Origin of the sequence: Isoptericola sp. NPDC056605 (assembly GCF_042792795.1) — a bacterium.
In the GTDB taxonomy this organism is placed as follows: Bacteria; Actinomycetota; Actinomycetes; order Actinomycetales; family Cellulomonadaceae; genus Isoptericola.
The window spans coordinates 1-55,489 of the sequence record NZ_JBHTVT010000024.1 but is presented as its reverse complement, the minus strand read 5'-3'; the positions used below and the strand labels follow the sequence as shown (position 1 = coordinate 55,489).

At 74.6% G+C, this 55,489-nt stretch carries 53 protein-coding genes and 1 riboswitch (1 of these 54 cut by a window edge); of the genes, 20 read left to right on the top strand and 33 right to left on the bottom strand.

Annotated elements, in window-relative coordinates:
- On the bottom strand, positions 1-397 hold the beginning of the coding sequence (locus ACFQ8Y_RS19520) for a substrate-binding domain-containing protein (protein WP_430564245.1). 659 nt of this gene lie to the left of the window's left edge; only the first 397 of its 1,056 coding nucleotides appear in the window; the start codon lies at positions 395-397; its stop codon lies beyond the left edge, outside the window.
- Positions 398-483: 86 nt separating this feature from the next.
- Here ACFQ8Y_RS19520 and ACFQ8Y_RS19515 point away from each other — a divergent pair, with 86 nt between their 5' ends.
- Positions 484-903, top strand: coding sequence for a MarR family transcriptional regulator (locus ACFQ8Y_RS19515; protein ID WP_430564244.1), 420 nt, complete (start codon positions 484-486; stop codon positions 901-903).
- Here ACFQ8Y_RS19515 and ACFQ8Y_RS19510 read toward each other — a convergent pair.
- The 12 genes from ACFQ8Y_RS19510 to urtA are packed head-to-tail and all read right to left on the bottom strand — an operon-like array spanning position 844 to position 11,575.
- Entirely contained in the window at positions 844-1,812 is a 969-nt protein-coding gene (locus tag ACFQ8Y_RS19510) for a HoxN/HupN/NixA family nickel/cobalt transporter (protein WP_430564243.1), read from the bottom strand. The genes ACFQ8Y_RS19515 and ACFQ8Y_RS19510 overlap by 60 nt on opposite strands.
- The gene (locus tag ACFQ8Y_RS19505; protein WP_430586483.1) at positions 1,809-2,639 is read right to left on the bottom strand and encodes an urease accessory protein UreD; all 831 of its coding nucleotides are present in this window, start codon (positions 2,637-2,639) and stop codon (positions 1,809-1,811) included. Before ACFQ8Y_RS19505 ends, ACFQ8Y_RS19510 begins: the two co-directional genes overlap by 4 nt.
- Positions 2,617-3,399 carry an urease accessory protein UreG gene (gene ureG, locus ACFQ8Y_RS19500; protein ID WP_430550461.1) on the bottom strand — a complete coding sequence of 261 codons (783 nt, stop codon included), beginning with the start codon at positions 3,397-3,399 and terminating at the stop codon, positions 2,617-2,619. The genes ACFQ8Y_RS19505 and ureG overlap by 23 nt, the downstream gene beginning before the upstream one ends.
- Entirely contained in the window at positions 3,392-4,186 is a 795-nt protein-coding gene (locus ACFQ8Y_RS19495; RefSeq protein ID WP_430586482.1) for an urease accessory protein UreF, read from the bottom strand. Before ACFQ8Y_RS19495 ends, ureG begins: the two co-directional genes overlap by 8 nt.
- Positions 4,187-4,194: 8 nt before the next feature.
- On the bottom strand, positions 4,195-5,898 hold the full coding sequence (locus ACFQ8Y_RS19490) for an urease subunit alpha (RefSeq protein ID WP_430564240.1): 1,704 nt from the start codon (positions 5,896-5,898) through the stop codon (positions 4,195-4,197).
- Positions 5,898-6,284 carry an urease subunit beta gene (gene ureB, locus ACFQ8Y_RS19485; RefSeq protein ID WP_430550458.1) on the bottom strand — a complete coding sequence of 129 codons (387 nt, stop codon included), beginning with the start codon at positions 6,282-6,284 and terminating at the stop codon, positions 5,898-5,900. The genes ACFQ8Y_RS19490 and ureB overlap by 1 nt, the downstream gene beginning before the upstream one ends.
- 22 nt (positions 6,285-6,306) lie before the next feature.
- Positions 6,307-6,609 (bottom strand): urease subunit gamma, encoded by a 303-nt coding sequence (locus ACFQ8Y_RS19480; RefSeq protein ID WP_430550457.1) that lies wholly within the window; start codon positions 6,607-6,609, stop codon positions 6,307-6,309.
- A 55-nt stretch (positions 6,610-6,664) separates the two neighbouring features.
- Positions 6,665-7,366 (bottom strand): ATP-binding cassette domain-containing protein, encoded by a 702-nt coding sequence (locus ACFQ8Y_RS19475; protein ID WP_430586481.1) that lies wholly within the window; start codon positions 7,364-7,366, stop codon positions 6,665-6,667.
- A complete protein-coding gene (gene urtD / locus ACFQ8Y_RS19470) occupies positions 7,363-8,223 on the bottom strand; it encodes an urea ABC transporter ATP-binding protein UrtD (protein WP_430586480.1) in 861 nt (286 codons plus the stop codon). The genes ACFQ8Y_RS19475 and urtD overlap by 4 nt, the downstream gene beginning before the upstream one ends.
- Complete coding sequence (urtC, locus tag ACFQ8Y_RS19465) at positions 8,220-9,377, bottom strand: urea ABC transporter permease subunit UrtC (RefSeq protein WP_430550454.1); 1,158 nt, start codon at positions 9,375-9,377, stop codon at positions 8,220-8,222. The genes urtD and urtC overlap by 4 nt, the downstream gene beginning before the upstream one ends.
- Entirely contained in the window at positions 9,374-10,258 is an 885-nt protein-coding gene (gene urtB / locus ACFQ8Y_RS19460) for an urea ABC transporter permease subunit UrtB (RefSeq protein ID WP_430550453.1), read from the bottom strand. The genes urtC and urtB overlap by 4 nt, the downstream gene beginning before the upstream one ends.
- A gap of 21 nt (positions 10,259-10,279) precedes the next feature.
- Complete coding sequence (urtA, locus tag ACFQ8Y_RS19455; protein WP_430564235.1) at positions 10,280-11,575, bottom strand: urea ABC transporter substrate-binding protein; 1,296 nt, start codon at positions 11,573-11,575, stop codon at positions 10,280-10,282.
- A 204-nt stretch (positions 11,576-11,779) separates the two neighbouring features.
- On the opposite strand from urtA, the gene tsaD reads away from it, so the two are divergent.
- On the top strand, positions 11,780-12,841 hold the full coding sequence (gene tsaD, locus ACFQ8Y_RS19450; protein WP_430564234.1) for a tRNA (adenosine(37)-N6)-threonylcarbamoyltransferase complex transferase subunit TsaD: 1,062 nt from the start codon (positions 11,780-11,782) through the stop codon (positions 12,839-12,841).
- Positions 12,842-12,908: 67 nt separating this feature from the next.
- The gene (locus ACFQ8Y_RS19445; RefSeq protein WP_430550450.1) at positions 12,909-13,865 is read left to right on the top strand and encodes a class I SAM-dependent methyltransferase; all 957 of its coding nucleotides are present in this window, start codon (positions 12,909-12,911) and stop codon (positions 13,863-13,865) included.
- On the opposite strand, the gene ACFQ8Y_RS19440 is transcribed toward ACFQ8Y_RS19445, so the two are convergent.
- Positions 13,866-15,017 carry a glutamate--cysteine ligase gene (locus ACFQ8Y_RS19440; RefSeq protein ID WP_430550449.1) on the bottom strand — a complete coding sequence of 384 codons (1,152 nt, stop codon included), beginning with the start codon at positions 15,015-15,017 and terminating at the stop codon, positions 13,866-13,868.
- A gap of 87 nt (positions 15,018-15,104) precedes the next feature.
- Positions 15,105-16,340: an SAM-dependent methyltransferase gene (locus tag ACFQ8Y_RS19435; protein ID WP_430564231.1), complete on the bottom strand. Its 1,236-nt coding sequence runs from the start codon at positions 16,338-16,340 to the stop codon at positions 15,105-15,107.
- A gap of 208 nt (positions 16,341-16,548) precedes the next feature.
- Between ACFQ8Y_RS19435 and groES the strand changes: the two genes are divergently transcribed.
- Positions 16,549-16,845, top strand: a complete 297-nt coding sequence (gene groES / locus ACFQ8Y_RS19430; protein WP_079572552.1) for a co-chaperone GroES — start codon at positions 16,549-16,551, stop codon at positions 16,843-16,845.
- Positions 16,846-16,901: 56 nt separating this feature from the next.
- On the opposite strand, the gene ACFQ8Y_RS19425 is transcribed toward groES, so the two are convergent.
- The gene (locus tag ACFQ8Y_RS19425; RefSeq protein WP_166845770.1) at positions 16,902-17,192 is read right to left on the bottom strand and encodes a WhiB family transcriptional regulator; all 291 of its coding nucleotides are present in this window, start codon (positions 17,190-17,192) and stop codon (positions 16,902-16,904) included.
- A gap of 203 nt (positions 17,193-17,395) precedes the next feature.
- Here ACFQ8Y_RS19425 and ACFQ8Y_RS19420 point away from each other — a divergent pair, with 203 nt between their 5' ends.
- Together ACFQ8Y_RS19420 and guaB are read left to right on the top strand one after the other, a co-directional pair.
- Positions 17,396-18,517 (top strand): MerR family transcriptional regulator, encoded by a 1,122-nt coding sequence (locus ACFQ8Y_RS19420; protein ID WP_430586479.1) that lies wholly within the window; start codon positions 17,396-17,398, stop codon positions 18,515-18,517.
- 97 nt (positions 18,518-18,614) lie between these two features.
- Positions 18,615-20,132, top strand: a complete 1,518-nt coding sequence (gene guaB, locus ACFQ8Y_RS19415) for an IMP dehydrogenase (protein ID WP_430550446.1) — start codon at positions 18,615-18,617, stop codon at positions 20,130-20,132.
- 69 nt (positions 20,133-20,201) lie between these two features.
- Here the strand turns inward: guaB and ACFQ8Y_RS19410 are convergent, their stop codons facing one another.
- Positions 20,202-21,839, bottom strand: a complete 1,638-nt coding sequence (locus ACFQ8Y_RS19410; protein ID WP_430586478.1) for a flavin monoamine oxidase family protein — start codon at positions 21,837-21,839, stop codon at positions 20,202-20,204.
- A 242-nt stretch (positions 21,840-22,081) separates the two neighbouring features.
- Here ACFQ8Y_RS19410 and ACFQ8Y_RS19405 point away from each other — a divergent pair, with 242 nt between their 5' ends.
- Positions 22,082-22,720 (top strand): Rid family hydrolase, encoded by a 639-nt coding sequence (locus ACFQ8Y_RS19405; RefSeq protein ID WP_430550444.1) that lies wholly within the window; start codon positions 22,082-22,084, stop codon positions 22,718-22,720.
- Positions 22,721-22,775: 55 nt separating this feature from the next.
- Positions 22,776-23,642, top strand: coding sequence for an AAC(3) family N-acetyltransferase (locus ACFQ8Y_RS19400; protein ID WP_430550443.1), 867 nt, complete (start codon positions 22,776-22,778; stop codon positions 23,640-23,642).
- Here the strand turns inward: ACFQ8Y_RS19400 and ACFQ8Y_RS19395 are convergent.
- On the bottom strand, positions 23,615-24,397 hold the full coding sequence (locus tag ACFQ8Y_RS19395; protein ID WP_430550442.1) for an exonuclease domain-containing protein: 783 nt from the start codon (positions 24,395-24,397) through the stop codon (positions 23,615-23,617). The genes ACFQ8Y_RS19400 and ACFQ8Y_RS19395 overlap by 28 nt on opposite strands.
- Before the next feature lie 53 nt (positions 24,398-24,450).
- Between ACFQ8Y_RS19395 and ACFQ8Y_RS19390 the strand changes: the two genes are divergently transcribed.
- The 3 genes from ACFQ8Y_RS19390 to ACFQ8Y_RS19380 all read left to right on the top strand — a co-directional run bounded on the left by ACFQ8Y_RS19390 (position 24,451) and on the right by ACFQ8Y_RS19380 (position 27,731).
- Entirely contained in the window at positions 24,451-25,575 is a 1,125-nt protein-coding gene (locus ACFQ8Y_RS19390) for a GuaB3 family IMP dehydrogenase-related protein (RefSeq protein ID WP_430550441.1), read from the top strand.
- 7 nt (positions 25,576-25,582) lie between these two features.
- Positions 25,583-26,038 (top strand): GNAT family acetyltransferase, encoded by a 456-nt coding sequence (locus ACFQ8Y_RS19385; protein WP_430550440.1) that lies wholly within the window; start codon positions 25,583-25,585, stop codon positions 26,036-26,038.
- Between the two features lie 70 nt (positions 26,039-26,108).
- Positions 26,109-27,731 (top strand): succinic semialdehyde dehydrogenase, encoded by a 1,623-nt coding sequence (locus ACFQ8Y_RS19380; protein WP_430550439.1) that lies wholly within the window; start codon positions 26,109-26,111, stop codon positions 27,729-27,731.
- Positions 27,732-27,736: 5 nt separating this feature from the next.
- Here ACFQ8Y_RS19380 and ACFQ8Y_RS19375 read toward each other — a convergent pair whose 3' ends face one another.
- The 5 genes from ACFQ8Y_RS19375 to ACFQ8Y_RS19355 are packed head-to-tail and all read right to left on the bottom strand — an operon-like array spanning position 27,737 to position 32,255.
- Positions 27,737-28,483, bottom strand: coding sequence for an enoyl-CoA hydratase (locus ACFQ8Y_RS19375; protein WP_430550438.1), 747 nt, complete (start codon positions 28,481-28,483; stop codon positions 27,737-27,739).
- Between the two features lie 43 nt (positions 28,484-28,526).
- On the bottom strand, positions 28,527-29,186 hold the full coding sequence (locus ACFQ8Y_RS19370) for a vancomycin high temperature exclusion protein (RefSeq protein ID WP_430564566.1): 660 nt from the start codon (positions 29,184-29,186) through the stop codon (positions 28,527-28,529).
- Positions 29,187-29,200: 14 nt separating this feature from the next.
- Complete coding sequence (locus tag ACFQ8Y_RS19365; RefSeq protein ID WP_430586477.1) at positions 29,201-30,151, bottom strand: DUF4031 domain-containing protein; 951 nt, start codon at positions 30,149-30,151, stop codon at positions 29,201-29,203.
- Positions 30,148-31,485: a carboxylesterase family protein gene (locus ACFQ8Y_RS19360; RefSeq protein WP_430550435.1), complete on the bottom strand. Its 1,338-nt coding sequence runs from the start codon at positions 31,483-31,485 to the stop codon at positions 30,148-30,150. Before ACFQ8Y_RS19360 ends, ACFQ8Y_RS19365 begins: the two co-directional genes overlap by 4 nt.
- A gap of 11 nt (positions 31,486-31,496) precedes the next feature.
- Entirely contained in the window at positions 31,497-32,255 is a 759-nt protein-coding gene (locus ACFQ8Y_RS19355) for a FadR/GntR family transcriptional regulator (RefSeq protein ID WP_430550434.1), read from the bottom strand.
- Between the two features lie 168 nt (positions 32,256-32,423).
- Here ACFQ8Y_RS19355 and ACFQ8Y_RS19350 point away from each other — a divergent pair, with 168 nt between their 5' ends.
- Both ACFQ8Y_RS19350 and ACFQ8Y_RS19345 read left to right on the top strand, forming a co-directional pair.
- On the top strand, positions 32,424-32,978 hold the full coding sequence (locus ACFQ8Y_RS19350; RefSeq protein WP_430586476.1) for a gluconokinase: 555 nt from the start codon (positions 32,424-32,426) through the stop codon (positions 32,976-32,978).
- 121 nt (positions 32,979-33,099) lie between these two features.
- A complete protein-coding gene (locus tag ACFQ8Y_RS19345; protein WP_430550432.1) occupies positions 33,100-34,482 on the top strand; it encodes a GntP family permease in 1,383 nt (460 codons plus the stop codon).
- Positions 34,483-34,504: 22 nt separating this feature from the next.
- Here ACFQ8Y_RS19345 and ACFQ8Y_RS19340 read toward each other — a convergent pair whose 3' ends face one another.
- From ACFQ8Y_RS19340 to ACFQ8Y_RS19330, 3 genes are read right to left on the bottom strand one after another with little or no spacing between them, the layout of a single operon-like run.
- Positions 34,505-35,779: an acetate/propionate family kinase gene (locus ACFQ8Y_RS19340; protein ID WP_430586475.1), complete on the bottom strand. Its 1,275-nt coding sequence runs from the start codon at positions 35,777-35,779 to the stop codon at positions 34,505-34,507.
- Positions 35,776-37,905 carry a phosphate acetyltransferase gene (gene pta / locus ACFQ8Y_RS19335; protein ID WP_430550430.1) on the bottom strand — a complete coding sequence of 710 codons (2,130 nt, stop codon included), beginning with the start codon at positions 37,903-37,905 and terminating at the stop codon, positions 35,776-35,778. Before pta ends, ACFQ8Y_RS19340 begins: the two co-directional genes overlap by 4 nt.
- Before the next feature lie 31 nt (positions 37,906-37,936).
- Entirely contained in the window at positions 37,937-40,441 is a 2,505-nt protein-coding gene (locus ACFQ8Y_RS19330) for a phosphoketolase (RefSeq protein WP_430550429.1), read from the bottom strand.
- A 170-nt stretch (positions 40,442-40,611) separates the two neighbouring features.
- On the opposite strand from ACFQ8Y_RS19330, the gene ACFQ8Y_RS19325 reads away from it, so the two are divergent.
- Both ACFQ8Y_RS19325 and ACFQ8Y_RS19320 read left to right on the top strand, forming a co-directional pair.
- Positions 40,612-41,511, top strand: a complete 900-nt coding sequence (locus ACFQ8Y_RS19325; protein WP_430550428.1) for an SURF1 family protein — start codon at positions 40,612-40,614, stop codon at positions 41,509-41,511.
- 55 nt (positions 41,512-41,566) lie between these two features.
- On the top strand, positions 41,567-42,178 hold the full coding sequence (locus ACFQ8Y_RS19320) for a GyrI-like domain-containing protein (RefSeq protein ID WP_430550427.1): 612 nt from the start codon (positions 41,567-41,569) through the stop codon (positions 42,176-42,178).
- A 115-nt stretch (positions 42,179-42,293) separates the two neighbouring features.
- Here ACFQ8Y_RS19320 and ACFQ8Y_RS19315 read toward each other — a convergent pair whose 3' ends face one another.
- Both ACFQ8Y_RS19315 and ACFQ8Y_RS19310 read right to left on the bottom strand, forming a co-directional pair.
- Positions 42,294-44,075 (bottom strand): ABC transporter ATP-binding protein, encoded by a 1,782-nt coding sequence (locus ACFQ8Y_RS19315; RefSeq protein WP_430586474.1) that lies wholly within the window; start codon positions 44,073-44,075, stop codon positions 42,294-42,296.
- Positions 44,072-45,871: an ABC transporter ATP-binding protein gene (locus ACFQ8Y_RS19310; protein ID WP_430586473.1), complete on the bottom strand. Its 1,800-nt coding sequence runs from the start codon at positions 45,869-45,871 to the stop codon at positions 44,072-44,074. Before ACFQ8Y_RS19310 ends, ACFQ8Y_RS19315 begins: the two co-directional genes overlap by 4 nt.
- A 97-nt stretch (positions 45,872-45,968) precedes the next feature.
- Here ACFQ8Y_RS19310 and ACFQ8Y_RS19305 point away from each other — a divergent pair, with 97 nt between their 5' ends.
- Positions 45,969-46,394: a DUF3817 domain-containing protein gene (locus ACFQ8Y_RS19305; RefSeq protein WP_430550424.1), complete on the top strand. Its 426-nt coding sequence runs from the start codon at positions 45,969-45,971 to the stop codon at positions 46,392-46,394.
- Positions 46,391-47,632, top strand: coding sequence for a ThiF family adenylyltransferase (locus ACFQ8Y_RS19300; protein WP_430586472.1), 1,242 nt, complete (start codon positions 46,391-46,393; stop codon positions 47,630-47,632). The genes ACFQ8Y_RS19305 and ACFQ8Y_RS19300 overlap by 4 nt, the downstream gene beginning before the upstream one ends.
- Before the next feature lie 148 nt (positions 47,633-47,780).
- Here the strand turns inward: ACFQ8Y_RS19300 and ACFQ8Y_RS19295 are convergent, their stop codons facing one another.
- From ACFQ8Y_RS19295 to thiO, 3 genes are all read right to left on the bottom strand, one after another.
- Complete coding sequence (locus tag ACFQ8Y_RS19295; protein ID WP_430586471.1) at positions 47,781-48,623, bottom strand: thiazole synthase; 843 nt, start codon at positions 48,621-48,623, stop codon at positions 47,781-47,783.
- A gap of 20 nt (positions 48,624-48,643) precedes the next feature.
- The gene (gene thiS / locus ACFQ8Y_RS19290) at positions 48,644-48,889 is read right to left on the bottom strand and encodes a sulfur carrier protein ThiS (RefSeq protein WP_430550421.1); all 246 of its coding nucleotides are present in this window, start codon (positions 48,887-48,889) and stop codon (positions 48,644-48,646) included.
- Positions 48,886-50,118: a glycine oxidase ThiO gene (gene thiO / locus ACFQ8Y_RS19285; RefSeq protein ID WP_430586470.1), complete on the bottom strand. Its 1,233-nt coding sequence runs from the start codon at positions 50,116-50,118 to the stop codon at positions 48,886-48,888. The genes thiS and thiO overlap by 4 nt, the downstream gene beginning before the upstream one ends.
- A riboswitch (TPP riboswitch) is annotated at positions 50,108-50,210 on the bottom strand. Its footprint overlaps the gene before it by 11 nt.
- 31 nt (positions 50,211-50,241) lie before the next feature.
- On the opposite strand from thiO, the gene thiE reads away from it, so the two are divergent.
- The gene (gene thiE / locus ACFQ8Y_RS19280; protein WP_430586469.1) at positions 50,242-50,880 is read left to right on the top strand and encodes a thiamine phosphate synthase; all 639 of its coding nucleotides are present in this window, start codon (positions 50,242-50,244) and stop codon (positions 50,878-50,880) included.
- Positions 50,881-50,985: 105 nt separating this feature from the next.
- Complete coding sequence (guaA, locus tag ACFQ8Y_RS19275) at positions 50,986-52,593, top strand: glutamine-hydrolyzing GMP synthase (RefSeq protein WP_430586468.1); 1,608 nt, start codon at positions 50,986-50,988, stop codon at positions 52,591-52,593.
- A gap of 120 nt (positions 52,594-52,713) precedes the next feature.
- Here guaA and ACFQ8Y_RS19270 read toward each other — a convergent pair whose 3' ends face one another.
- Complete coding sequence (locus ACFQ8Y_RS19270; protein WP_430586467.1) at positions 52,714-53,274, bottom strand: hypothetical protein; 561 nt, start codon at positions 53,272-53,274, stop codon at positions 52,714-52,716.
- Positions 53,275-53,399: 125 nt separating this feature from the next.
- Entirely contained in the window at positions 53,400-54,572 is a 1,173-nt protein-coding gene (locus ACFQ8Y_RS19265) for a glycosyltransferase family 4 protein (protein ID WP_430586466.1), read from the bottom strand.
- A gap of 133 nt (positions 54,573-54,705) precedes the next feature.
- On the opposite strand from ACFQ8Y_RS19265, the gene ACFQ8Y_RS19260 reads away from it, so the two are divergent.
- Positions 54,706-55,431 (top strand): hypothetical protein, encoded by a 726-nt coding sequence (locus tag ACFQ8Y_RS19260; protein ID WP_430586465.1) that lies wholly within the window; start codon positions 54,706-54,708, stop codon positions 55,429-55,431.
- Positions 55,432-55,489: the final 58 nt, after the last annotated feature.

Sequence of the window (55,489 nt, the reverse complement as noted above, 5' to 3'; positions counted from 1 at the left end):
CGGCCCGCAGGCGCTCGATCGCGGGGAAGAGCTGCGCCGACGGCACCTCCCCGGTGACGTAGAGCCCGGGGCGCGTCTCCGCGCCCTCGTACGCCGCCGGGTAGACGTAGGGGACGCGGCGCTGCACGAGGGGGACGACGGCGCGCCGCACCGCCGACGTGTGCCACCCGGTGAGCGCGTGCAGGCGCCCGCCGTCGAGCGCCGCCCCGAGGCGCCGGCGGAGCCGGTCGACCGGCTGGCCGGCGTCGAGCAGCTCGGCGCGCACCGGGCGACCGAGGATGCCGCCCGCGGCGTTGAGCTCGGCGACCGCGAGCTCCGTGACGGCCTGGCACGAGGGGCCGTAGATCCCGCCCGGCCCCTGGAAGTGCAGCAGGACGCCGACGACGAAGTCCGACATGACGTCCCGTCCGCGCGAGGGACCCTGGTCCGGGCCCCGGCCTGTGATGGCCGGTAGTGTACGAGGGCGAGGGAAGGCGGGTCAGCATGCGGACGTCGACGCGGTCGGAGAGCCCCACGGCGAGCCTCGGTGCGCACGCGTCCGGGGCGGGTCCCGCGGCCGAGCTGCGGGGCTCCGTGGTGGCCGGGCGACGCGCCGCGCGTCGCGCGTCCGACGCCCTCGCACCGGCGGGCTGCACCCTCGACGAGTGGCTCGTGCTGGACGCGCTGCGGCGCCGTCCGGGCGCGACGATGTCCGAGCTGCGCGCCGCCACGGTCATGGACAAGGCGACCCTCGGGCGCCGCGTGGACGCGCTCGTCACCCGCGCGCTGGTGTACCGCGAGGTGGACGCCTTCGACCGTCGCGTCGTCCGCGTCCACCTGTCGTCCCGGGGGCGGGACGTGCTGTCAGGCCTCGACGCGCGGCTGGCGGAGGCGGAGCAGGGCGACCAGCCACGCGACCAGTAGCACCCCGGCGAGCACCAGGCCGTACGGCTCGAGGCCGACCGACGCGCCCGGCACCCCGGCGAGCGCGGGCACGTGCTCCGCGGCCACCTGCAGCAGGGTCACGCCTCCGATGCCCACCGCGGCCGCCGCGGAGACGCCGGTGACCAGCACGTCGTAGCGCAGGCGGCCCCGCCCCGCGCCGACGCCTGCCTGGGCGTACGCGCGCCGGGCGGCGGAGCCCTGCACGGAGTCGAGCAGCGACATCCCCGCGGCGAACAGCACCGCCAGCGGCAGCGGCGCGTACCAGGGCACCTGACCGAGGGCCGTCGACGTCGTCATGGCGAGCAGGCCGATCTCCGTGGCGGTGTCGAAGCCGAGCCCGAACACGAGCCCCACGCCGTACATGCGCCCGGGCCGGTCGGTGGCCCAGGCGAACCGGCGCAGCGCCCACGAGACCGGGCCGCCCACGGCGTCGAGGTCGTGGTGGTGGTGGCCGGCGCCGCGGAGCGCGCGACGCAGCAGCAGCACGTTCACCACGGCGATCGTCAGCAGGAAGGTGCCCGACACCACGGGCCCCCACACGCCGGTGAACCGGCGCCAGGGCGACGACTCGTCCTCGAGGGCCGGGGCCAGCGCCTGCACGCCGACGGCGAGCAGCAGCGCGGCGCCCACGACCACCGTCGAGTGGCCGAGCGAGAACCACAGGCCTACCCCGCGGGCGTCGCGCCCCTCGCGCACGAGCCGCCGCGTCGTGTTGTCGATCGTGGCGATGTGGTCGGCGTCGAACGCGTGCCGCAGGCCGAGCCCGTACGCCGTGAGGGCCATGACGAGGGTGATCGCGCCGGACCCGCCGTCCAGCGCGAGGGTGGCGGCGAGGCCGCCGATCCCCACGACGTGCAGGGCGGCGACGACGAGGGCGGTCCGGGTCATACGTGCTCCAGACGTGCGACGGGCGGTACGGGCGGCTCCGGGACGTCACGGGCCGGTACGGGATGAGACCGGTGCAACGGTCTGAGATGAGCGGCGGGCCCGAGCCAGCGGGTCAGGGTGCCGCCGCGCTCCAGGCGCAGCGTCACGGCGCCGTCGGCCCCGGGCCCGCCGGCATCCGTGCCGGCGTCGGCACCGACATCGGCGTCACCGACGGGGTCGTCGTCGCCCGTGCCGCGCAGGTCGGTGACCGTGTCGACCACGCGCGTCCCGCCCAGCACCCCCGGCACGGGACGGTCGCCCTCGGCCACGACCTCCTCGACGAGCAGGGGCCCCTCGTCGTCGCGCACGCAGGAGCGCAGCACCACGCGGCCGCCGCGCTCGCCGCCGCGTCCCAGCACGATGGTCTCGCGCAGCCGCAGCCGTGCGCCGGCGCCGAGGACGGCGTCCGTCGACCGGGTCACGTCCGCGCCGGTGGACACGACGAACGGCAGGCCCTCCCAGTCGAGCCGCGCGCCGGGCCCGAGGTGGACCTCGACGTCCCAGCGGCACGGCACGCCCTCGCCGTCGTACGCGACCGTGCCGCCGACGTCGGTGAGGGTCAGCGCGCACCCGTCGGCCACGCGCACCTGCACCGTCACGTGGTCGCCGCCGAGCAGCACCGCCCCGGTCGCGACCAGCGCCACCTCCGCGCGGGCCGCGGCGCGCGCGACGGTCCGCGCGGCGAGCAGGCCGTCCCGGGTGCGCACGCGCACGGGGGCGCCCGGCACGGCGCCCGGGAGGACCTCGACGAGCGTGCGGCGCGCCTCAGTGCGCGTGGGTGTGCGCATGCTCGTGCCCGTGCGACCGGTCGCCGTCGTCATGGCTGTGCAGGACGCCCCCGCCGTCGGGGTCGGCGTGGAAGTGCGGCGCCATCGGGCCGGGGTCCTGCGCCACGTGCTCGCCGCCGCGGAACCGCTCCAGGACGCCCAGGAGCCACGCGCGCAGCGCGGCGACGGAGGCGTCGTCGGTGCGCGACAGCGCGACGACGGCGCGGCCCTCGCGGGCGGCGGACGCGTCGGCGACCATCCGCTCGACGTCCACGCCCACGTACGGCGCGAGGTCGGTCTTGTTGACCACGAGCAGGTCGGCGCGGCCGATGCCGGGCCCGCCCTTGCGCGCGACGTCGCCGCCGCCCGCGACGTCGAGCACGAAGATCTGCGCGTCCACCAGCGCCGGGCTGAACGTGGCGGTGAGGTTGTCGCCGCCCGACTCGATGACCACGAGGTCGAGGGGCGCGAAGTCGCGCTCGAGGTCCTCCGCCGCGAGGAGGTTCGCCGTGACGTCGTCGCGGATGGCGGTGTGCGGGCAGGCGCCGGTCTCGACCGCGCGGATGCGCTCGGGGTCCAGGACGCCCGCGGAGCGCAGGAACCGCGCGTCCTCGTCGGTGTAGATGTCGTTGGTGATGACGCCGATCCGCAGCTCGTCGGCCAGCGCGCGGCACACGGTCGCGATCAGGGAGGACTTGCCGACGCCGACCGGGCCGGCGACGCCCAGGCGCAGGGCGCGGGCGGGGGTCGCAGGGGTCGCGGGGGGAGTGGTCTCAGGCACGGAACAACCTCTGGGTCGTGAGGGCGTGGGCCTCGGCCCAGCCCTCGGTCAACGGGGCGCCGGAGGCCGGGATGTCCTCCGGGGTGGCGCACGCCGCGACGCGGAGCACGTGCTCCTCCGCGGCGGCGCACGCGTCCAGGACCCACCTCGCCGGGGCGAGCGGGTCCAACGGCTCGAGCTTGAGCAGGGCCGACGCCGCCGTCTGGGCGTCGTCGTAGACGGTCAGGCGGACGACGTCCGCAGGCGGGAGACCGGCGGCCGCGCAGATCGCGCCGAGCACGACGGCGCGCGGCAGCGCGCCGGTGCCGTGCGGGACGACGTGCCCTGCGCTCTCCCGGCGACGGCTCGCCGCGTCGTGGCGGACGACGAGGCGCACCGCCGCGCTGTCCGGCCACAGCGTGCGCGCGACCCGCAGGTACCCGCGGCCCAGCAGGCGCGACGCGTCCCGCAGGGCGGGGGAGGGCGTCCGCGCCGCCCAGGCGCGCACCACCCCGTCGACCCGGACGTCCGGCGCGTCGACGGCCCCGGCGGCGGACCCGTCGTCGTCGACCGCGGTCGCGCGGGGCTCGGCGTCGGCAAGCAGCCGCGCGGTGACCACCGCCGTGCCGGCCTCCACGAGGCTCACCGTCGTCGCCCGCCCGACCATCCACGCGGCGACGTCGGCCGGCGGCATCCCGCCGCGCAGCGCCGGCTCCAGGCTCGCGGAGTGCGCGTGCCCGCCGCCGGGCAGGCGGGCGTCCGCGAGCAGCAGCGCGACCGTGGTGGGGTGCGGGGACAGGAACGACATGGGCGGCCCTAGAACATCGAGTAGAGCTGGGCCAGCGGCAGCCGGACCGCGGGCGCGGGCTCCACCAGGTCGCCGTCCACGCGGATCTCGAACGTGTCGGGGCGGATGTCGATCTCCGGCAGCGCGTCGTTGTTGCGCATGTCGGCCTTGGTGACGTCGCGGGTGGGGGCGACGGGGGCCAGGTCGCGGCGCAGGCCGAGCCGCCCGGCCAGGCCGTCCTCGATCGCCGCCGGCGCCACGAACGCGAGCGAGGTGTCGGCGCCGATCGCGTCGCCGAAGGCCGGCCGCTGCAGCACCGGCTGCGGGGTGGGGATGGACGCGTTCGGGTCGCCGAGCGCCGCCCACGCGATGACGCCGCCCTTGATCACGAGCTCGGGCCGGAACCCGAAGAACCGGGGGTCCCACAGCACGAGGTCGGCCAGCTTGCCCGGCTCCACCGAGCCGATGTGGGCGTCGACGCCGTGCGCGACGGCCGGGTTGATCGTGTACTTCGCGACGTACCGGCGGGCGCGCTCGTTGTCCGCCGGCTCGGCGCCCGACAGCGGCCCGCGGCGGTGCTTCATCACGTGCGCCACCTGCCAGGTGCGGGTGATCACCTCGCCGATGCGGCCCATCGCCTGGGCGTCGGAGGAGGTGATGGAGATAGCGCCCAGGTCGTGCAGCACGTCCTCGGCCGCGATCGTGGAGGCCCGGATGCGCGACTCGGCGAACGCCAGGTCCTCGGGGACGGCGGGGTTGAGGTGGTGGCAGACCATGAGCATGTCCAGGTGCTCCGCCACGGTGTTCACGGTGTGGGGGAGGGTCGGGTTGGTCGACCCCGGCAGCACGTGCGGCAGGCTCGCGATCGTGAGGATGTCGGGGGCGTGCCCGCCGCCCGCGCCCTCCACGTGGTACGCGTGGATGCCCCGGCCGTCGATCGCGTCGATCGTGGACTGCACGAACCCGGCCTCGTTGAGCGAGTCGGAGTGCAGCGCCACCTGCAGGCCCCACTCGTCCGCGGCCCGCAGCGCGGCGTCGAGGGCCGCGGGGGTGGAGCCCCAGTCCTCGTGCACCTTGTAGCTCGCCGCCCCGGCCAGGGCCTGCTCGGCCAGGGACGCGGCGCTGACGGTGTTGCCCTTGCCCAGCAGCAGCACGTTGAGCGGCAGGTGGTCCAGCGCCCGCAGCACCGAGCGCAGGTGCCAGGCGCCGGGCGTCACGGTGGTGGCCTTCGACCCCTCCGAGGGGCCGGTGCCGCCCCCTGCGACGGTGGTGATGCCGGTGGCCAGCGCCTCGTGCAGCGCCGACGGCGACAGCAGGTGCACGTGCGGGTCGAAGCCGCCGGCGGTGAGGATGCGGCCCTCTCCCGAGATCACGTCCGTGGACGGCCCGATCACCAGTTCGGGGTGCACGCCGTCCGCGACGTCCGGGTTGCCCGCGCGGCCGAGCGCGACGATCCGCCCGCCGCGCAGCCCGACGTCGGCCCGCACCACGCCCCACCAGTCGAGCACGACGACGCCGGTGATCACGGTGTCGGGGGCGCCCTCGGCGTGGGTGCGGGTGGACTGCGCCATCGACTCCCGGATGGACTTGCCGCCGCCGAACACCGCCTCCTCGCCGCCGACCGTGCGGTCCTCGGTGACCTCGATCCACAGGTCGGTGTCGCCGAGGCGCAGCTGGTCGCCGACGGTGGGCCCGTACAGGGCCGCGTAGCGCTCGCGGTCGATCCAGACCATCAGTCCTCCTGCTCCTCGTGCGACTCCGCGGCCTGCGGGGTCGGCACGGCGCCGAGTGCGCCGTCGTCGTGCTTGCCCCGCTGGATGCCCGGCACGCGCCGCGCCCCGCGGATCGTCACCAGGTCGACCTCCCGGCTCACGCCGGGCTCGAACCGCTGCGAGGTGCCGGACGGCACGTCGAGCCGGAACCCGTGCGCGGCGGTGCGGTCGAAGCGGAGCGCGTCGTTCGCGTCGGGCAGGTGCACGTGCGAGCCCACCTGCACCGGCCGGTCGCCGGTGTTCTCCACGACGAGGCGCAGCCGCTCGTGCGGGGGGCGCACGTTGAGCTCGAGGCGGCCGGGGGCGACGCGGGTGGCGCCGGGGCCGGCGGTGGCGTGTGCGGACACGGGTCCTCCAGTCGGGTCGGGGTCAGGGGATCGGGTGGTGCAGCGTGACGAGCTTGCGGCCGTCGGGGAAGGTGGCCTCGACCTGCACGTCGACGAGCATCTCGGGCACGCCGTCCATCACCTGCTCGCGGCCCAGCACCTCGCGTCCGTCCTGCATGAGCGTCGGGACGTCGGCGCCGTCGCGGGCCCGCTCGATCACCCAGCACGACAGCAGGGCGACCGTCTCGGGGTGGTTGAGCCGGACGCCGCGGGCGAGGCGGTCGCGCGCGACCATCCCCGCCACGGCGAGCAGCAGCTTCTCGGTGTCGGCGGGGGTCAGGTGCACGGTTCCTCCTCGGCTCGGACGGCGGCTCGCACGGCGGCTCGCACGGCAGGGCGGCTCACAGCGCCATCGCCTCGCGGGCGCCGGCGAGGGCGTCGACGCCGCCGCCCGCCCCCCGGTGGGTCACGCGCCCGGACGCCAGCACGGCGTACTCGGCCGCGTGCTCGACGGCGTAGCCGAGGTGCTGCTCGACGAGCAGCGCGGACAGCCCGCCCTCCGCCGTCAGCGTGGTGATCGCCGCGTAGATCTCGCTCACGACGTTCGGCTGGATGCCCTCGGCGGGCTCGTCGAGCACCAGCAGCCGAGGGCCGGTGACGAGCGCGCGGGCGATGGCGAGCTGCTGGCGCTGGCCGCCGGACAGCAGCCCCGCCTGACGGCCGAGCAGCTCGCGCAGCGCGGGGAACAGGTCGAGCGCGTCGTCGGTGCGGCGACGGCCGGCGGTCCCGTGGGCGTCCGCGACCACCTGCAGGTTCTCCCGGGCGGTGAGCTGGCCGAAGTACTGTTGGCCCTGCGGCACGTACGCGATCCCCGCGCGCACCCGCCGGTGGGTCGGCCACCGCGTGACGTCGTCGCCGGCCAGGCGCACGGTCCCGGCCCGTGCGGGCAGCAGGCCGAGCACGGCCTTGAGGAGCGTGGTCTTGCCCGCCCCGTTGTGGCCGAGGACGGCGGTCAGCGTGCCGTCCGCGACGGCGAGGTCGACGTCGTGCACGACGGCCGTGCGGCCGTATCCCGTGCTCACGCCGCTCAGCTCGAGCATCATGCGCGTCCCTCCGTGGTCGTGGCGTCGGCCGTGCCTCGGTCTCCGGCCGGGGAACCGAGGTACACCTCGACGACGGCCGGGTCCTGCTGCACCTCGGCCACCGTCCCCTCCGCGAGGACGCGGCCCTGGTGCATGACGGTCACGGAGTCGGCGTACGAGCGCAGGAACTCCATGTCGTGCTCCACGACCACCACGACGCGCTGCGAGCCCACCCGGCGCAGCAGCTCGCCGGTCTCCTCGCGCTCCGCCTGGGTCATGCCCGCGACGGGCTCGTCGAGCAGCAGCAGGTGCGCGTCCTGCACCAGCAGCATCCCGATCTCGAGCCACTGCTTCTGGCCGTGCGCGAGGACGCCGGCCGGGACGTCGCGCAGCGCCGCGAGGCCGACCGTCTCCATCGCCTGCTCGACCGCCTCCGGGACGCCCCGGCGACGGCGCAGCATCGTCGTCGGCCGGCGGCGGGCGCCCGCGGCGATGTCGAGGTTCTGCAGCACGGTGAGCTGCTCGAACACGCTCGCGGTCTGGAACGTGCGGCCCACGCCCGCGCGGGCGACGCGGTGCGTGGCCCTCCCCAGCAGCTCCGTCCCGCCGAACCGGGCCGATCCGGCGGCGGCCCGCACGAGGCCGGTGACGGCGTCGATGAGCGTCGTCTTGCCCGCGCCGTTGGGCCCGATGAGGAACCGCAGGTCGCCCTGGGTGACGGTGAGGTCGACGTCGCGCACGGCGACGAACCCGCCGAACTCGACCCGCAGGCCGCGCACCTCGAGGTAGTCGTGGCGGAACCGGGCGGTGTCGTCGCCCAGCAGCGCGTCGGCGGCAGCGAGGTCGATCTGCTCGGTCTGCTCGGACTGCTCGCTCATGCGCGGCTCCCTTCGGGCAGGAGGTCGGAGGCCGGGGCGTCGTCCGGCGCGGCCGGAGCGGCCGGCTCCGCCCCGCGAGCGGCGCGACGCCGGCGGCGCAGCATCGGCACGACCGACGCCAGGCCCCCGGGCAGGAACGCGACGACCAGGACGAACAGCGCCCCCTGGAGGTAGATCCAGCCGGAGGGGAACTGCTCGGACAGCGACGTCTGCGCCCAGCTCACGGCGACGGACCCGAGGACCGGGCCGAGCAGGGTCGCCCGGCCGCCGATGGCGACGCCGACGAGGAAGGCGATGGACGGCACGACGCCGACGTCGGCGGGGGAGACGATCCCCACGATCGGCACGAAGAGCGCCCCGCCGACGGCCGCCATCACGGCCGCGACCACGTAGACGACGGTCTTCACGGCGGCCGGGTCGTAGCCGAGGAACCGGACCCGGTCCTCCTGGTCGCGGACGGCGACGAGGACCTCGCCGAACCGCGACACCATGAGCTGGCGGGCGACGACGACCATGACGAGCAGCACCCCGGCGGCGATCAGGTAGAGCATCCGCTGGTTGACCGGGTCGGCGAGGTCGTAGCCGAAGAACGACCGGAACCCGTTCAGCCCGTTGGTGCCGCCCGTCGTCTGCTGCTGGCCGATCAGGAGGATGGCGAACGCGGCGGCGAGGGCCTGCGACAGGATCGCGAAGTACGCGCCCCGCACGCGCCGCGTGAAGACGGCCCAGCCGAGGGCCGCGGCGAGCGCGGCGGGCACGAGCACCACCAGGGCGAGGGCGACGACCGGCGAGCGCAGGGGCTCCCACCAGCCGGGCACCTCGCCGGTGCCGTACAGCAGCATGAAGTCGGGGACGCCGCCGGGGCCGGCGTCGGCCAGCTTGAGGTGCATCGCCATGACGTAGGCGCCCAGGCCGAAGTACACCCCCTGGCCGAGGGTGAGCAGACCGCCGCGGCCCCAGGCGAGGCCGATGCCGACGGCCACCATGGCCAGGCACAGGAACTTGCCGAGCAGGCCGAGCCGGAACGGGCTGAGCAGCACCGGCGCGACGGCGAGGAGCAGGACGGCGGCGAGGCCGAACCCGGCCAGGGCGCGTGCCCGGCCCGGGCGGAGGAGAGCGGACAACCGTGCGGTGCGGGTGCTCGTGCCCGTCATGCGAGGCTCCTCGTCCGGACCGAGACCAGGCCCTGGGGTCGTACCTGCAGGAACGCGACGATGACGACGAACACGAGGACCTTCGCGACGGACGCCGTGGTGGAGTACTCGAAGAACGCCTGCATCAGGCCGAGCGCCGTCGCGGCGATCACCGTGCCCTTGATCTGCCCGATGCCGCCGGCCACGACGACGAGGAACGCGTCGACGATGTAGCCGGTGCCGAGCGTCGGTCCGACCGAGCCGAGCAGGGTCAGCGCGACGCCGGCGATCCCGGCGAGGCCGGAGCCGACGAAGAAGGTGAGCCGGTCGGTGGCCCGCGACGAGATGCCGGAGGCCTCCGCCAGGTCACGGTGCTGCACCACGGCCCGGATCCGGCGCCCGAGCGGCGTGCCCCGCAGCACGAGGGCCAGCACGACGACGCACGTCACCGCCAGCGCGAGGATGAAGAGGCGCGTCTTCGGCAGCGCGAGGCCGCCGACGGTGACCGCACCCGACAGCCAGCCGGGCGCGGCCACGTCCACGTTGGGGGCGCCGAACACGTCCCGCGCCACCTGCTGCAGCAGCAGGGCGACGCCCCAGGTGACGAGCAGCGTGTCGAGCGGCCGCCGGTACATGCGGTGGATGAGCGTGGCCTCGAGCAGCAGCCCGAGCGCCCCGCCGACGAGGAAGCCGAGCGGCAACGACACGAGCAGGCTCGCGCCCGGGTCGCCGAGGAGCCCCTGGATCACGAACGCCGTGTAGGCGCCCGCCATCATGAACTCGCCGTGGGCCATGTTGATCACGCCCATCTGACCGAACGTCAGGGCGAGGCCCAGGGCCGCGAGCAGCAGCACCGAGCCGAGGCTCAGGCCCGCGAAGAGCTGGGAGAGGAGGGTGTCCATGTCGTGTCCGCCGCCCCCGGCTCAGGAGAGCCCGTCGGCCCAGTCGTAGCCCTCGAGGAACGGGTCCGGCTCGATGGGCTCCTCGGAGCTCCACTCGGTGTGGATGAGCCCGTCCGCGCCGATGCGCCCGACGAGCGCCGTCTTGGCGACGTGGTGGTTGTCGCCGTCCACGACGACGGTGCCCTCGGGGGCGTCGAAGGTGACGCCGTCCGCGGCCGCCTGCACGTCCGCGACGTCGAAGGACTCCGCCTTCTCGACCATCGCCTTCCACAGGTACAGCGAGGTGTAGGCCGCCTCCATCGGGTCGGACGTCACGCGGTCGTCGCCGTACTCGGCCTGGAACGCCTCGACGAACGCGTCGTTCTCGGGGCTGTCGACCGTCTGGTAGTAGTTCCAGGCGGTGAGCTGGCCCTCGATGTTGTCCACGCCGATGCCGCCCACCTCCTCCTCCGCGATCGAGACGGAGACGACGGGCATGTCCTCGGCGGACAGGCCGGCGTTGTTGTACTCCTTGAAGAACGCGACGTTGGAGTCGCCGTTGAGGGTGTTGAACACCGCGTCGGCCCCGGCGGCCTTCACCTTGTTGACGATGGTGGAGAAGTCCGTGTGGCCCAGCGGCGCGTACTCCTCGCCGACGATCTCGATGCCGTGCGCCTCGGCGTACGCGTTGATGATCTTGTTCGCGGTGCGCGGGAACACGTAGTCGGAGCCCACGAGGAACAGGGACTTCGTGCCCTGCTCGGCGAGGTAGTCCAGGGCCGGCACGATCTGCTGGTTGGTCGTGGCGCCCGTGTAGAAGATGTTCTCGGAGGCCTCGAGCCCCTCGTACTGGACGGGGTAGAACAGCAGCGAGTCGTTCGCCTCGAAGACCGGCAGCATGGCCTTGCGCGACGCCGACGTCCAGCCGCCGAACACGGCCGCGACGCAGTCGCTGGTGATGAGCTTGGTCGCCTTCTCCGCGAAGACCGTGGGCTCCGACTGGCCGTCCTCGGAGACGACCTCGAGCTGCTTGCCGAGCACCCCGCCGTCCGCGTTGATCTCGGCAGCGGCCAGCTGGAGCGCGTCGTGCACGGTCTGCTCGGAGATCGCCATCGTGCCCGACAGCGAGTTGAGGAAGCCGATCTGGACCGTGTCGCCCGAGGTGTCGACGCAGCCCGCGGCCGCGGAGGCCGAGGCGTCGCCGCTCGCCGCGTCCACCCGTGCCCCGCAGGCCGAGAGGGCCGCGACGGCGACGACGGCGAGCGAGGCGACGACAGGTCGGGTGGTGCCGGTACGCGTGCCGGTACGCGTGGTGCCCGTGCTGCTTCGAGGACGCATGGTGCTCCTTCGTGGCCGTGGCCCGTGGGCCCGATGAGGTGCGGACGAACCCGGTGGGCCAGGCCCGGTTAGGTTCAGATGAACCCAAGTACGCCCACGTGTCCCCGCGGTGAGTTCGGTGTCACCATCGTGTTACGGCTGGTCCGGGCGGTGCCGGAGAGGTGACCGGAGCGGTCGCCGTGGTGCCGGTGCGATCATGGGGCCATGGCATCCGCGCACGGGGTCGGCGACCCCCTCGTCCTCGGCATCGAGACCTCCTGCGACGAGACGGGCGTCGCGCTCGTCCGCGGCGACGAGCTCCTGGTCGACGCCGTCGCCAGCTCCATGGACGAGCACGCGCGCTACGGCGGGATCATCCCGGAGGTCGCGAGCCGCGCCCACCTGGAGGCGATGGTCCCGACGATCCGGCGTGCGCTCGGCGAGGCCGACGTCGACCTGTCCGAGGTGGACGCGATCGCCGTCACCGCCGGCCCCGGGCTCGTGGGTCCGCTGACGATCGGCGCGTCCGCGGCGAAGGCGCTCGCGATCGGCCTGAACAAGCCGCTGTACGGCGTCAACCACGTCATCGGGCACGCCGCGGTGAACCAGCTCGTCGACGGCCCGTTCGACGGCCGCACGATGGCGCTGGTGGTCTCGGGCGGCCACAGCACGCTGATGCTCGTGGACGACGTCGCGACCGACGTCACCGAGCTCGGATCCACGCTCGACGACGCGGCGGGGGAGGCCTTCGACAAGGTCGGCCGCCTGCTCGGCCTGCCGTACCCCGGCGGCCCGCACGTGGACCGGCTCGCCCGCGAGGGCGACCCGGAGGCCATCCGCTTCCCGCGCGGCCTGACCGCCGCGAAGGACCAGGCCGAGCACGCCTACGACTTCTCCTTCTCCGGCCTCAAGACGGCCGTCGCGCGCTGGATCGAGGCCTGCGTCGACGCCGGGCGCGAGGTGCCCGAGGCCGACGTCGCCGCGTCGTTCGCCGCCGCCGTCGCCGACGTGCTCACGGCCAAGACGATCGCCGCGTGCCGGCGGCACGACGTCGAGACCCTGGTCGTGGGCGGCGGCTTCTCCGCGAACAGCCAGCTGCGCGACATGGCGGCGAAGCGGTGCGCGGAGGCGGGCATCGACCTGCGCATCCCGCCCATCCGCTACTGCACCGACAACGGCGCGATGATCGCCGCGCTGGGCTCCGCCGTCGTTCGTGCCGGGGCGGCACCGTCGAGCTTCGACTTCCCGGTCGACTCGTCGATGCCGATGACCACGATCACCGTCTGACCCCGCCGCGTCGGGCCTGGCGGAAAAGGCCTCGGCACGCCGCCCGGGCCTCGGTAGCGTCCCGGGCGTGGACACCGACCGCCCCGCCATCTATCAGCACCCGCTCGCGTACCTCGTCGGGCTGGAGGGCGTGGCGCTGATGCGCGCGTTCGCCGGGGAGCACGACCGGGCGTTCGTCGAGGCGCGGCTGGCCGACGTCCGCGCGCTGCTCGACGCGGCCGACAGGTTCGGTGACGGCCGCGACGTCCCGCCGATCACCACCCGCGACGGGTACCGGCACTGGGCGCCCCGCTACGACGGCCCGAACGGGTTCTGGGGCATGGAGGAGCCGCTCGTCCGGCCGCTCATGGAGGGGCTGCCCCGCGGCGTGGCGATCGACGCCGCGTGCGGCACGGGCCGGCACACGGAGTGGCTGGTCGAGCAGGGGCACGACGTGCTCGGGGTCGACTCGTCGCCCGACATGCTCGCGGTCGCCCGCACCAAGGTCCCGGGGGCGCGGTTCGCCGAGGGGGACCTGCACGACCTGCCGGTCCCCGACGCCTCCGCCGACCTGGTCCTGGTCACCCTCGCGCTGTGCCACGTGCGGGACCTGGGTCCCGTGTTCGCCGAGCTGTCGCGCGTGCTGCGGCCGGGCGGGCGCCTCGTCGTCTCCGACACGCGCGGCTACTTCGTCGGCTCCCCCCTCTACCCGCTGGTCGAGGGGGCGGACGGCGAGTTCGGGTACATCCCGAACTGGCAGCACGCGACCAGCGAGTACCTGCAGGCGGCCCTGCCCGTGGGCCTGGCGCCGCGGTTCTGCCGCGAGTACGCGGGCGGCGGCGCGGACGAGGACGACGGCGGCCGGGAGTACACCGCGGCCGCGCACGCCGGGAACGGCGCGTTCGACCCCGGCGCGGACCTGGAGCTCGAGGACCCGACCAGGCCGCCCGACATCTGGCAGATGATGCCGTGGGTCGAGGCGGCCGCCCACGCGGCGTACGCCCGGACGCCCACCCTCATCGTGTGGGACTTCGAGAAGGAGTAGTCAGCCCGCCGCGGGCAGCGGTCGCCCGGCGTGCAGCTCGGCGACGAGCGACGCGACCACGGCCTCCAGCGCCGCGGGGCCCCCGCCGTGCGCGCGCGCCACCTCGCGCTGGCGCTGGTACGACGCACCGCGGCGCACGATCTCCCGCACGCCGTCGAGCGCGGCGGCGCAGCCGAGCCGGTCCGCCACGGGCTCGAGGGTCGTGAGCAGGCGGGGGAGGGCGTCGGTGACGAGCTCCTCCTCGCCCGCGTCGTCGAGGATGATGATCGCGTCGGTGCCGTAGCGGGCCGCGCGCCACTTGTTCTCGTGCACGAACCACGGCGGCATCGTGGGCAGCGGGCGTCCCTCGTCGAGCAGGGTCGACAGGTGCTCGACCAGGCAGTGCACGAGGGCGCCGAGGGCGGCGAGCTCGAACGTGTTCGACGTGCCGTCGCAGATCCGCATCTCGACCGTGCCGAAGTGCGGCGCGGGCCGCACGTCCCAGCGCACCTCCGTGAAGTCGTCGATGACGCCGGTGTGCAGCATGTCGGCGGTGTACCGCTCCAGCTCGGACCAGGCCCCGAACTGGTACGGCAGCCCTGCGGTGGGCAGCTGCTGGAAGATCATGGTGCGCATCGAGGCGTAGCCGGTGTCGTCGCCGCCGAAGAACGGCGACGACGCGGACAGCACCTGCAGGTACGGCAGGTACACCAGCAGCGAGTTGACGATGGGCAGCACCTTGGCGCGGTCCTCGATGCCCACGTGCGCGTGCACGCCGTAGACGATCTGCTGGCGCCCCACGACCTGCGCCCGGTCGACGACGGTGGCGTACCGCTTCTTGTCGGTCACCTTCTGCTGCGACCAGTGCGCGAACGGGTGCGTGCCGGCGCCCATGAGGTCGACGCGCATGGGACCGGTGGCGTCGTGGATGGCGGCGATGCCGCGCTCGAGGTCGGCGATCGCCTCGGGCACCGTACGGCGCACGTCGCTGATCACCTCGACCGTGTTCCGCAGGAACTCGGGCTTCACGTAGCGGTGCCGGACGTCGTCGGCCACCGCCTCGATGACGGCCGGCGCCACCTGCCGCAGGTTGCCCGAGTCGGCGTCGACCAGCGCGAGCTCCCACTCGAGCCCGACGCTCGACCGCTCGGAGGCGGCGAATTCCAGCACCATGCGGGCCATGCTTCCACGCGGGGACGCCGGGCCGCGCGTCGGTCCGGCCGCGTCTCGTCGGACGGGCCGCCGCGGGCCCGGCGCGCGTCAGCGCAGCGGCTCGACGACGAGCACGTGCTGCGCGCCGGCGACGCGCGTGAGCACGAGGGTCGCCTCCGCGTCGCCCTTCGGCGAGAGCTGGGCGCGCAGCTGCTCGGGCGTCACGGCGGTGCCGCGCTTCTTGATCGTGAGGCGGCCCACGCCGCGCTCGCGCAGGTAGGCCTTGAGCCGCTTGAGGTTGAACGGCATGACGTCGAGCACGCGGTAGCCGGCGGCCAGCGGCGCCGTGCCGTCCGTGGGCGGCGGGGCGGGCTGGTCGGTCGTGACGTAGGCGATGGTGCGGTCCAGCAGCCGCCCGCCCAGCTCGGCGGCGGCGTGCGCCACGAGCCCGGCGCGGATGACGGCGCCGTCCGGTTCGTACAGGTAGGCGCCGACGGGGCCGACGTCGGGCACGAGCTCGGCGCCGTCGCCGTCCGCGCGCCGGTCGGCGCGCAGGGTGCGCGACGTCGTCGTCCCGCCGGACGTCGCGAGCACGAGCGCGGACCGTCCCGGCCCCGCGGGGGCGAGCGGCCCGAACCAGAGCCCCGCCTCGACGACGTCGCCGTCCACCGAGACCCACTGCGTCTCCGCGTCCTCGGGCAGCCCCTGGTGCGGGATGCCGGGCCCCACCTTGATCCCGAGGGCGGGGACCTGCGCGCGCAGGTCCCACACGGCGTCGAGCGGGGGAGCGTAGGCGGCCGGGTCGAACACCCGCCGGCCCCCGCGCGTGCGGCGGGCCGGGTCGGCGTAGACGCCGTCCACGCCCTCGGCGGCGAGGTCGAGCGCGAGGCCGTCGGCGTGCCGTACCTCGGCCTCGGGGAAGTACCGCAGGTTCACGGTGGCGAGCGCGGCGGTGACCTCGTCGACGTCGGTCGCGAGCACGTGCAGGCCGACGCCCGCGAACGCGAGCGCGTCGGCGCCGATCCCGCTGGTGAGGTCCGCGACCTTGGTGACGCCGGCGGCGAGGTAGCGGCGGGCGTGCAGGGCCGCGACCACGAGCCGGGTGGCCTGCTCGACGCCGTCGGGCGTGAAGAGCATCCCGTCCGCGAAGTCGCCGAGCTTGGCGCGGGCCTTGGCCCGCAGCCGTGACTGGGTGAGCGCGGCCGCCGCGAGGTCGGGGTCGACGCCGTCGGCCCGCAGCCGGGTGGCCAGGGACATGGCCTGCTTCTCGTCGTAGGGCGGCAGCGAGTTGACCAGCGCCCACCCGTCCGGGCTCAGCAGCTTGCTCACGGAGGAGGGGTCCATCGGGCCATCGTCTCAGGCGCGCGGGTGACGCCCTGGGCGAACGACTCGCCGACCTCTGGCACTCGACTTGTCAGAGTGCTAACGCCTGCCTAGATTTGTCGTCAGCGACCGCAAGGCTGTACCGGCACCCGCGACGACGGCCAGCCCTCGGACGCGACCTGGTCAATCAGCTAGTCCATCCACGCATCGCGAATCAAGGAGGTCCGACGTGTCGGTCCCCATCAAGCCGCTCGAGGACCGGATCGTCGTCAAGGCCATCGAGGCCGAGACCACGACCGCTTCCGGCCTGGTCATCCCGGACACCGCCAAGGAGAAGCCCCAGGAGGGCGAGGTCCTGGCCGTGGGCGAGGGTCGCTTCGACGACAAGGGCAACCGCGTCCCCGTCGACGTCAAGGTCGGTGACAAGGTCATCTACAGCAAGTACGGCGGCACCGAGGTCAAGTACGCCGGGGAGGACTACCTCGTCCTCTCCGCCCGCGACATCCTCGCGGTCGTCGTCGCCTGACGACGCCCAGCACGCAGAAGGCCTCGCACCGTCGTCGGTGCGGGGCCTTCGTGCTGTCAGCCGGTCTTGCGGGCGCTTCCGGCGAGGATCGCGGAGCGCTCGTCCTCGCTGAGGCCGCCCCACACCCCGTAGGGCTCCCGGACCCGGAGCGACTGCTCCCGGCACTGCATCATCACCGGGCACGAGCGGCAGATCGCCTTGGCCGCCTCGGCCCGGCGTCGACGCGTCGAACCGCGCTCACCCTCGGGGTGGAAGAACAACGTGTCGTCCGCGTCGCGGCAGGAGCCCTGGTACTGCCACTCCCACAGCTCCATCACCGGACCGGGAAGCCTCGAGATCTCCGTCATGGCGAACAACCTACAAGTTGTGCAGAAGTTGTTCAAGGTCCGATTTCGTGACCGGATTCGATGATTCAGTGTTCAACTTCACGGCCGTGGCTGAATGGGTTCGCCTGGCATCTGAACGGCTTTGACCTGCGCCGTCGACCATTACGGCGGCGCGCCCGGGGGAGCAGTGGCGACCCTCCGGTCCTCTCGGCAGAATCGACGCCATGACCTCATCCCGACCCGCTCCTCACGGGGGCGGGTCTCGCGCGTCGAGCGCGGGCCTCGCCGTCGCGGCGGTCGCCAGGCGCCTGGGGGTCGCTCCGGCGACCCTGCGCACGTGGGACCGTCGCTACGGGCTCGGCCCGTCCGCCCGCACCGCGGGATCGCACCGCCGCTACACGCCCGAGGACGTGGCGCGCCTGCTCGTCATGCGCCGGCTCACGCTCGAGGGCGTCGCGCCGGTCGACGCCGCGAAGGCCGCCCTCGAGGCGGGCGTCGAGGAGCTCGAGGAGGCGACCGAGGAGGCCGCAAGCGCCGGTGCCGAGGCGGACGACGGCGACGACGCGGAGCCCGACCCGGAGCGACCGGCGCCTGCCGCCGACGGTGACGCCCCGCGCGGGCGAGGCCACCTCCGCGCCCTGCCCGGGGGCGGCGAAGGAGCCTCCGCGGCTCCCGGTCACGTGCCCGGTGGGAGCGCTTCCGGCCGGGTGTCGGCCGTGGTGGACGCCGCCCTCGCCTACGACCAGGCCGGGTGCGACGACCTGCTCGCCATCCCGGCGCAGGGCGACCCCGCCGCCTGGTGGACCGAGATCGCGGAACCGGCCTGGCAGCGCGTCGCCCAGCGGACGGTGCTCGCCGGCCCGGGTGCGGTGCCCGAGGTGGTGCTCGCCACGGCGGCCCTGCGCGCGCTGCGCGACTTCACCGAGGCGTTCGAGCGCGCCATGGTCGCGGGTGGGGCCCCGCCGGCCAACCACCCGAGCCGGATGCGCAAGATCGTGCTCATCTTCGCCGCCCCCGACGAGGTGGTGCCGCTGTCCGCGCACGCCCTCGCCGCCGCCCTGACGGCGAAGGGGGCGACGGCGCGCATCGTGACCGGCCCCGCGAGCACGCACCGCTCGCTCGAGCTGGTGACGATGGTGCGGCCGGCGGCGCTCGTCCTCGCGACGGCGCAGCGGCGTCCCGACCTGGACCTCATCCACGCGGTGCACGAGGGCTTCGCCGAGCTCCCGGTCATCGTGAGCCTGCGGCGGGACGACGCCGCGAGCGAGCTGCCGCTGGCGGCCACCGTGCAGCGGGTGCGGTCGTTCACCGCGATGCTGCACGAGGCGCTCGCCGTCGTGACGTGATCCGTGAGGCGAGCCGTGACGTGAGGTCCGCCACGGCGGGGCCCCGAAGGCCGGACGGGCCGGAATAACGGGGCCGCCCAGAACGTAGACTCCTGTCATGACGGACTCGACCTCGCCCGCGCACGACCCGTTCGGATTCCTCGGCCTCACCTACGACGACGTCCTGCTGCTGCCGGGGTACTCCGACCTCGCCCCGTCGGACATCGACACCACCTCGCGCCTCACCCGCGAGATCTCCCTGCGCGTGCCGCTCGTCTCGGCCGCGATGGACACCGTCACCGAGTCGCGGATGGCGATCGCGATGGCCCGTCAGGGCGGCATCGGCGTGCTGCACCGCAACCTGTCGATCGAGGACCAGGCGTACCAGGTGGACCTGGTCAAGCGGACGCAGACCGGCATCATCTCCAACCCGGTGACGATCGGGCCGGACGCCACCCTCGAGGAGCTCGACAAGCGGGCGGGGGAGTACCGCATCTCCGGCTTCCCCGTGGTCGACGCGGGCGGCCACCTCACCGGCATCGTCACCAACCGCGACCTGCGCTTCACCCCGGTCGCCGAGTGGGCCACGACCAAGGTCTCCGAGGTCATGACGCCCGCTCCGCTCATCACCGGGCAGGCCGGCATCTCGCGCGAGGATGCCACGCTGCTGCTGCGCAAGCACAAGCTGGAGCGGCTGCCGCTGGTCGACGCGGAGGGCCGTCTCGCCGGCCTCATCACCGTCAAGGACTTCGTGAAGTCCGAGCAGTTCCCGAACGCGTCGAAGGACGGCCAGGGCCGCCTGCTCGTCGGCGCGGCGATCGGCTACTTCGGCGACGCGTGGGAGCGCGCGACGACGCTGGTCGACGCCGGCGTCGACGTGCTCGTCGCGGACACCGCGCACGGCAACGTGCGGATGCTCGTCGACATGGTCCGCAAGCTCAAGACCGACCCCGCCACCCGCCACGTGCAGGTGATCGGCGGCAACGTCGGGACGAAGGAGGGCGCGCAGACCTTCGTGGACGCGGGCGCGGATGCGATCAAGGTGGGTGTCGGCCCGGGCTCCATCTGCACCACGCGCATCGTGACCGGCGTCGGCGTCCCGCAGATCACCGCCGTGTACGAGGCGTCCCTGGCCGCGCGCGCCGCCGGTGTCCCGGTCATCGCCGACGGCGGCATGCGGCACTCGGGCGAGATCGGCAAGGCGCTCGTCGCGGGCGCGGAGACCGTCATGCTCGGCTCGATGCTCGCCGGCACCGAGGAGGCGCCGGGCGAGACGATCCTCGTCAACGGCAAGCAGTACAAGGCGTACCGCGGCATGGGCTCGATGGGCGCGATGTCGTCGCGCGGCAAGAAGTCCTACTCGAAGGACCGCTACTTCCAGGCCGAGGTCACCAGCGACGACATGATCGTGCCGGAGGGCATCGAGGGGCAGGTGCCGTACAAGGGCACGCTGAACACCGTCGCGCACCAGCTCGTCGGCGGGCTGCACCAGTCGATGTTCTACGTCGGCGCCAGCACCATCCCCGAGCTCCAGGCCAAGGGCCGGTTCGTGCGCATCACCTCCGCGTCGCTCAAGGAGAGCCACCCCCACGACGTGCAGATGACGGTCGAGGCGCCGAACTACGCCGGGTTCTGAGCCGACCCGCACGACGGTCACGACGGAGGCCCGGCACCCCAGGGGTGCCGGGCCTCCGTCGTCCCGCCGTCAGCTCGCCATGACGCGCGCGTGCAGGGCCTGGACCGCGTACCGGGCGGACCAGAACGCACCGTGCTGCCAGGCGGAGACCTCGGACATCCAGTCGCCCGCGAAGTAGACGCGACCGGCACCCTGTTGGAGCTGCTTGAACCCGGAGGACTCCGTGTTCGGGTAGGCCCACGCGCCCTCGATGTAGGGGACCTTGTGCCAGGCGATGGAGAACGACGACTCCAGCTCCGTGCGGTACTTCTCCCCGTGGATCTTCACGCCCTGCGCGACGGCGCGCCGCTCGCGCTCCCGGGGCGTGAGGTCGGCGTAGGTCCGGGCGTTCGTGCCGGTGTTGTAGTAGCCGACCACGAGGCCCTTGCGCTCCCCGTACCCGTACGAGGGGTACCAGACGTGCGCCAGGTCCATGTCGGTCTCGGTGATGCCGCCGTAGATGCGGTGGTCGTCCTCCCACCAGCGCGACCGGTACTGCAGGCCGATCTTGCCCGCGGGGGAGCCGGTCGAGAACTCGCCGAGCGCGGCGTCCACGCCCGCGCCCCAGTTCGTGTCCCAGCGGCGCATCACGCCCGCCGGCGCCGCCACGATCGCGAAGTCGGCCTCGATCTGCCGGGGGCGGCCGTGGCCGGGCGTGTAGGTGACCCGCACGCCGTGGCTCGTGTTCTCCACGGCGGTGACGGGGGAGCCGAAGTGCACGTTCTGCTTGCCGATGGCCCGCACGAAGTACTGGTAGGTCGTGTCCATGCCGCCCTTGGGCTGGAACATGAGCATCGACTGCTCCCAGTTGATCTCGAACGGGAAGTACTGCCCCACCTTCGAGGCGAGCACCTCCGAGACCGTGCCGGGGCCGGGCAGCGGCGTGCCGTGCTCGTTCCAGGCGGAGGGGTAGGTCGCGAACCCGCGGTTGTCCCCGCCCGCGTACGTGCCGTCGGCCTTGAGCGAGCCCCAGCTGCGCAGGAAGGACCGCAGGTTCTCCTTGTCCTCGGCGGTGAGCCGCTGATCCAGGGCGCCCTGGTCGGTGGCGTGGCTCAGCAGCTCGGAGGTGTAGCCGAAGACGTCGGCCTTGGCGGTGCGGTAGCGCACGGGGCGGCCCGGGGTCGCCCCGGTCTTCTCGTTGTAGAGGTACGCGTCGGCGTTCGCGTTGGTGAAGACCTCGTAGGGCACGCCCAGCTCGCGCAGGTAGTCCATCGTGACCATCCACTGCGCGATGCGGCCGGCGCCGGCGTTCATGTAGACGCCGTCGTCGAAGCGCGCCGTCTGGGTGACGCCGTCCACGTCCGTCTCGGAGTCGCCGCCGCGGATCGTCAGGGTGCGGCCGCCCGGCCGGTGCCGTGCCTCGAGCACCGTGACGCGGTAGCCGGCCTTCTGCAGCTCGTACGCGGACGCGAGGCCCGCCGGACCCGCGCCGACGACCACGACCTTCTTCGCCGCGCGGCCGGTGAGCGTGAAGTCGCTGCCCCGGGGCGGTGTCCAGGCCGCGGCCGTGGGCTGGGCGGCGGCCGTCGGGGCGAGCCCCATCGCCCCCATCGTGGCGAACATGACGCCGGCGCTGGAGCCGACGCCGACGGCCTGGAGGAAGCCGCGGCGGGAGACGCCGGACGGGCGGCCTTCGGTGACCCCGTCGGTGACCGTGTCAGAGACCATGTGGCACTACCTCTCGTGTCGAAAGGTCTGACGGACGGTCGCGGGCGGCCCTGGATGCCGGGCGCCGCCGTCAGCACCGGGCCCGACGGTAGGAGGTCCGCGTCACGGCCCGGGGTCGGCGGGGTTACCGTGTCGTCGCCCCGGGTAACGGGCGCGTTTCGACGGCGTCGCCCCAGGTCAGCGACTCGTGCGCGACCCGCCCCCGTCATCCGGCCGAAACGGTGCGCCCCTACGTTCCCCGCATGAAGAACACCACCAAGGTCGTCCTCGCCGTCGCCGTCACGACCGCCGTCGCCGTCCCTGCCACCGCCGTCGCGGGCGGCCGCCTCTTCGAGCCGAGGCCGACCGAGGCGCACTCCTTCGTCACCGGGGACACCCCGTCCATCGCCGACGGTGTGGCACTCGGGAAGAACGTGGCCTGGTACAAGTCGTCGGGTCTGGGGCCGTCCGCCCTGAACCGCGCGCCCGGCGCGACCGCCGAGGAGCGCTACGTGCCGACCGACGTCTTCCCCGGCGGCGAGCTGCCCGACGGGGTGACGCTCACCGAGGCCCAGGGGATCAACGCGCTGATGCGGATCGGGGAGAACCTCGAGCGCGCGGGCCTGTCCTACGACGACGTCGTCTCCATGCGCGTCTTCCTGCAGAACCCCGACGGCGAGGAGGCCATGGACTTCGCCGGCTGGAACCGCGCGTACCGGCAGTTCTTCGCCAACACGAACCTCGCCACCGGGGAGACGCTCGACGTCCAGCTCGGGTCGGCGGCCGGTGAGCCCATGGTCGTCAACGAGGCGCGGCCCTCCCGGTTCGCGCTGGAGATCGAGAACCTGCCCGTGGACGGCTGGCTGGTCGAGGTGGAGGTCGACGCGGTGTACGACCGGTAGGTCCGCCGCGCGAAAGGGCGTGACGTCAGGACGGCGTCGTGGTCGGCTGGGCACCATGGACCACGGTGCTCGGGCGGGAGAGCCCGCCGTCACGACCGACCAGGTCGCCGCGGGGCTGCGCGAGCTGGGGCTGGGCCGGTCGTCCACGGTGCTGGTGCACAGCTCGCTGCGCGCGTTCGGGCACGTCGACGGCGGCGCGGCGGCCGTCGCACGGGCGCTGGTCGACGTGTGCGGCACGGTCGTCGTCCCGGCGGACACGTGGGACCGGACCGGCGTCCCGGCCCCGCCCGGCCTCGAGCGGCCGTGGAACGCCTACGGGAACGCCGCGACGTGGGCCGAGCACGACGAGGCCGTCGCCCGTGCCGACGCGTTCGTCCCCGACCTGCCGGTCGACCGGGAGATGGGCGCCGTCCCGGAGGCCGTCCGCCTCGGCCACCCGCACCGGCGCACGGAGCACCCGCTCAAGGGCTTCGTCGCGACGGGGGAGCGGGCCGCCGACGTCGTCGGGGCGCAGACCCTCGACCACCCGCTGGCGCCGGTCGACGCCGTGGCGGACGCCGGCGGGGACGTGCTCCTCCTGGGGGTCGGGCACACGGCGAGCACGGCGATCCACCTCGCCGAGCAGCGCCGGGGCCGCGGGCTGTTCCACCGCTACGCGAAGGTCGGGCCCGGCGCCTGGGCCGAGCTGCCGAACCTGCCGGGGGAGAGTCACCGCTTCGACGAGCTCGAGCCCACGCTGCGGTCACGCACGCGCGAGGTCCGCGTCGGGCGTTCCCGCCTGCGCCGGACGGGCGTGGCCGACGTGCTCGCCGCGGCCCGTGCCGCCCTCCTGGCCGACCCGCGGGCGCTCCTGTGCGACGACCCGGGCTGTCGCTGCGCCGCCGCCTGGCGCGGTCAGGAGCCGGCGACGGCGCCCAGGTGAGCCGGGCCGGTGGACGCCGGCCAGGCGGGCGACGTGGGCGGTCGACCACCGGGCGTCGCGGCGCGCTCCGCGTTCACTCGCTCCGCCCACGCGCGGTGGGCGCCGGCCTGGGCGGCGTGCAGCGCGTCGAGCGCGGCGCTCCGGAGCCGCGGGTGGGCCACGAGCTGGGCGTCGAGGACGTCGAGCGTCGCGAGGACGTCGACGTCCGCCTGGTGGAGCTCGCCGTCGCCCTCGATCCCGTACAGGGCGCACAGGTCGCCGAGGCGCCGCTTGCCCTCCCGGGCGCGGTCCAGCCACCGGTCGAGGACGAGCGGGTCGAGCACCGGCGCGACGGGCCGGCCGAGCCGCTCGGGCACCGTCGGCAGCCCGTGGCGGGCCAGCTCCCTGTCCAGCAGGGACAGGTCGAACGACGCGTTGTAGGCGACGAGGGGGACGCCGCCGCGCACGTGGTGGACGAGGATCGCGGCGATCTCCTCGAGCGCCCCGACGGCGTCCTGGCCGTGCGCGCGGGCCTCGGCGGTGGAGATGCCGTGGATGGCCGTGGCCTCGGCAGGGATCTCGACGCCGGGGTCGAGCAGCCAGGTGCGCACGGACCGGCTGCCGTCCGGGCCGCGCAGCACGAGCGCGGCGGTCACGATGCGGTCGGCCTCGACGTCGAGCCCGGTGGTCTCCGTGTCGAAGCCGAGCAGGGGCCCGCGCGACCAGCCCGGGTCGGGAGCGGCCTGCGGTGCGTCGGGCTCCGCGTACGTCGTCATGCCCCCGGACTGTGCCACCGGCCACCGACAGCACGCGCCGGTAGGCTGTCCGGGTGAGCAACGAGATCGAGATCGGGCGCGGAAAGCGCGGCCGCCGCGCATACTCCTTCGACGACATCGCGATCGTGCCCTCGCGGCGCACGCGCGACCCGAAGGACGTGTCCGTGGAGTGGCAGATCGACGCCTACCACTTCGACCTGCCGATCATGTCGGCGCCGATGGACTCCGTGATGAGCCCCGCCACCGCGGTGGCGCTGGGGAACCACGGCGGCCTGGGCGTCCTCGACCTCGAGGGCCTGTGGACGCGGTACGAGTCGCCCGAGACGCTGCTCGCCGAGATCCGCGACCTGCCCGCCGACCGCGCGACGCAGCGCATGCAGGAGATCTACGCCGAGCCGATCAAGGCCGAGCTCATCACGCAGCGCCTCAAGGAGGTCCGCGCCGCGGGCGTGACCGTGGCCGGCGCGCTGTCCCCGCAGCGCACGCAGGAGCACTACCAGACGGTGGTCGACGCCGGCGTGGACCTGTTCGTCATCCGCGGCACCACGGTCTCGGCCGAGCACGTGTCCGGCAACGCCGAGCCGCTCAACCTCAAGCGGTTCATCTACGAGCTCGACGTGCCCGTCGTCGTCGGCGGCGCGTCCACCTACACCGCGGCGCTCCACCTCATGCGCACGGGTGCGGCCGGCGTCCTGGTCGGCTTCGGCGGCGGCGCCGCCCACACCACGCGCGTGGGCCTCGGCATCCACGCGCCGATGGCGACGGCCGTCTCCGACGTCGCCGCGGCCCGCCGCGACTACCTCGACGAGTCCGGCGGCCGGTACGTGCACGTCATCGCCGACGGCGGCGTGGGCCGCTCCGGCGACATCGTCAAGGCCGTGGCCTGCGGCGCCGACGCCGTCATGCTGGGCGCCGCGCTCGCCCGCGCCGAGGAGGCGCCGGGCCAGGGCTGGCACTGGGGGCCCGAGGCCCACCACCCGGCGCTGCCGCGCGGCGAGCGCGTCGAGGTCGGCACGGCCGGCACGCTCGAGCAGGTCCTGTTCGGGCCGAGCGGCTCCGCCGACGGCACCCTGAACCTCGTCGGCGCCCTGCGCCGGGCCATGGCCACGACCGGCTACTCCGACCTCAAGGAGTTCCAGCGGGTCGAGGTCGTCGTCTCCCCGTACCAGCCGCGGTGATCCCCTGATGACGGCCGACGCCACGACCCGGGACGCGCTCGCCGTCGCGTTCCGGGAGGTCGGGGACGGCGACGTCGAGCAGGTCGTCGCGCTGTGGGAGGCCTGCGGCCTGACCCGGCCGTGGAACGACCCGCGGCGCGACGTCGCCGACGCGCGCCGCACCCCGACGTCGACCGTCCTGGTCGGTGTGGCGGGCGACCGGGTCGTGTCCTCCGCGCTCGCCGGGTACGACGGGCACCGCGGCTGGCTGTACTACGTCGCGGTCGACCCGCAGGAGCAGGGGAGCGGTCTCGGCCGCGCCACGGTGGCCGCCGCCGAGGACTGGCTCCGCGCGGCCGGGGCGCGCAAGGTGCAGCTCATGGTCCGCGCCACGAACGCACAGGTGGTGGGCTTCTACGACCGCCTCGGGTACGGCGACCAGGAGACGGTCGTGCTCGGGAAGTGGTTCGACGGGTCGCGCTGAGAGCGAACGACCCGGACGAACGGGGACGACGGTTGCCGCGGTGTCGGGCGACCCGCGTAGGGTGTCGGCCATGTCCACCGCGCACGAGGGCGAAGGCGCTCTCGGGGAACTTCTTGACCCCGAGCTGCCCGCCGCCACCTATGTCCTGGAGCCCGACGTCGTGGAGCCGCTGACGCGGCGCATCGTCACGTCCCACACCGTCGGGACGCACCGCTCGATCCTCCCCTTCACGGGTGCCCCGTTGGCGACGTTCCCCCTGTCGTCGCCCGACGACGTCGCGTCGGCCGCGGCCCGCGCCCGGGCCGCGCAGCCCGGGTGGGCGCGCGCGACGCTGCGCGAGCGCACGGCCGTGCTGGAACGACTGGGCGCCCTGGTGCTGGAGCGGCAGTCGGAGATCCTCGACCTGATCCAGATGGAGTCGGGCAAGGCGCGGCGCAGCGCGTTCGAGGAGGTCGCGGACGTCGCGATCGCGTGCCGGCACTACGCCGTGCGCGGCCCGGGGTACCTCGGCGAGCGGCGCGTGCCGGGCATGCTGCCGGTGCTCACGGGCGTGCGCGTGCACCGCCGTCCCGTCGGCGTGGTCGGCGCGATCGCGCCGTGGAACTACCCGCTGTCCCTGGTCCTGTCCGAGGCGATCCCGGCCCTGCTGGCGGGGAACGCGGTGGTGCTCAAGCCGGACCCGCAGACCACCCTGTCGGCCCTGTGGACCGCCGAGCTGCTGCAGGAGGCGGGGCTGCCCGACGACCTGTTCCTCGTCGTCGCCGGCGGCGGGGACGTCGGCGCGGCGCTCGTGGAGCACGTGGACCACATCGCCTTCACCGGCTCGACGGAGACGGGTCGCAAGGTCGCGGCGCGCGCCGGGGAGCGGCTCATCGGCACGACGCTGGAGCTGGGCGGCAAGAACCCGCTGTACGTCGCGGCCGACGCGGACCTGGACTCGGCCGTGCCCGGCGTGGTGCGGGCCTGCTTCTCGAACGCCGGCCAGCTGTGCATGTCGATCGAGCGCCTGGTGCTGCACGAGCGGATCGCGGACGCGTTCCTCGAGCGGTTCGCCGTCGCGGTGCGCGACCTCGTCCTGGGCACCGGGCTCGACTACACCGCCGACGTGGGCTCGCTGGTCTCCGCCGCGCAGCTCGAGCGCGTCACCCGGCACGTGGACGACGCGCTCGCGAAGGGCGCCCGCGCGGTCGTCGGCGGGGTGCACCGCTCCGACGTCGGCCCGTACTTCTACGCACCGACCGTGCTGGACGACGTCCCCGCGGACGCCCTGTGCGCCCGCGAGGAGACGTTCGGCCCGGTCGTGGCGGTGACCCGCGTGGCGTCGGACGACGAGGCGGTGCGCGTCATGAACGACACCGAGTTCGGGCTGAACGCGAGCATCTGGTCCACCGACGTCGCCCGGGCCCGGCGCCTGGCGGCGCGCGTGCAGTCCGGCACCGTCGTGATCAACGACGGGTACGCCTCGGCCTGGGGCTCCGCGGCCGCGCCGATGGGCGGCTTCAAGTCCTCCGGGCAGGGCCGCCGGCACGGGCGCGAGGGCATCGAGGCCGTCACCGAGGTGCAGACCGTCGCCGTCCAGCGCGGCGCCCGGCTCGGGCTGTCCCTCGACACGCTGTACGCGCTCGGCGGGGAGACGCCGAGCCGCGTGCTGTCCGTCGCGCTCGGCGCGATGCGGCGGCTGCGCCTGCCGTAGCCCGCTCAGGGCCGGGCGAGGAAGGAGCCCAGCGCGGCCTGCGCCGCGGGCTCGCCGAGCAGGCGGGTGAACACCGCGCCCTCGGTGTCGATCCGCTCGAGCACGGCGGCCTGCGTGCCGGACCTGAGGAGGCGCTTGGTCCCGACGAGCGCCGCGACGGGCTTCGCGGCCAGCCGGGCGGCCTGCGCGCGGGCGAGGCCGAGCACCTCGGCGTCCGGCAGCACCCGGTTGACCAGGCCGGCGTCGAGAGCCGCGGCGGCGGTGAACGGCTCCCCGAGCAGCAGGGCCGCCGCGGCGCGCTGGTGCCCGACGACCTGCGGCAGCAGCAGGCTGGACCCCGCCTCGGGGACCAGCCCGAGGTCCACGAACGGGAAGAGGAGCGTCGCGCCCTCGCCCGCGTACACGAGGTCGCAGTGCAGCAGCATCGTCGCGCCGACCCCGACGGCCGGGCCGCAGACCCCGGCGACGAGCGGCTTGGGGAACCGCGCGATCGTGCGCAGGAAGCGGAACGCCGGGTCGTCCGTGCCGGCCTGCGGGCGGTCCAGGAAGTCGCCGATGTCGTTGCCCGCGCAGAACACGGTCTCGTCGCCCTGCAGCACCACGGCCCGGACGTCCGCGTCGGCCTCCGCCGCGTCGAGGGCGTCGGCCAGCGCGGCGTACATCGCGGTGGTGAGCGCGTTCTTCTTCGCGGGCCGGTTCAGGGTCACCGTGGCGACGCCCTCGGCGGCGCTGGTGAGGACGTCGTCGGTCATGCCGCGACGATAGCGGCCGCCGTGGCTCCCGTCCGGGTCTTCGTCAGAGCTCGCGGACCGCCGCGCGCCACGACGCCGGGATCTCTCGCACGTGCCACCACACCCACTGCCGGGGCCTCGCGCTCGCCGCCGAGACGCCCACGCCCTGCGCGTCCAGACCCGCGCGGTTGCAGCTGAACAGGGCGCGGCGCAGGTGGTAGTCCTGCGTGACGACGACGGCGGTGCGCGCACCCAGCTCGGCGGTACGGCGGCAGGACGCCGTCGTGTCGAGGCCCTCGCGGTCCAGCGTCAGCGCCTCGTCCGGCACGCCCCGCCCGAGGATCCACTCGCGCATGGAGGCGGGCTCGTCGTAGGGGGTGCCGTCCCGGCGTGGCTGCCCGTCGCCGCTGAGCACCACCCGGTCGGCGACGCCGGCGTGGTACAGCTCCGCCGCCGCGTCCAGGCGGCGCTGCAGGTACGGCGAGGGGGTGCCGTCGGGCCGGATGCCCGCCCCGAGCACGAGGATCGCGTCCACCGGCTCGACGGCTTCGACGGACGGCCGGACCCGCGCCTGGCCGGTCAGCTGCACCCAGGCGACCGGCACGACGACGGCCAGGGCGAGCGCCCCGGCGGTCGCGGCGGAGACCCGCAGCGCACGACGGCGCCGGGCACGGACGGGGAGCGAGGCCGGGATCGGGTCCGTGGCGGGCGGGGTCGAGGTCACGCCCGCAACCTACGTCAGGGGCGGAGGGCGGCGCGCTCGGCGCGCAGGTTGCGTCCCGCGGCGTCGGCCCACCGGGACACGGCTGCGGGCGAGCGGTACAGCCTCGGCAGCCCGGCGAGCTGGTCCAGGATGGCGGCCCGCCCGGCGCGGAACGCGTCGTCGGGCACGTGGCCGTACTCGGCGCGGACCTGGGCCGCGTAGCGCGCGTACCGGCCGGGCTCGGCGCCGAGGACGGAGAGGTCCGCGTCGCTGACCAGGGCGCCCGTGGCGTCCGCCGTCACGGGGTCGTGGGCCGTGGTCACCAGCACGAGCCGGGCGACCTCGGCGACGTCGCTCTCCCCGAGCGCGCGACCCGTGCCCGCCGGCCGGACGGCGCCCGTCAGCGGGCCGAGCGCCGCGCCGACCAGCGCCGCCGACCGTTCCTCGTCCCGGCCCGCCTCGCCGTCGTGCACCGCGTCGTGGAACCACAGCGCGGCCGCCGCGTGCCAGCGCGAGCCGGGCGCGCCGTCGGCGACGAGGAGGTCCAGGGCGTCGAGGGAGTCGGCCAGGTGCAGGCGCGAGTGGTACACCCGGTGCGGCTCGCGCCAGCGGCCCACGAGGTCGGTCCCGACGTCGTGCGCCGCGGCGGGCGCGGCCCGCGCGCCGTCGCCCGGCTCCCACAGCGTCGCCCACCGGGCGAGCAGCTCGTCGTGGGACGCGCGCCGCCGCTCGCGGCCGGGCACCCGCAGGACGGAGGCGGCGAGGCGGCGGGACAGCTCGCCGCCGGTCACGGGCACGGCCCCGGCGGCCACCAGGGCGTCGTGGCGCTCGGCGGGGACGTCGTAGTGGTCGAGGTCGAAGGCCCGGTCGCCCACGCCCTGGGCGCGCGCGAACGAGCGGAGCTCGTGCAGCGACGTGTCCGAGACCAGGTGCGACCAGAGGGTGCCGTGCGCCGGCCAGGCGGGCGGGTCGAGCAGGAGCGTCATCGCCGCACCCGCCGGACGGTCAGGGCGCCGGGGACGTCGAGCCGGTCGCCGAGGTCCTCGCCCCGCGCGAACGCGCCCCACACGGCGCGCACCCGCCGCGCGGAGCGCTGGAGGTCGTCCCACGACGCCCCGTCCGTGAGCGCCGCCGTCGCCCACGCCTTCTCGTCGCCGAACAGCAGCGGCAGGTCGACCGTGTGCGCGGCACCCCACGGGTTGCCCGGCGCGGCCCACGTCACGACGTACCGGTAGGCGGTGCCGCCGGCCGCCGCGTGCCGGGCCGCGAACCGGCGCGCGGGCCGCCCGTAGACGGCCGCGGTGACGGCGGCGACCATCGCGCGTCGCATCCCCGGCCCGACGACGGGCAGCGCGGCGAGCCGGCGGACCGCGGGGATCCGGCGGACGAACAGCCGCGCCTCCTCGGCCGTGCTCCCGACGAGCAGCGCGACCTGCGGCGCGGCGGCGTCCCAGGCGGCGTCGACCTCGTCCTCGGGCGGCAGCGGGTCGTGACCGTACTGGGTGCCGAACGGCATCGCGGCGCGCAGGCCGGCCCCCGTCGCCGCCCGGGCGACCCGCGCCTCCGCCGCCACGACGTCCGCCACGGGCGTCCGGGGCGAGATGCCCGCGGCCGCGCGCGCCATGGCGGCGTTCATCCGTGCCCGTCCGCGGGAGATGCCGAGCGGCGCGCTCTGCACGATCGCGCGGGAGACCAGGGCGGCCGCGGCGGGCACGGCCAGGAGGTGCGCCACCGCGTCGCCGCCGGCGGACTGCCCGAACACCGTGACCCGCCCCGGGTCGCCGCCGAACGCGGCGATGTTGCGGTGCACCCAGCGCAGCGCCTCGAGCTGGTCGAGCAGCCCCAGGTTCGCGGGCCGCTCGGGGCCGCCGTCGCCGAGGTAGCCGAGCAGGCCGAGCCGGTAGGTGACGGACACGACGACGACCCGCTGCTCGGCGACCAACGGCCGCGGGTCCATGATCGGCAGGTCGCCCGCGCCGGAGGTGTACGAGCCGCCGTGGATCCACACCATGACGGGCAGCCGGTCGTCGGGGCGCACGTCGGCGGGCAGGTCGGCGGGCATCGTCACGGACAGGCGCTGGCAGTGCTCGTCGCCCGGGACGCCGGCCCCCGGCGCCCCCAGCACCTCGTCGAGGAACGGGACCGGCGCCTGCGGGCAGGCGGGCGACCACTGCGTCGCCTCGTACGGTGCGACGCGATCGGGGACCGGCACGGGCCGCTCGAACCGGTCCGCGCGGGCGTACGGGATGCCGGTGGCCCGGACGACGTCGTCGTCCGCCCAGCCGTCGACCGGTCCGCAGGGAGGCGTGAAGCGCAGCATCGCGGTCGAGACTAACCCCGGCGGGTGGCGCCGTCGTCGTCGTGGGGCAGGTCGTCGGGCGGGTCGTGGGGCAGATGGTCGGGCAGGTCGTCGATGGCACGCCGCACCTCGCCGACGATCCGTGCCATCGCGGCCTCGGCGGCGTCGGGGTCGTGCTCGGCCACCGCCCGGGCGACGGCCTCGTGCTGGTCGAGCGCCTCGGGCGCGGGGGAGGGCGGCATGAGGCCGAGGTGCGTCCGCCCGGCGAGGACCTCGGCGACGACGTCGGCCAGGGGGCCGAACATCTCGTTGCCGCTGGAGCGCAGCAGCAGCTCGTGCATGCGGACGTCGAGGGCGAGGAACTCGGTGAGGTCGCCAGCCTCGCCGAGGGTGCGCATCCGGCGGGCGAGGTCCACGAGCTCGCCCCGCACCTGCGGGGTGGCGTGGCGGGCGGCGCCGGCGGCGGCGAGCGGCTCGACCGCGTGCCGCAGCTCGGTGAGGCTCCGCAGCTGCGCGTCCCGGCCGGGGCCCTGCAGCCGCCAGCGGATGACGCGCGGGTCGAGCACGTTCCAGTCCTCCATGCCGAGCACCACGAGGCCGACCCGGCGCCGCGAGCGCACCATCCCGAGGCCCTCGAGCATCCGCATCACCTCGCGTGCCACGGTCCGCGAGACCCCGTGCTCGGCGCCGATCCCGTCGAGCGTGAGGGGGCTGCCCGCGGGGACGTCGCCGCTGGTGATCGCGCGGCCGAGCGCGTCGAGCACTCCGGCGTGCAGGGACGGTGACGACATGGGCGGAGCCTATCGACGTCCGGTCGGCTGAGCGATTGGTGTGACCAGTCTTGTCAAAGGTAGTACCAATGAGGCATCCTCGGACGACGCGGTGACGCAGCAGTCGCCGCGGGGCCCGCCCCGGCGGGTCGCCGACCGAACAGGGAAGTCGAGATGGACACTGTCGTCATGGACGCCACCGGTGACGCGCGGGCCGAGAGCGCGCCGCGGCCGCCGGTCGCCGGGCACCTCGTCGTGATGGGCGTCGCCGGCTCGGGCAAGACCACGATCGCCGGGCTCCTCGCCGCGCGCCTCGGCCTCGACGTCGCCGAGGCCGACGAGTTCCACCCCCAGGCCAACATCGACAAGATGTCGGCGGGCACGCCCCTCACCGACGCCGACCGCGCCCCCTGGCTCGCCGCCATCCGCGACTGGCTGACCGGCGAGACCGACGCCGGCAGGTCCGCCGTCGTCACCTGCTCGGCGCTCAAGCGCACCTACCGCGACGTGCTGCGCGGCGCGCACGGCCGGGTGCGGTTCGTCCACCTCGACGGCAGCCCCGAGCTCCTCGCCGACCGCATGGCGCACCGCAGCGGGCACTTCATGCCCCCGGCGCTCCTGCCGTCCCAGCTCGCCACGCTCGAGCCGCTCACCGGCGACGAGGACGGCATCCGGATCGACGTCGCCGCGGCGCCGGAGCAGATCGTCGACTCCGTGCTCGGCTGGCTCGCCGACCAGGCCTGAGCCACCGGCCCGACCCACCGGCCCGATTCACCGGCCCGACGCACCGGAGCCGCGCGCTCCCGCCGGCCGGACCGGCACGCACCTCCCCACCACCCGTACGACCGTCGACGAGGACCTCGCCATGCCCACAGACGACTGGACCCAGACCCTCACGGCCGGGCCGCTGCTCGCCATCGCCGCGGGAGCCGTCGCGCTCCTGCTCCTGCTCATCATCAAGGTGCGCCTGCACGCGTTCCTCGCGCTCGTGCTGGTCAGCGTGCTCACCGCGGTGGCGGCGGGCCTGCCGAGCGGCGGCATCCTGGACGTGCTGCTGGACGGCTTCGGCTCCACGCTGGCGTCGGTCGCCCTGCTCGTCGGGCTCGGCGCGATGCTGGGGCGGCTGATCGAGACCAGCGGCGGCGCCAAGGTGATGACCGACGTGCTCATCGCGCGGTTCGGAGAGAAGCGTGCCCCGCTCGCCCTCGGCGTGGCCTCGCTGATCTTCGGCTTCCCGATCTTCTTCGACGCCGGCCTCGTGGTGATGCTGCCGATCGTGTTCGCGGTGGCGCACCGCCTCGGCGGCTCGCTGCTCCTCTACGGCCTGCCCGTGGCCGGCGCGTTCTCGGTGATGCACGTCTTCGTGCCGCCGCACCCGGGCCCGGTCGCCGCGTCCGAGTTCCTCGGCGCGAACGTCGGCATGGTCCTGCTCCTCGGGCTGATCATCGCGATCCCCACCTGGTACGTCACGGCCTACCTCTTCGGCCGGTTCGCCGGCCGGCGCTTCGAGCTCCCCGTGCCCGCGATCCTCGGCCGTGCGGACGCGGTGCAGATCGCGAACCCGCCGCGCTTCGGCACGGTCGTCGGCATCCTCCTGCTCCCGCTCGTGCTGATCTTCGCCAACACCGGGCTGGAGACCGCGGTCTCCGCGGGCTGGGTCGCCGCCGAGAGCCCGGTCGTGACCTGGGCGGGCGTCGTGGGCTCCACGCCGGTCGCGCTGCTGGTCTCCGTCCTCGTGGCGGCCTGGGCGCTCGGTCGTCGCCGGGGCGTCGAGGGCACCGTGCTGGAGCAGACGCTCGACTCCGCGCTGGGGCCCGTCTGCTCCGTCATCCTCATCACCGGCGCCGGCGGCATGTTCGGCGGCGTGTTGCGGTCGTCCGGCATCGGTGACGCGCTCGCCGACGTCCTCGCCGACCTGGGGCTCCCCGTCATCGTCGCCGGGTTCGTCATCTCGGCCGTGCTGCGGGTCGCGCAGGGCTCCGCCACGGTGGCGCTCACGACGGCAGCCGGGCTCATCGCGCCGGCCGTCGCCGCCGGCGGGTTCAGCCAGCTCGCGACCGCCGCGATCGTCGTCGCCGTGGCGGCCGGCTCCGTGGTGCTCAGCCACGTCAACGACTCGGGGTTCTGGCTCGTGGGCCGGTTCTTCGACATGGACGTGAAGACCACGCTGCGCACGTGGACCGTCATGGAGACGGCGATCGGCGTCATGGGCTTCGGGATCGCCTGCGTGGCGTTCGCGCTGGCCTGAGGCGCGCGCGCCGCGGCCGGCGTCAGCCCGCCGTGACCGACGACGAGGGACGCAGGTGCTCGACCGCCTCCACGCACTGCCGGGCGATGGCGAGCTCCTCCATCGTCGGGATCACCATCACCAGCGTGGACGTCCAGTCGGGGGAGATGATGCGCTCCCCGCCGGTCCGCGCGGTGTTGCGGGCCGGGTCGACGGCGATGCCCATGCCCTCGAGCCCCTCGCAGACGGCGGCGCGGACGGCGGTGTCGTTCTCGCCCACCCCCGCGGTGAACGCGATGACGTCCACCCGCCCCAGCAGGGCGGCGTAGGCGCCCACGTACTTCTTCAGGCGGTGGACGTAGACGTCGAACGCGAGCGAGGCCGCCTCGTCGCCGTCGTCGATGAGACGCCGGAGCTCGCGGAAGTCGTTCACGCCCGACAGGCCCAGCATCCCCGAGCGCTTGTTGAGCAGCGTGTCGAGCTCGTCGATGCCCATCTCGGCGTTCCGCGCCAGGTGGAAGACGACGGCCGGGTCGATGTCGCCCGACCGCGTGCCCATGACCAGGCCCTCCAGCGGCGTCAGCCCCATGGAGGTGTCGATGGGGACGCCACCCGCCACCGCCGACGCGGACGCCCCGTTGCCCAGGTGCAGCACGATCGTGTGCAGGTCCTGAACGCGGCGGCCCAGCACCCGCGCCACCTTGCCCGCCACGTACTGGTGGCTGGTGCCGTGGAAGCCGTACCGGCGCACGTCGTACTCCTGCGCCACCTGGCGGTCGATCGCGTACGTGTACGCCTCGGCGGGCAGGGCGGAGAAGAACGCCGTGTCGAAGACGGCGACGTGCGGCACGTCGGACAGCAGCTCGCGCGCCACCCGGATGCCCTGCACGTTGGCCGGGTTGTGCAGCGGCGCGAGCGGCACCAGGGCGTCGATGCGCGCCACGACGTCGTCGTCCACCACGACCGGGCCCGAGAACTCCGCACCGCCGTGCACCACCCGGTGCCCGACGGCGTAGATGCCGGCGTCCGCCAGGCGCGGGCCGATCTCGTCGAACAGGCCGAGCGCGATCCGCAGCGCCTCCCCGTGGTCGGGCACCTCAAGCTCGCGGCGGGTCTTGTTGCCCGCGAACGTGTGCGTGACGATGCCGGACGGCTCGCCGATCCGCTCGATCGTGCCGGCGGCGATCGCCTCCCCGCCCACGGGGTTGACCAGTTGGTACTTGAGCGACGACGAGCCCGAGTTGAGCACCAGCACGGAGCCGTGCGCCCCGTACGCGCTGTACGGGGTGGGCCGCTCGGCCTCGGGGACGATGCTCATGCGGTGGCCTCCTGTGCCTGTGCCCCGAACGACTGGGCCTGGATCGCCGTGATGGCGACGGTGTTGACGATGTCCGCGACCAGCGCGCCGCGCGACAGGTCGTTGACCGGCTTGTTCAGGCCCTGCAGCACGGGGCCGACGGCGACGGCCCCGGCCGAGCGCTGCACGGCCTTGTAGGTGTTGTTGCCGGTGTTGAGGTCCGGGAAGACGAACACCGTCGCCTGCCCGGCCACCGCCGACTCCGGCAGCTTCGACTTCGCGACCGACGCGTCCACGGCGGCGTCGTACTGGATGGGGCCCTCCACCGACAGGTCGGGGCGGCGCTCGCGGACCAGCCCGGTCGCGGTGCGCACCTTGTCGACGTCCGCGCCCGAGCCGGACGTGCCCGTCGAGTAGGACAGCATCGCGACCTTCGGGTCGACGCCGAACTGCGCCGCCGTCGCGGACGACGAGATGGCGATGTCCGCGAGCTGCTCCGCGGTCGGGTCGGGGATCACGGCGCAGTCGCCGTACACCAGCACGCGGTCCTGCAGGCACATGAGGAACACCGACGACACCACGGAGACGCCCGGCTGCGTCTTGACGATCTCGAACGACGGCCGGATGGTGTGCGCCGTCGTGTGCGCGGCGCCCGACACCATGCCGTCCGCGAGGCCGAGGTGCACCATCATCGTGCCGAAGTACGACACGTCGGTGACGATCTCCTTGGCCCGCTCCACCGTCATGCCCTTGTGCGCCCGGAGCCTCGCGTACTCGGCGCTGAACCTCTCGACGTGCTCGGGGTCGGTGGGGGACAGGACGGTGGCGGCGGCGATGTCGAGGCCCAGCTCGGCCGCCCGGGCGCGGATCGACGTCTCGTCGCCCAGGATCACGAGGTCCGCGATCCCGCGGGCCAGCACGGTCGACGCGGCGCGCAGGATGCGGTCGTCGTCCCCTTCGGGCAGCACGACGCGGCGCCGGTCGCCGCGCGCCCGCTCGATGAGCTCGTACTCGAACATCAGCGGCGTGACGACGCGCGTGCGCGGCAGGTCGAGGCGGGCCAGCAGCTCCGCGCCGTCCACGTGCTGCTCGAACAGGGCGCGCGCGACGTCGATCTTGCGCGTCGAGGCGACCGTGACGTAGCCGTGCGTCTCCGCCGCGCGGCGGGCCGCCTGGAACGTGTCGAGCGCGGTCGCGACCACCGGCACGCGCGGCCCGAGCGCCGACAGCAGCTGCGCGATCGCGCCGCGCGGCACATACCCGCCGGTGAGCACGATGCCCGCCAGGGAGGGGAACGTGGCGGCGGAGTGCGCCGACAGCAGCCCGAGCAGCACGTCGGAGCGGTCGCCGGGGAGGATGACGACCGCGCCGTCGGAGAGGTGGTCGAGCACGTGCTCGAACGACATCGCCCCGACGATCACCTCCAGCGCCTCTCGGCCCAGCAGGTCGGCGTCGCCGAGCATGAGCCTGCCCTGCACCGCCTCGGTCAGGCGGCCGACCGTCGGCGCGTGCAGGAACGGCTCCTCGGGGATGGTCCACACCGGCAGGTCCGCGTCGCCGACCACCGCCGTGGTCGCCGCCGCGAGCACCGCCGGGGTGCACCGGTTCACGACGACGCCCACCGGCTGCGCGTGGTTCGCGCGCAGCTCGGACAGGCTGAGGCGTACCAGGGCGCGCACGTCCTCCGGCGAGCGCTCGCGGCCCGAGGCCACGAGCAGCACCGGGGCGCCCAGGTTGGCCGCCACGCGCGCGTTGAACGCCAGCTCCGTGGCGCCCGCGACGTCCGTGTAGTCCGTGCCGACCACGACGACGGCGTCGCACCGCTCCGCGACCGCGTGGTAGCGGTCGAGGATGCGGGCGAGCGCGGCCTCCGGGTCCGCGTGCACGTCGTCGTAGGTGACGCCGACCGCGTCCTCGTAGGACAGGTCCACGCCGTCGTGCGCGAGCAGCATCTCCAGCACGTGGTCGCGCGGGGCGTCGCCCCCCGCGTCCGACGCCGGCGGCGACGGCACGCGGGAGACGGCCCGGAACACCCCGACGCGGGAGACCTGTCGGACCAGGAGGTCCAGCACGCCCAGCGCGACCGTCGACTTGCCGGTCTCGCCCTCGGGGGAGGCGATGTAGATCGAGCGGGTCGAGCCGGTCACGCGGCGTCACCTGTCATTCGTGCGTCCCCTGTCATTCGTTGTCGCCGCCCGTCGCCGCCGCGGCGTCGTACTGGGGTCCGCCGTTCTCGGTGCCCGTCTCGCCGACGTCCGGCCACACCCAGTCGCGCACCTCGGGGATGTCCTCGCCGTGCTCGCGGGTGTACTGCCGGGCCGCGAGGCGGGCGTCGACCATCTCCTGCCGCAGGCCCGCGTACCGCGAGCGCAGGGCCGGCACCCGGTCGATGACGTCGACCACGAGGTGGTACCGGTCGATGTCGTTGAGCATCGCCATGTCGAAGGGCGTCGTCGTGGTGCCCTCCTCCTTGTACCCGCGCACGTGGATGTTGGCGTGGTTGGTGCGCCGGTACGTGAGGCGGTGGATGAGCCACGGGTAGCCGTGGTAGTTGAAGATCACCGGCTTGTCGGCGGTGAACAGCGTGTCGAAGTCCTTGTCGGACAGGCCGTGCGGGTGCTCCTTCTCGTCCTGCAGCCGCATGAGGTCGACGACGTTGACCACGCGGACCTTGAGGTCGGGGACGCGGTGGCGCAGGATGTCGGCCGCCGCGAGCACCTCGAGCGTGGGCACGTCGCCCGCCGCGCCGAGCACGACGTCCGGGTCCTCGCCCTCGACCTCGGTGCCCGCCCACTCCCAGATGCCCAGGCCGCGGGTGCAGTGCGCCACCGCCTGCTCCATCGTGAGGAACTGCGGCGCCGGCTGCTTGCCCGCGACGACGACGTTCACGTACTGGCGCGAGCGCAGGCAGTGGTCGTAGGTGCTCAGCAGGGTGTTCGCGTCCGGCGGCAGGTACACCCGGACGATCTCGGCCTTCTTGTTCACGACGTGGTCGATGAAGCCCGGGTCCTGGTGGCTGAAGCCGTTGTGGTCCTGGCGCCACACGTGGCTGGAGAGCAGGTAGTTGAGGCTCGCGATCGGCCGCCGCCACGGGATGTGGTTGGTGACCTTGAGCCACTTGGCGTGCTGGTTGAACATCGAGTCGACGATGTGGATGAAGGCCTCGTAGCTGGTGAACAGGCCGTGCCGCCCGGTGAGCAGGTAGCCCTCCAGCCAGCCCTGGCACTGGTGCTCGCTCAGCTGCTCCATCACCCGGCCGGCGCGGACCAGGTGCTCGTCGACCTCCGGCGAGAAGTACTCGGCGTTCCACTGCTTGCCGGTGACGTCGAACGTGGCCTGCAGGCGGTTGGACGCCGTCTCGTCCGGGCCGAAGATCCGGAAGTTGTCAGGGTTGCGGCGGATCACCTCGGTGAGGAACTGGCCCAGCACGCGCGGCGCCTCCACCGCGCCGGCACCCGGCGCGGAGACGTCGACGCCGAAGTCGCGGAAGTCGGGCAGCCGCAGGTCGCGCAGCAGCACGCCGCCGTTCGCGTGCGGGTTGGCGCTCATGCGCAGCTCGCCGGGCGGGGCCAGCTCGCGGATGTCGTCGAGGATGCGGCCGTCGTCGTCGAAGAGCTCCTCGGCCCGGTACGACTTGAGCCACGTCTCCAGCACCTGGAGGTGCTCGGGCGTGTCCCGGGCGCTCGCGAGCGGCACCTGGTGCGCCCGCCACGAGCCCACCGTCTTCTTGCCGTCGATGTACTCCGGGCCCGTCCAGCCCTTCGGCGTGCGGAACACGATCATCGGCCACGCCGGGCGCGCCATGTCCACACCCTCGACGGCGGCCTGCGCCTTGATCGCGGCGATCTCGTCGAGCACCTCGTCCAGCACCGCGGCGAAGCGGCGGTGGATCGACTCGTGCGACTCGTCGGTGCCGTCGGCCACCTCGAACCAGTGCGGCTTGTGCCCGTACCCGACCATGAGCGACTCGAGCTCGTCGCGGCCGATGCGGTCGAGGATCGTGGGGTTCGCGATCTTGTACCCGTTGAGGTGCAGGATCGGCAGCACGACGCCGTCCTGCGCGGGGTTGAGCAGCTTGTTCGAGTGCCAGCTCGTGGCGAGCGGGCCGGTCTCGGCCTCGCCGTCGCCCACGACCGCCGCCACCAGCAGGTCCGGGTTGTCGAACACCGCGCCGTAGGCGTGCGAGAGGGCGTAGCCCAGCTCGCCGCCCTCGTGGATGGAACCGGGCGTCTCCGGGGCGACGTGGCTCGGGATGCCGCCAGGGAACGAGAACTGGCGGAACAGGCGGCGCACGCCGTCGGTGTCCTCGGTGATGTCCGAGTAGAGCTCGGAGTACGTGCCGTCGAGGTACGTGCTCGCGACGAGGCCGGGGCCACCGTGGCCGGGGCCGGCGACGTAGACCGTGGACTGCTCGCGCTCCTTGATCGCCCGGTTGAGGTGGGCGTACAGGAAGTTCAGGCCCGGCGTCGTGCCCCAGTGGCCCAGCAGGCGCGGCTTGACGTGGTCGCGGGTGAGGGGCTCGCGCAGCAGCGGGTTGTCGAGCAGGTAGATCTGACCGACCGACAGGTAGTTCGCCGCCCGCCACCACCGGTCGATCCGTTCGATCGTCTCGGCCGTGAGCTCGGTACCGGCGCCCGCGCGCCATGGCGTGGGGCTGACGGTCGGGGTGGTCGTGGTGCTCATCACACGCTCCTGGGGCTCGGGGGAAGACCGGCGCCTTCATTCCACCGCACCCGGTGCCCGAATGCAGCACGACCGGCGAGGTCAGAGCGCGTGACGTCGATCTGGCGGGGTGTCAGATGATCCGGCGCACGGATTCCCGGGCCGGGCCCCGGGCCGATTACGGTGGTGCCGTGCCCAGCCCCCAGCCCGCCCGCAGGTCGTTCTGGGCGGTGGCCCTCCAGCCCCGCATGATCGGGATCCTGCTCCTCTTCCTGCTCGCCGCCGCCGTGTGCGGCCGGCTCGGCGTGTGGCAGCTCGACCGCGCCTACCAGCGCGCCGAGCTCGCCGCCCAGCAGGAGGCGGCCGAGCAGGCCTCGCACGGCCCGGAGGCGCTGGGCACCCTGCTCCCGCCGCAGACGTCGTTCCCCGGCGAGCTGGTCGGCACCGAGGCGTGGGTCACGGGGGAGTACGAGGCCGAGGGACAGATGCTCGTCGCCGGGCGCGCGCTGGACGGCCGCACCGGCTACCTGGTGCTCACCCCGCTGCGCGTCACCGACGACGGCACGGGCGGGTCCTCGTGGGCGGACCTGTCGGGGCCGCCGGTCCTGCCGGTCGTGCGGGGCTGGGTGGACTCGCCCACCCCGGACGCCGCGGCGCTCGACGTCCCGGACGGCGACGTGCGCGTCACCGGGTGGGTGCAGGCGTCGGAGTCCGTGCAGGAGGGCGGCGAGCCGCTGCCCGACGACCCGGACGGCCCGCCGCTCACCGACTCGATCTCCACCGGCGCGCTGGTGAACACCTGGGGCGGGCCGATCTACTCCGGCTACATGGTGCTCACGACGTCCGACCCCGCGCAGGCGACCGCCGCCGAGGGCGGTCCCGCGCCGCTGCCGCGGCCCGTGCTCGAGGGCAGCGACGGCGTCAACCTGCAGAACCTGTTCTACGCGCTGCAGTGGTGGGTGTTCGGGCTCTTCGCCGTGCTGCTGTGGGTCCGGCTCGTGCGCGACGAGGCGGCCGGGACGAGGCGCGGCAGCACGCACGACGACTCCGACGACCCGGTGGGCACCGGCATCGCGGGGCTGCCCGGCTAGACGACCCGGCAGGTCTCGCACGAGCCGGGCGGGCCTCCTGTGCCACGCTGACCGGATGACGGCCATCGACCTCAAGCGCGAGCCGCGGCTGCACTACCGCGCCACGACGACGCCGGCCCTGGTGACGCTGCCGCCCCGCCCCTTCCTCATGGTGGACGGCGAGGGCGACCCGAACACGGCACCGGCCTACCGCGAGGCGGTCGAGACGCTGTACCCGCTCGCGTACGCCCTGCGGGCGGCGGTCAAGGAGGCCACGGGCGACGCGTACACCGTCATGCCGCTCGAGGGCCTGTGGTGGGCCGACGACATGAGCCGGTTCAGCGTGGACGCCAAGGACGAGTGGCGCTGGACGCTGATGATCAGCCTCCCGGACGCCGTCGAGCACGTGGACGCGGCCGAGGTGACGTCCCGTGCCGTCGCGGCGAAGCAGCCCCCGGCGGGCGACCGCGTCCGCCTGGAGCGCTACGACGAGGGCGACGCCGCCCAGGTGCTGCACCGCGGCCCGTTCGCCACCGAGCCCGCGACCATCGAGCGGCTGCACGCGTTCGTCGAGGCCGAGGGGCGGGCGCTGGGCGGCCTGCACCACGAGATCTATCTGTCCGACCTGCGCCGCACGGCCCCCGAGAAGCTGCGCACGCTGATCCGCCAGCCCGTCGCGCCGAGGTAGTCCCTCGCGCCGCGAGGTAGCACCGATCCTGCCGAGGTAGTCCCCTGCTCCGTGCGGGAGGGAACGACCCCGGCAGGATCGGGACTGCCTCGGCGAGAGGCGGACTACCCCGCGCTCACTCGTGCTGCCAGCTGTGCCAGAGCCTGGCGTAGTCCCCGCCGGCGGCGACGAGGTCGTCGTGCGGGCCGATCTCGGTGATGCGGCCGCCGTCGACGACGGCGACGCGGTCGGCGTCGTGCGCGGTGTGCAGGCGGTGCGCGATGGCGACCACCGTGCGACCGGTGAGCACGGCGTTGAGCGACCGCTCCAGGTGGCGGGCGGCGCGCGGGTCGAGCAGCGACGTCGCCTCGTCGAGGACGAGCGTGTGCGGGTCGAGCAGCACCAGCCGCGCGAGCGCGACCTGCTGCGCCTGGGCCGGCGTGAGCGTGTGCCCGCCGGACCCGACGGCCGTCTCCAGCCCCTCCGGCAGGTCCGCGGCCCACGACGCGGCGTCGACCGCGCCGAGCGCGCCCCACAGCGCGTCGTCGGTGGCCGACGTGTCGGCCAGCCGCAGGTTCTCGGCCAGCGACCCGACGAACACGTGGTGCTCCTGGGTGACCAGCGCGACGTGGTGGCGCAGGTCCTCCAGCGGCAGCTCGACGAGCGGCACGTCGCCCACGGTGACCGACCCGCCGGTGGGCGGGTGGATGCCCGCGAGCATGCGGCCCAGCGTGGACTTGCCCGCGCCGGACGGCCCGACGACGGCCAGCCGTTCGCCCGGCGCGAGGTCGAGGTCGATGCCGTGCAGCACGTCGTGGCCCTCGCGGTACGCGTACCGCACGGACCGGGCCCGCACCTCCTCCGACGTCGGCACGGCGGTGCCGGCCGTGCGGTCCGGGCCGACCAGGCCGACGCCGACGACGCGTGCCAGCGCGACGGCCGCGACCTGCAGCTCGTCGAGCCAGAACACGAGGTCGAACACCGGGCCGCCCATCTGGTGGCCGTACATCGCGATGGTCGCGACGGTGCCCACCGTGGTGAGGTCCTGCGACACGAGCCAGCCGCCCCAGAGGATGACGACGATCGGCGCGATCGCGACCGCCGCGTCCAGGGCCGGGATGAGCCGCAGCCGCAGGCCCAGGGTGTACGACTCGGCGTCGAACGCCTCGCGCAGGTCGCGGTCGATGCGCCGGCGGATCCGGGCGCCGAGGTGCAGCGCGTCGGTGGTGCGGGCGCCCTCGACGGCCTCGGTGATGGAGCCGTTGATCGTCGCGTACGCGGCGGACTCGCGCAGGTAGCCCGGCGTCGCGCGCCGGAGGTACCAGCGCGTGGCTACGACGATCAGCGGGACGCCGGTGAGCAGCCCGACCGCCACGAGCGGGCTCGCGAGGAACGACGCGACCAGCGTGAGCACGATCGTCACGACGCACACGAGCACCCGCGGCACGCCGAACCGCACGGCGTGCTGCAGCTTGTTGACGTCGTTGGTGGTGCGCGCGACGAGGTCGCCGGTGCCCGCCTTCTCCACCGTGGACAGCGGCAGCCGCGTCACGGCGTCCATGAACTCCTCGCGCAGGTCCGCGAAGACGCGCTCGCCGAAGACCATGGACAGCCGCTGCGCGTACCGCGTGATCACGGCCTGCGCGACGACGGCGCCGAGGAGCACCAGCGCGAGGGTGTCGACCGCGGAGAGCGTGGTGCCGGCGGCGACCTCGTCGATGATCCGGCCCAGCAGGAACGGGCCCGCCAGGCCGGCCAGCGCGGCGAGGGTGTGCAGCACGGCGACGCCGCCGAGCTGGCCGCGGTGGCGCCGGAACAGGCGGCCCACCGTGCGGTTCACCTCGGCGCGGTCGGCGATGGGCAGCAGGTTCGGGTTCACGGTGCCGGCCCGGGGGGTCGCGGCGGCGGGGGCGCTCATCGCGCGGCTCCTTCCAGGTCGGTGCCGGTGATCTCGTCGGCGTCGGCGTCGTCGGCGGTGTCCTCCGCCATGCTGCGGCCGACGACGGCGCGGTACGCGGCGCCGTGGGCGTCGCGGCGGGCGAGCAGCTCGGCGTGCGTGCCGGACGCGGCGACCGTGGCGTCGTCGTCGAGCAGCACGACCTCGTCCAGGTGGTCGAGCACGAGCGGGCTGGCGGTGACGACGAGCGTCGTGCGGCCGCGGCGCACCTCGGCCACCCGCTCCGCGATCCGCGCCTCGGTGTGGGCGTCCACCGCGCTGGTGGGCTCCACGAGCACGAGGATCTCCGGCTCGGTGAGCAGGGCCCGCGCCAGGGCGACGCGCTGCCGCTGGCCGCCCGACAGGGAGCGGCCCTTCTCGGGCAGGTCGCCGGCGAGGCCGCCGGGCACGCTGTCGAGCACGTCGTGCGCGTCCGCGGTGACCATCGCGGCCAGGAGGTCGGCCTCGGTGGCGCGGCCGCGGGCGTCGAGCGCCTCGCCGAGCACGCCCGAGAACAGGTGCGGCGTCGCCTCGGAGACCACGACGCGGCGGCGCAGCACCTCCTTGTCGAGGTCGGCCAGCGGCACGCCGCCGAGCCGGACCGGCGTGCCGGCCTCGGCCTCGTCGTCGAGCCGCCCGAGCCGCGTCGCGACGCGCGCGGAGGCGTCCGGGTCGGCGCTGACCAGCCCGAGCACGCGGCCCTCGCGCAGCACGAGGCCGCTCGCCTCGTCGGCGAGGTCGGCGCCGGCGGCCGGCGCGTCCGTGGGCGTCGAGGTCGAGGGCGTCGCCTCGGTGACGCGCAGCACGTCGAGGATCTTGCGCGAGGAGATGACGGCGCGGATCACCATCTGCAGCATCTGCGTGGCCATCTGCACCGGCCACGCGAGGAAGGCCGCGTAGCCGTAGAACGTCACGAGCTGGCCGCTGGTGATCTCGCCGCGGACGGCGGCCCGGGCGCCGAGCCACAGCACCAGCGCGGCGAGCAGGCCGGGCAGCAGCACCTGCAGCCCGTCGAGCACCGACTGGAGCACCGCGACGCGCACGCCCTGGTGCCGCACCTCCTGCGACTGGCGCGCGTAGCGGGCCGCGAACTCGTCCTCGCCGCCGATGCCGCGCAGGATGCGCAGGCCCGAGACGGTGTCCGCACCGAGCGACGTGAGCCGTCCCGTGGCCTCGCGCTGCGTCGTCTGGCGCGACTGCAGCGGCTTGACCAGCAGGCCGAGCACGGCCGCCACCGCCGGGATGCCGAGCGCCAGCACCAGGCCGAGCTGGACGTGCTGGGAGAGCATGATCGCCACGACGACCACGTACGCGATCACGCCGCCCGTGAACCGGCCGGCCATGGAGAACATGTCGCCCACGCGCAAGGCGTCGTTGGCGACGGCGGAGACGACCTCGCCGGTGGGCAGCTTGCGCGTGATCGCGTGCCCGGCGCGCGAGGCCTTGTAGCCCACGAGCTGGGAGAACGACAGCGACGCCCGCACCCAGTTCTCGACGTCCCAGATGTGGTTGAAGATGCCCGCGACGACGATGACGGCGGCGGCGGCGAGCATCGCCCCGCACCAGGCGAACAGCGGGCCGTCGAAGCCCTGCGACAGCCCCTCGTCGATGGCACGACCGATGAGCAGCGGGGCCGCGGCGGACGCGAGCATCGCCACCACGCCCGCCACCAGGGACTTCGCGAGCACGTCGCGCTGGCGCCACCCCTGCCAGGCCAGGAGCCGGGCGGGGGACGTCAGGGGAGGGTTGCCCACGTCGGGCAGGGGGAGGGGTCGCACGAGGATCCAGCCTACGAACGGCCGCCGACACGGGGCCACGGATTAACCACGGAGTCCTCGGGTCCGACCGGCCCGGGTCCGCGCCTACGATGCTGGGGTGAGCACGCCGCAGCAGACCCCCGCCCCGCAGCCCTCGTCGTCGCCCGCCGGCGGCGCCAGCCAGGCCCAGGCCGAGGCCGCCATCCGCAAGGCTCGCGGAGCCCTCAAGCGCTACCGGTTCATGGCGATCCTCACCGGTGTGATGCTGCTGATCCTGTGCGTCGAGATGTTCTTCAAGTACGTGGTGCCGGTCGAGCTCGTCGTCGACTACATGGGCTGGGTGCCGTTCGCGCACGGCTGGATCTACGTGGTCTACCTCGTCACGGTGCTCGACCTGTGGTCGAAGATGCGCTGGGGCTTCGGGCGACTCGCCACGATGGTGTTCGCGGGCGTCGTGCCGGTGATGTCGTTCATCCTCGAGAAGCGCGTGCACGCCGACGCCGACGCGAAGCTCGGTGCGCTCGAGGAGCGGTACGCGGCATGACGTCGCTCGCCCCGTCTCCGTCGTTGGCACCCCTGGTCGCGCCCGGCCCGGAGCTGGACGCCGCGCACCTCGCCCGGTACGCCCGGCACCTGCCGCTGCCGGGCGTCGGCCCGGAGGGGCAGCGCCGGCTGGCCGCCGCGCGGGTGCTCGTCGTCGGGGCGGGCGGCCTGGGCAGCCCGGCCCTCCAGTACCTCGCGGCCGCCGGGGTGGGCACCCTCGGCGTCGTGGACGACGACGTCGTGGACGTCTCCAACCTGCAGCGCCAGGTGGTGCACGGCACGGCCGACGTCGGCCGGCCCAAGGTGGAGTCGGCGCGCGACCGGATCGCCGACCTCGCGCCCGACGTCGAGGTGGTGGCCCACCCCGTGCGGCTCACCCCCGAGAACGTGCTCGAGATCGTCGGCGGGTACGACGTCGTGCTCGACGGCGCGGACAACTTCCCGACCCGCTACCTCGTGTCCGACGCGGCCGAGATCCTCGGTGTGCCCGTCGTGTGGGGCGCCATCCACCAGTTCGACGGCCAGGTCGCCGTCTTCTGGGGCGCGCCGGTGCTGGCCGACGGCACCGGTGAGGAGACCAGGACGCGCGGCGTCACCTACCGCGACGTCTTCCCCGTGCCCCCGCCGCCCGGCACCGTGCCCGACTGCGCCACCGGCGGCGTGCTCGGCGCGCTGTGCGGCACGGTCGGGTCGGTCATGGCCACCGAGGCGGTCAAGCTGATCACCGGTGCGGGCACCACGCTGCTCGGCCGCATCGCCGTCTACGACGCCCTCGAGCTCTCGTGGCGCCAGCTCGCCGTCCGCCCGGACCCGACCCGCGAGCCCGTCGCGGAGCTGCTCGCCGACGACGCCGCGTACGCCGCGTTCTGCGGCCTGCCCGCACCCGTGGGCGGGTCCGCCGACGCCGCGGGCTCCGGACTCGGCCCCGCCAGCATGAGCGCCGTCGACGCCGCCGCGCTCCTCGCGGGCGGCTCGCCCGTCGCGCTCGTCGACGTCCGCGAGGGCTGGGAGGTCCAGGCGCTCCCCGTCGCGGGCGCGACCGTGTCGCCGAGCGGCGCGTTCCTGGGCGGGGGAGACGCCGCCGCGTCCGCGGTCGCGGCGCTGCCCACCGACCGCCCGGTGCTCCTGGTCTGCGCCGCGGGCGCCCGCTCCGCCCGCGTGGCCGACGTCGCGCGCGCCGCCGGCGTCGATGCCCGCTCCGTCGAGGGCGGCGCCCCCGCGCTGCTCCTCGCCGTCTGACGCGAGGGAGCACGGGTCGTGCCGAGGTAGTCCGAGACTCCGCGAGGTAGTGGACCGGACCACTACCTCGGCACGGATCGGACTACCTCGGCACGGATCGGACTACCTCGGCAGGTTTCGGACTACCTCGGCAGCGTGGAGCACCGCGTCAGAGGGCGAGGTCGAGTCGACCGTCCGGGGAGGAGCTGGCCAGCGCGCCCTCACGGCGCGGGATGCGGCCGGCGCCGGCGGCGAGGCACCCGGACTCGACGGCGAGGCGCATGGCGTGCGCCATGCGGACCGGGTCGGCGGCGCGCGTGACGGCGGTCGCGAGGAGCACGCCGTCGCAGCCGAGCTCCATCGCGAGGGCGGCGTCGGACGCGGTGCCCACCCCGGCGTCGAGGATGACGGGCACGCGCGCGGCGGACGCGATCGCCTCGATGTTGCGGGGGTTGAGCACGCCCAGGCCCGTGCCGATGGGGGCGCCGAGCGGCATGACGGCCGCGCACCCGACGTCCTCGAGACGCCGCGCGAGGATCGGGTCGTCGTTCGTGTACGGCAGCACGACGAACCCGTCGCGCACCAGCCGGTCGGCGGCCTCGACGAGGCCGAGCGGGTCGGGGAGCAGGGTGACGTCGTCCGCGATCACCTCGAGCTTGACCCAGTCGGTGCCGCAGGCCTCGCGGGCGAGCTGCGCCGTGAGCACGGCCTCGGCGACCGAGAAGCAGCCGGCCGTGTTCGGCAGGGCGCGGATGCCCAGCCGCTCCAGCAGGCCCCAGATGCCGCCGTCCTCGGCGCCCGCGCCTCCCGGCCGTACCGCGACGCGGCGCATCGCCACGGTCGTGAGCCCGGTGCCCGACGCGACCAGCGCGTCCTCCAGCGTCATGAGGTTCGACGCCCCGCCCGTGCCCATGACGAGGCGCGAGCCGACCTCCGTGCCGGCGACCACGAGCGGATCGACGAGCGGGTGCGCGAGCGGGCGGGACGTGGTCTCGGCGTGCGTGCTGGTCATGCTTCCTCCGTGCTTCGTGGTCAGCCGCCCTGGACGGCGGTGACGATCTCGACCCGGTCGCCTGGCGCGATCCGGGTGCCGGCCCACAGGCCGCGGGGGACGACGGCGTCGTTCACGGCGACGGCGATGCCCTGCACCGAGCCGTCGGCGACGAACGCGGGGACGAGGGTCGCGACGACGGCCTCGACGCCGTCGCCGTGCGGTCCGTCGAGCGGGTAGGTCTCGCCGTTCACGACGGCGGTTGCGGAGGTGGACGGCGTGCTCACGGGAGGGCTCCTTCGGGGGTTGCGGGCGCGAAGCGTCGCGGGTCGGCGGCGGTGAGGGTGTCGAGCGCGTCGTCGGGCGGCGGTGTGCCGGTCAGCGCGGCGAGCACCGCGTCGGCGGTGAGTGGCGCGAGCAGCACCCCGTTGCGTCCGTGCCCGACGGCGGCCAGCAGTCCGGGCACGGCGGTGGCGCCGACCAGCGGCAGGTTGTCGGGGGTGGCCGGGCGGGCGCGCGGCGTGACGTCGACCAGCGCGGCCTCGTCGATCCCGGGCACGAGGGCGCGGGCGTCGCGCAGCAGCGCGAACACGCCGCCCGCCTCGGCGCGGCGGTCGTCCGGCCGCTCCTCGCTGGTGGCGCCGACGACGATCTCCCGGTGCCCGGGCCCGCTGCCCGGGCCGGCGCCGGTGCCCGGGCCCCGCGGCACGAGGTACACCGGCCGGCCCTGCACCGTGCCGCGCACCACGTGCTCGAGGGCGAGCCCCGGCCCGGCGTCCAGGCGCAGCGTCACGCCCTTGACGGGCCGCACCGGCACGCGCACCTCCGGCACGCCGTCGAGCAGCCCCGCGGGAGGGACAGCGCCGGCCGCGAGGACCACGGCCCCGGCGGCGTGCCGCACCCCGGCGGCGTCGTGCGCCGCGACCACCCGGCCCGCGGCGTCCCGCTCCAGGCGCACGGCGGCGCGGCGGACGACCGTGCCGCCCGGCGCGCGGGTCAGCGCCTCGAGGAGTGCCGCGTGCGTGCCCCGCGGGTCGACGGCCAGGTCGCCCTCGACGCGGGCCGCCCCGGCGAGCCGCGGCCCGAGGTACGGCTCGCGGCGCCGGGCGTCGGCCACGGAGACCTCCGCGGACGCGAGGCTCCACTCCCGGTGCAGCGCCAGCACGCGACGCAGGAGGGCGAGGTCGTCGGCGTCGTACGCGACGGCGAGCGACCCGGCACGCAGCAGCGGGACGTCGCGACCGGTCGCGGCGGCGAGGTCGGCGGCGAACGCGGGCCAGCGGGCGGCCGACGCGAGGTTGAGGCGCGCGAGGTCCCGCTCGCCGAAGTCCGCCTCGCCGACGGCCGCGAGCATCCCCGCGGCCGCGCGGGTGGCGCCGTCGCCGGGCGACGGGTCGAGCACCGTGACGGCGAGGCCGGCGTCCGCGGCCCGCCAGGCCACCGCGAGACCGACGATCCCGCCGCCGACGACGACGACGTCGGAGGGGGTGGCGGACGGGCCGGTGGACGTGGGCATGTGCGCTCCCTTCGCTGGCATGACCCAGATCAGGTTCGACGGTCGGCTCCTACGCCCTCTCAGCCCCGAGCGGGGCTCCCGTGCGCGGCCACTGTAACCCGGGCCGTGGTTACCCTGGCCGGCGTGACCACGACCCGCGCCCGGCTCGCCGACGCCCGCCTGTACCTGTGCACCGACGCCCGCGAGGACCGGGGCGACCTCGAGGACTTCCTGCACGCGGCGCTCGCGGGCGGCGTGGACGTCGTGCAGCTGCGGGACAAGACGCTCGACGTCGCGCGCGAGCTCGAGCTGCAGGCCGTGGTGGCCCGCGTCGCCGCGGAGCACGGCGCGCTCTGGGCGGTGAACGACCGGGCCGACGTCGCCGGGCTGACCGGCGCTCCCGTCGTGCACATGGGGCAGCGCGACCTGCCCGTGCCGGCGGTCCGGTCGCTGCTCGGCCCGGGCCCGGTGCTGGGTCGCTCCACCCACTCCGCCGCGCAGGCGGCCGAGGCCGAGGCCGACCCGGACGTCGACTACTTCTGCGTCGGCCCGCTGTGGGCCACGCCCACCAAGCCCGGCCGTGCGGCCGTGGGTCTCGGCCTGTTGCGCGAGGTCGCCGCGACTCGCCCGACGACACCGTGGTTCGCCATCGGCGGCGTCGACGCCGAGCGGCTGGACGCCGTGCTCGACGCCGGTGCGTCGCGCGTCGTCGTCGTGCGCGCGATCACGCAGGCGCCCGACCCCGGGCGCGCCGCGCGCGAGCTGCGGGAGCGGTTGGCCTGACCGCCGACGGCCGGCGCGCCGCCGCGGTGTCGAGGTGACCTACCCCACCGCGTGACCCGTGGGACGGGCCCGGGAGCGGTACCGTCCGGCGGCTACGATGGCTCGGTGACGTCTCCCGCCACCGACACCCCCACCACCGCCGACCTGGCGCCCACGCCGCGACCGGTCCTCGTCGTCGACTTCGGCGCGCAGTACGCGCAGCTCATCGCGCGCCGCGTGCGCGAGGCCCGCGTCTACTCCGAGATCGTGCCCCACACGTTCACCACCGAGCAGATGCTCGCCAAGAACCCGGCGGCGATCATCCTCTCGGGCGGGCCGTCGTCGGTGTACGCCACGGGCGCCCCGTTCGTGGACCCGGCGCTGTTCGAGGCCGGCGTGCCGGTGCTCGGCATCTGCTACGGCTTCCAGGCGATGGCGCAGGCGCTGGGCGGCACCGTCGCGCAGACGGGGCAGAGGGAGTACGGCGGCACCGAGGTCGAGGTGTGCGAGGCGGGCGTGCTGCTGGCGGGCTCCCCCGACCACCAGACCACCTGGATGAGCCACGGCGACTCCGTGCACGCCGCGCCGGAGGGCTTCCAGGTGCTCGCGACGTCGTCCGGCTCGCCGGTCGCCGCGTTCGAGGACACCGGCCGTCGCCTGTACGGCGTGCAGTGGCACCCCGAGGTGAAGCACTCGGCGCACGGCCAGGCCGTGCTGGAGAAGTTCCTCTACGAGGGCGCGGGGCTCGCGCCCGACTGGACGCCGGGCAACGTCATCGCCGACCAGGTCGCCGCGATCCGCGCGCAGATCGGCGACGCCCGCGTCATCTGCGCCCTGTCCGGCGGCGTGGACTCCGCCGTCGCCGCCGCGCTGGTGCAGCGCGCCGTCGGCGACCAGCTCACCTGCGTGCACGTGGACCACGGCCTGCTGCGCGAGGGCGAGGTCGAGCAGATCGAGCGCGACTTCGTCGCCTCCACGGGCGTGAACCTCATCATCCGCGACGAGAAGGAGCGGTTCCTGACCGCCCTCGCCGGCGTGAGCGACCCGGAGACGAAGCGCAAGATCATCGGCCGCGAGTTCATCCGCGTCTTCGAGGACGCCCAGCGCGACATCGTCGCCGAGGCGGGCGCCCACGGCGAGGAGGTCAAGTTCCTCGTGCAGGGGACGCTGTACCCGGACGTCGTCGAGTCCGGCGGCGGCGAGGGCGCGGCCAACATCAAGAGCCACCACAACGTGGGCGGCCTGCCCGACGACCTGCAGTTCGAGCTGGTCGAGCCGCTGCGCACCCTGTTCAAGGACGAGGTCCGCGCGGTGGGCCGCGAGCTCGGCGTGCCCGAGGAGATCGTCTCCCGCCAGCCGTTCCCCGGCCCGGGCCTCGGCATCCGCATCGTCGGCGAGGTCACGGCCGAGCGCCTCGAGACGCTGCGCAAGGCGGACGCCATCGCGCGCGCCGAGCTCACCAGGGCGGGCCTGGACGACGAGATCTGGCAGTGCCCCGTCGTGCTGCTGGCCGACGTCCGTTCCGTCGGCGTGCAGGGCGACGGCCGCACCTACGGCCACCCGATCGTGCTGCGGCCCGTGTCCTCCGAGGACGCCATGACCGCCGACTGGACGCGCCTGCCCTACGACGTGCTGTCCGTCATCTCCACTCGCATCACCAACGAGGTGAGCGAGGTCAACCGCGTGGTGCTCGACGTGACGAGCAAGCCGCCGGGCACCATCGAGTGGGAGTGAGGGTGGACGGCGTGGCCGGCGGGAGCCGGGACGTCGTTCGCTCGAATGATTCGCTCGTGCCTCGCTCGGCTCTCGCGAACGACGTCCCGGCTCCCGCCGGCCACGCTGCCAGGTGGGCTGTCAGGAGATCCTGAACGAGTTGGCCTTGTCGTTGAAGCCGCTGAGCAGGGCCGACTTGTCGATCCAGCCGGTGCTGGCGCCGGTCTTGCCGTTGCCGTTGTAGAGCTTCACGTCGCAGCTGTTGTAGGTCTTGACGGAGCTGATCCGGTTGGACAGCGCGGTGCCGAGGTTGGCGCCGCCCTCGTTGTCCCCGGTGCCCGACGTGCAGCCGACCTTGTACTTCGGGTTGAACACGACGACCTGGAAGCCGCCGTAGTTCTTGTTCTGGTACAGCCGTGCGACGACCAGCCCGGTCCCCGGCTTCGCGTTCTTGCAGCCGAAGGTGCCGTCGAGGACGGCACAGTAGTCGGTCGTGCTGGCGGCCTTGGCCGAGATCTTCAGGTCCTCGACCATGACCGGTGCGTCGCTTTCCACGCGCTGCACCTGGACCGGCGCCGGGTCGTCCGCAGGTGCGGCCGTCGCGGTGGGACCCGCGACCCCCAGTGCGGTGATCGCGGCGAGCCCGCCGACGACGGCGGCGAGCCGGGCGCGGACGGTGCGTCGTTGCGTCGTGATGGTCATCTTCGCTCCTCACGTCTGCCGGCGATCCCCTCGTCGCCGGTCACGGTGTGGGGGGAGCGCGCAGCGGGCGCCCTTGATACGCCCGAGCAACGACTCGCCCGTGACCTGCGGTGACGCCGCCCCGGTCAACCGACGAGCGATGCGGCACGCGCGTAGGCGCGGTCGACGTCGGCGAGCACGCGGGGCCACGACGTCGCGAGCTCGGCGGAGCGGTTGTGGGCGATGATCGCGTCGAGCAGGGCGGGGTCGTCGGCGAAACGGACGAGAGCGTCGGCCATCGCGGCGTCGTCGTCCACGAGGAGGGCGTCCCGGCCGTCGACCAGGCGCTCCGCGACCCCCGACTGCGACCGGCTGACGACGGCGAGGCCCGCGGCCTGGGCCTCGAGCGCCGCGATGCCGAACGCATCCTGCACGGCCGGGGCCACGAAGACGTCGGCGCGCACGTACAGGCGCTTGAGCTCGGTCGGGGTGAGGCGGCCGACGAGCCGCACCGTGTCGGCCAGGCCGTGCTCGCGCACCCAGCGACGGGCCTCGGACAGCTGCGGTCCGTCGCCGCCGATCGTCGCGACCAGGCGCCCCGGAGCCCTCTCCACGGCCGCGGCGATCGCCTCGAGCATCGGCAGCACCCGCTTGCGGGGCGCGAACCGCGTGGCGGACACGACGTGCACCTCGCGGCCCTCGGCACGCTCGCCCCGCTCGACGCGGGGCAGCCGCCAGGCGTCGACGTCGATGCCGTTGCCCAGCACGGACACGCGCTCCGCGGCGGCGCCGGGGCCCAGCCGTCGCCCGACCACGCGCCGCAGCGGGTCCGCCGTCAGCCCGCTCACCGCCGACCACTGCACCGGCCAGGCCGACCACCGGGTCACGCGGTCGAGCGCGGCGAACGCCCGCTCCCAGCCGCCCCACACGCTGTGCACCGTGAGCAGGGCGGGCAGCCCGAGCCGCGTCACGGGCCGGAGCGCCAGCTCGACCGTGGGGGCCAGGACGCCCATGTGCAGGTGCACGGCGTCCGGGCGGCGGCCGTCGGCCTCGAGCGCCTTCAGCCGCGCGCGCACGTGCGCCGTCGAGCGCGGGTGGACGGGGTAGCCGCCCGGCACGCGGGCCGCGACGCGGTGCACGACGACCCCGTCGCCGTCGGGCCGGGTGCTGATGCCGTGCTCGCCGGGCGCGCCCGGCGTCGTGGTGATGACCTCGACGTCGTGCCCGGCCTCCGACTGCCGGCGCGCGAGCCGGGCCACCTGGGTCTCGATGCCGCCGAGCAGCGGGAGGTAGGAGTCGGAGACGTGGACGATGCGCACCGGGACATCCTGCCACCGCCCCCGGCGCGACCACCTGCGGGTTCACCGAGCCGGAGACGGTCGGGAGCGCTACCGTGCGAGGAGCGAGACCTCCAGCCATGCATCACGGCACACACCTGAGGAGAGGTGCGACATGTCGAGCACGGTCACCGTTCATCCGACCAAGGGCGTCCGCGGGATCGGCCTGGTCACCATCATCGCCGGCATCGTCATGATCGTCGCCGGCCTGGGCGTGTGGGTCGTCGTGTCCCAGACGCTCGCCGACGAGCAGATCACCGTCTCGGACGACGCGGCCATGTTCGCCGGTCAGAAGGTCTCCGGGCCGTTCACCGCCTACGCGCAGGCCGAGGTGATCAACAAGCACGCGCTCGAGGCGTCCGGCGGGCAGACGTACGCCGAGCTCGCCCAGGACGACCCGACGCGGGACACGGTGATGAACGCGTCGTTCCTGCGCGCGTCGCTGTTCACGTCCGTGGTGGCGTTCGGCGTCTGCGCCCTCGTCATCGGCCTGGGCATCGTGTTCATCCTGCTCGGGAGCGCGCTACGCAAGCTCGCGGGCGGGCCGCAGGTGGTGATCGACTCGCCCTCGCTGACGTCCGAGGGCGGCCTGTCGCACGCCGCGCACCGCGCCGACCCCGGGGAGCCGGAGCGGCCGAGCGCCCCGACGACGCCCGCGCCGCCGCCCGAGCGGCCGAGCACGCGCACGGCTCCCGAGGCGCCCTCCGCCGGGACGTCGACAACCCCGTCGACACCTCCCTCGACACCTCCGTCGACCTCGCCGCCCGCGTCTCCCTCGACGCGGCCCGAGAACCCGCCGGCGACACCGCCTGCCGGGGGCAGCGGGTCGCCGTCGGCCTGAGGTCCGACCAGCACGACGACCAGCACGACGACGCGGCGGTGACCCCTCGGGTCACCGC

Coding starts and splice junctions, on each gene's coding strand:
- ACFQ8Y_RS19505 (WP_430586483.1), bottom strand. CDS start 2,639: ATGCGCACACCCACGCGCACTGAGGCGCGCCGCACGCTCGTCGAGGTC.
- ACFQ8Y_RS19385 (WP_430550440.1), top strand. CDS start 25,583: ATGACGGCCGACGCCACGACCCGGGACGCGCTCGCCGTCGCGTTCCGG.
- ACFQ8Y_RS19350 (WP_430586476.1), top strand. CDS start 32,424: ATGGACGCCACCGGTGACGCGCGGGCCGAGAGCGCGCCGCGGCCGCCG.
- ACFQ8Y_RS19425 (WP_166845770.1), bottom strand. CDS start 17,192: ATGACGGAGATCTCGAGGCTTCCCGGTCCGGTGATGGAGCTGTGGGAG.
- thiO (WP_430586470.1), bottom strand. CDS start 50,118: ATGCCCACGTCCACCGGCCCGTCCGCCACCCCCTCCGACGTCGTCGTC.
- ACFQ8Y_RS19320 (WP_430550427.1), top strand. CDS start 41,567: ATGACGGCCATCGACCTCAAGCGCGAGCCGCGGCTGCACTACCGCGCC.
- ACFQ8Y_RS19330 (WP_430550429.1), bottom strand. CDS start 40,441: ATGAGCACCACGACCACCCCGACCGTCAGCCCCACGCCATGGCGCGCG.
- ACFQ8Y_RS19300 (WP_430586472.1), top strand. CDS start 46,391: ATGACGTCGCTCGCCCCGTCTCCGTCGTTGGCACCCCTGGTCGCGCCC.
- ACFQ8Y_RS19375 (WP_430550438.1), bottom strand. CDS start 28,483: ATGACCGACGACGTCCTCACCAGCGCCGCCGAGGGCGTCGCCACGGTG.
- ACFQ8Y_RS19420 (WP_430586479.1), top strand. CDS start 17,396: ATGACCTCATCCCGACCCGCTCCTCACGGGGGCGGGTCTCGCGCGTCG.
- ACFQ8Y_RS19440 (WP_430550449.1), bottom strand. CDS start 15,017: ATGGTGCTGGAATTCGCCGCCTCCGAGCGGTCGAGCGTCGGGCTCGAG.
- ACFQ8Y_RS19365 (WP_430586477.1), bottom strand. CDS start 30,151: ATGACGCTCCTGCTCGACCCGCCCGCCTGGCCGGCGCACGGCACCCTC.
- ACFQ8Y_RS19340 (WP_430586475.1), bottom strand. CDS start 35,779: ATGAGCATCGTCCCCGAGGCCGAGCGGCCCACCCCGTACAGCGCGTAC.
- ACFQ8Y_RS19260 (WP_430586465.1), top strand. CDS start 54,706: ATGTCGAGCACGGTCACCGTTCATCCGACCAAGGGCGTCCGCGGGATC.
- ACFQ8Y_RS19490 (WP_430564240.1), bottom strand. CDS start 5,898: ATGGTCTGGATCGACCGCGAGCGCTACGCGGCCCTGTACGGGCCCACC.
- ACFQ8Y_RS19495 (WP_430586482.1), bottom strand. CDS start 4,186: ATGTCGTTCCTGTCCCCGCACCCCACCACGGTCGCGCTGCTGCTCGCG.
- ACFQ8Y_RS19405 (WP_430550444.1), top strand. CDS start 22,082: ATGAAGAACACCACCAAGGTCGTCCTCGCCGTCGCCGTCACGACCGCC.
- ACFQ8Y_RS19270 (WP_430586467.1), bottom strand. CDS start 53,274: ATGACCATCACGACGCAACGACGCACCGTCCGCGCCCGGCTCGCCGCC.
- ACFQ8Y_RS19295 (WP_430586471.1), bottom strand. CDS start 48,623: ATGACCAGCACGCACGCCGAGACCACGTCCCGCCCGCTCGCGCACCCG.
- ACFQ8Y_RS19435 (WP_430564231.1), bottom strand. CDS start 16,340: ATGGACCCCTCCTCCGTGAGCAAGCTGCTGAGCCCGGACGGGTGGGCG.
- urtC (WP_430550454.1), bottom strand. CDS start 9,377: ATGACGGGCACGAGCACCCGCACCGCACGGTTGTCCGCTCTCCTCCGC.
- ACFQ8Y_RS19515 (WP_430564244.1), top strand. CDS start 484: ATGCGGACGTCGACGCGGTCGGAGAGCCCCACGGCGAGCCTCGGTGCG.
- ACFQ8Y_RS19355 (WP_430550434.1), bottom strand. CDS start 32,255: ATGTCGTCACCGTCCCTGCACGCCGGAGTGCTCGACGCGCTCGGCCGC.
- ACFQ8Y_RS19395 (WP_430550442.1), bottom strand. CDS start 24,397: ATGACGACGTACGCGGAGCCCGACGCACCGCAGGCCGCTCCCGACCCG.
- ACFQ8Y_RS19380 (WP_430550439.1), top strand. CDS start 26,109: ATGTCCACCGCGCACGAGGGCGAAGGCGCTCTCGGGGAACTTCTTGAC.
- urtB (WP_430550453.1), bottom strand. CDS start 10,258: ATGGACACCCTCCTCTCCCAGCTCTTCGCGGGCCTGAGCCTCGGCTCG.
- ACFQ8Y_RS19360 (WP_430550435.1), bottom strand. CDS start 31,485: ATGCTGCGCTTCACGCCTCCCTGCGGACCGGTCGACGGCTGGGCGGAC.
- ACFQ8Y_RS19345 (WP_430550432.1), top strand. CDS start 33,100: ATGCCCACAGACGACTGGACCCAGACCCTCACGGCCGGGCCGCTGCTC.
- ACFQ8Y_RS19315 (WP_430586474.1), bottom strand. CDS start 44,075: ATGAGCGCCCCCGCCGCCGCGACCCCCCGGGCCGGCACCGTGAACCCG.
- ACFQ8Y_RS19510 (WP_430564243.1), bottom strand. CDS start 1,812: ATGACCCGGACCGCCCTCGTCGTCGCCGCCCTGCACGTCGTGGGGATC.
- ACFQ8Y_RS19410 (WP_430586478.1), bottom strand. CDS start 21,839: ATGGTCTCTGACACGGTCACCGACGGGGTCACCGAAGGCCGCCCGTCC.
- ACFQ8Y_RS19475 (WP_430586481.1), bottom strand. CDS start 7,366: ATGATGCTCGAGCTGAGCGGCGTGAGCACGGGATACGGCCGCACGGCC.
- urtA (WP_430564235.1), bottom strand. CDS start 11,575: ATGCGTCCTCGAAGCAGCACGGGCACCACGCGTACCGGCACGCGTACC.
- tsaD (WP_430564234.1), top strand. CDS start 11,780: ATGGCATCCGCGCACGGGGTCGGCGACCCCCTCGTCCTCGGCATCGAG.
- urtD (WP_430586480.1), bottom strand. CDS start 8,223: ATGAGCGAGCAGTCCGAGCAGACCGAGCAGATCGACCTCGCTGCCGCC.
- guaB (WP_430550446.1), top strand. CDS start 18,615: ATGACGGACTCGACCTCGCCCGCGCACGACCCGTTCGGATTCCTCGGC.
- ACFQ8Y_RS19400 (WP_430550443.1), top strand. CDS start 22,776: ATGGACCACGGTGCTCGGGCGGGAGAGCCCGCCGTCACGACCGACCAG.